The 56,047-nt window shown below is 70.6% G+C and carries 56 protein-coding genes and 3 riboswitches (2 of these 59 cut by a window edge); of the genes, 24 read left to right on the top strand and 32 right to left on the bottom strand.

Going from position 1 to position 56,047, the window contains the following annotated elements; genetic code table 11:
• Positions 1–364, bottom strand: partial view of a hypothetical protein gene (locus ACIBG8_RS26365; protein WP_397345602.1) — the beginning only. 539 nt of this gene lie to the left of the window's left edge; 364 of the gene's 903 nt are visible here — the first part of the coding sequence; the start codon lies at positions 362–364; its stop codon lies beyond the left edge, outside the window.
• Between the two features lie 61 nt (positions 365–425).
• Between ACIBG8_RS26365 and ACIBG8_RS26370 the strand changes: the two genes are divergently transcribed.
• Positions 426–1,193 (top strand): class I SAM-dependent methyltransferase, encoded by a 768-nt coding sequence (locus ACIBG8_RS26370; RefSeq protein WP_397345603.1) that lies wholly within the window; start codon positions 426–428, stop codon positions 1,191–1,193.
• Here ACIBG8_RS26370 and ACIBG8_RS26375 read toward each other — a convergent pair.
• The 3 genes from ACIBG8_RS26375 to ACIBG8_RS26385 form a co-directional block, all read right to left on the bottom strand.
• Positions 1,190–1,363 (bottom strand): hypothetical protein, encoded by a 174-nt coding sequence (locus ACIBG8_RS26375; protein ID WP_397345604.1) that lies wholly within the window; start codon positions 1,361–1,363, stop codon positions 1,190–1,192. The genes ACIBG8_RS26370 and ACIBG8_RS26375 overlap by 4 nt on opposite strands.
• 42 nt (positions 1,364–1,405) lie before the next feature.
• A complete protein-coding gene (gene metH, locus ACIBG8_RS26380; protein WP_397345605.1) occupies positions 1,406–4,972 on the bottom strand; it encodes a methionine synthase in 3,567 nt (1,188 codons plus the stop codon).
• A 14-nt stretch (positions 4,973–4,986) separates the two neighbouring features.
• Positions 4,987–5,064, bottom strand: a riboswitch (S-adenosyl-L-homocysteine riboswitch).
• A complete protein-coding gene (locus ACIBG8_RS26385; protein WP_397345606.1) occupies positions 5,062–6,411 on the bottom strand; it encodes an alpha/beta fold hydrolase in 1,350 nt (449 codons plus the stop codon). (Overlaps the previous riboswitch by 3 nt.)
• Positions 6,412–6,522: 111 nt before the next feature.
• Here ACIBG8_RS26385 and ACIBG8_RS26390 point away from each other — a divergent pair, with 111 nt between their 5' ends.
• From ACIBG8_RS26390 to ACIBG8_RS26415, 6 genes are all read left to right on the top strand, one after another.
• Positions 6,523–7,713 carry a sensor histidine kinase gene (locus ACIBG8_RS26390; protein ID WP_397345607.1) on the top strand — a complete coding sequence of 397 codons (1,191 nt, stop codon included), beginning with the start codon at positions 6,523–6,525 and terminating at the stop codon, positions 7,711–7,713.
• On the top strand, positions 7,710–8,348 hold the full coding sequence (locus ACIBG8_RS26395; RefSeq protein ID WP_397345608.1) for a response regulator: 639 nt from the start codon (positions 7,710–7,712) through the stop codon (positions 8,346–8,348). Before ACIBG8_RS26390 ends, ACIBG8_RS26395 begins: the two co-directional genes overlap by 4 nt.
• A 37-nt stretch (positions 8,349–8,385) precedes the next feature.
• Entirely contained in the window at positions 8,386–8,970 is a 585-nt protein-coding gene (locus tag ACIBG8_RS26400) for a TetR/AcrR family transcriptional regulator (RefSeq protein ID WP_397345609.1), read from the top strand.
• Positions 8,967–9,446, top strand: coding sequence for a DUF6653 family protein (locus ACIBG8_RS26405; protein ID WP_397345610.1), 480 nt, complete (start codon positions 8,967–8,969; stop codon positions 9,444–9,446). The genes ACIBG8_RS26400 and ACIBG8_RS26405 overlap by 4 nt, the downstream gene beginning before the upstream one ends.
• Positions 9,447–9,489: 43 nt before the next feature.
• Positions 9,490–13,443 carry a hypothetical protein gene (locus ACIBG8_RS26410; protein ID WP_397345611.1) on the top strand — a complete coding sequence of 1,318 codons (3,954 nt, stop codon included), beginning with the start codon at positions 9,490–9,492 and terminating at the stop codon, positions 13,441–13,443.
• Between the two features lie 192 nt (positions 13,444–13,635).
• Positions 13,636–14,544 (top strand): aKG-HExxH-type peptide beta-hydroxylase, encoded by a 909-nt coding sequence (locus ACIBG8_RS26415; protein WP_397345612.1) that lies wholly within the window; start codon positions 13,636–13,638, stop codon positions 14,542–14,544.
• Here ACIBG8_RS26415 and fxsT read toward each other — a convergent pair.
• On the bottom strand, positions 14,536–17,106 hold the full coding sequence (gene fxsT / locus ACIBG8_RS26420; RefSeq protein WP_397345613.1) for an FxSxx-COOH system tetratricopeptide repeat protein: 2,571 nt from the start codon (positions 17,104–17,106) through the stop codon (positions 14,536–14,538). The two genes, ACIBG8_RS26415 and fxsT, sit on opposite strands and share 9 nt — an antisense overlap.
• Before the next feature lie 191 nt (positions 17,107–17,297).
• On the opposite strand from fxsT, the gene ACIBG8_RS26425 reads away from it, so the two are divergent.
• The 7 genes from ACIBG8_RS26425 to ACIBG8_RS26455 all read left to right on the top strand — a co-directional run bounded on the left by ACIBG8_RS26425 (position 17,298) and on the right by ACIBG8_RS26455 (position 24,132).
• On the top strand, positions 17,298–18,155 hold the full coding sequence (locus ACIBG8_RS26425; RefSeq protein WP_397345614.1) for a tetratricopeptide repeat protein: 858 nt from the start codon (positions 17,298–17,300) through the stop codon (positions 18,153–18,155).
• Positions 18,156–18,505: 350 nt separating this feature from the next.
• Positions 18,506–18,650, top strand: a riboswitch (adenosylcobalamin (AdoCbl) riboswitch).
• Between the two features lie 2 nt (positions 18,651–18,652).
• Positions 18,653–18,841 carry a CbtB-domain containing protein gene (locus ACIBG8_RS26430; protein WP_397345615.1) on the top strand — a complete coding sequence of 63 codons (189 nt, stop codon included), beginning with the start codon at positions 18,653–18,655 and terminating at the stop codon, positions 18,839–18,841.
• A gap of 4 nt (positions 18,842–18,845) precedes the next feature.
• Entirely contained in the window at positions 18,846–19,580 is a 735-nt protein-coding gene (locus ACIBG8_RS26435) for a CbtA family protein (protein ID WP_397345616.1), read from the top strand.
• Between the two features lie 383 nt (positions 19,581–19,963).
• Positions 19,964–20,290, top strand: coding sequence for a histidine phosphatase family protein (locus ACIBG8_RS26440; protein WP_397345617.1), 327 nt, complete (start codon positions 19,964–19,966; stop codon positions 20,288–20,290).
• Positions 20,287–22,233 (top strand): putative cobaltochelatase, encoded by a 1,947-nt coding sequence (locus ACIBG8_RS26445; RefSeq protein WP_397345618.1) that lies wholly within the window; start codon positions 20,287–20,289, stop codon positions 22,231–22,233. Before ACIBG8_RS26440 ends, ACIBG8_RS26445 begins: the two co-directional genes overlap by 4 nt.
• Position 22,234: 1 nt before the next feature.
• Positions 22,235–22,834 carry a cob(I)yrinic acid a,c-diamide adenosyltransferase gene (gene cobO / locus ACIBG8_RS26450; protein ID WP_397345619.1) on the top strand — a complete coding sequence of 200 codons (600 nt, stop codon included), beginning with the start codon at positions 22,235–22,237 and terminating at the stop codon, positions 22,832–22,834.
• Entirely contained in the window at positions 22,831–24,132 is a 1,302-nt protein-coding gene (locus tag ACIBG8_RS26455) for a cobyrinate a,c-diamide synthase (RefSeq protein WP_397345620.1), read from the top strand. Before cobO ends, ACIBG8_RS26455 begins: the two co-directional genes overlap by 4 nt.
• Here the strand turns inward: ACIBG8_RS26455 and cobN are convergent.
• Positions 24,087–27,614 carry a cobaltochelatase subunit CobN gene (gene cobN, locus ACIBG8_RS26460; protein ID WP_397345621.1) on the bottom strand — a complete coding sequence of 1,176 codons (3,528 nt, stop codon included), beginning with the start codon at positions 27,612–27,614 and terminating at the stop codon, positions 24,087–24,089. The genes ACIBG8_RS26455 and cobN overlap by 46 nt on opposite strands.
• Positions 27,615–27,647: 33 nt before the next feature.
• Positions 27,648–27,835, bottom strand: a riboswitch (cobalamin riboswitch).
• A 66-nt stretch (positions 27,836–27,901) separates the two neighbouring features.
• Here cobN and ACIBG8_RS26465 point away from each other — a divergent pair.
• The 3 genes from ACIBG8_RS26465 to cobJ are packed head-to-tail and all read left to right on the top strand — an operon-like array spanning position 27,902 to position 31,082.
• A complete protein-coding gene (locus tag ACIBG8_RS26465; RefSeq protein WP_397345622.1) occupies positions 27,902–28,924 on the top strand; it encodes a precorrin-3B synthase in 1,023 nt (340 codons plus the stop codon).
• A complete protein-coding gene (locus ACIBG8_RS26470; RefSeq protein ID WP_397345623.1) occupies positions 28,921–29,541 on the top strand; it encodes a precorrin-8X methylmutase in 621 nt (206 codons plus the stop codon). The genes ACIBG8_RS26465 and ACIBG8_RS26470 overlap by 4 nt, the downstream gene beginning before the upstream one ends.
• Positions 29,542–29,543: 2 nt before the next feature.
• Positions 29,544–31,082: a precorrin-3B C(17)-methyltransferase gene (gene cobJ / locus ACIBG8_RS26475; protein ID WP_397346190.1), complete on the top strand. Its 1,539-nt coding sequence runs from the start codon at positions 29,544–29,546 to the stop codon at positions 31,080–31,082.
• A 234-nt stretch (positions 31,083–31,316) separates the two neighbouring features.
• On the opposite strand, the gene ACIBG8_RS26480 is transcribed toward cobJ, so the two are convergent.
• From ACIBG8_RS26480 to ACIBG8_RS26495, 4 genes are all read right to left on the bottom strand, one after another.
• A complete protein-coding gene (locus ACIBG8_RS26480; RefSeq protein WP_397345624.1) occupies positions 31,317–32,141 on the bottom strand; it encodes a precorrin-6A/cobalt-precorrin-6A reductase in 825 nt (274 codons plus the stop codon).
• On the bottom strand, positions 32,126–32,881 hold the full coding sequence (cobM, locus tag ACIBG8_RS26485) for a precorrin-4 C(11)-methyltransferase (protein ID WP_397345625.1): 756 nt from the start codon (positions 32,879–32,881) through the stop codon (positions 32,126–32,128). Before cobM ends, ACIBG8_RS26480 begins: the two co-directional genes overlap by 16 nt.
• A 172-nt stretch (positions 32,882–33,053) precedes the next feature.
• Positions 33,054–34,526 (bottom strand): precorrin-6y C5,15-methyltransferase (decarboxylating) subunit CbiE, encoded by a 1,473-nt coding sequence (cbiE, locus tag ACIBG8_RS26490; protein ID WP_397345626.1) that lies wholly within the window; start codon positions 34,524–34,526, stop codon positions 33,054–33,056.
• Complete coding sequence (locus ACIBG8_RS26495) at positions 34,523–34,891, bottom strand: TIGR03618 family F420-dependent PPOX class oxidoreductase (RefSeq protein ID WP_397345627.1); 369 nt, start codon at positions 34,889–34,891, stop codon at positions 34,523–34,525. The genes cbiE and ACIBG8_RS26495 overlap by 4 nt, the downstream gene beginning before the upstream one ends.
• Positions 34,892–34,941: 50 nt before the next feature.
• Between ACIBG8_RS26495 and cobF the strand changes: the two genes are divergently transcribed.
• On the top strand, positions 34,942–35,673 hold the full coding sequence (cobF, locus tag ACIBG8_RS26500) for a precorrin-6A synthase (deacetylating) (protein ID WP_397345628.1): 732 nt from the start codon (positions 34,942–34,944) through the stop codon (positions 35,671–35,673).
• Between the two features lie 55 nt (positions 35,674–35,728).
• On the opposite strand, the gene ACIBG8_RS26505 is transcribed toward cobF, so the two are convergent.
• Together ACIBG8_RS26505 and ACIBG8_RS26510 are read right to left on the bottom strand one after the other, a co-directional pair.
• A complete protein-coding gene (locus ACIBG8_RS26505) occupies positions 35,729–36,502 on the bottom strand; it encodes an LLM class flavin-dependent oxidoreductase (protein ID WP_397345629.1) in 774 nt (257 codons plus the stop codon).
• Complete coding sequence (locus tag ACIBG8_RS26510) at positions 36,499–37,074, bottom strand: DinB family protein (protein WP_397345630.1); 576 nt, start codon at positions 37,072–37,074, stop codon at positions 36,499–36,501. Before ACIBG8_RS26510 ends, ACIBG8_RS26505 begins: the two co-directional genes overlap by 4 nt.
• Before the next feature lie 72 nt (positions 37,075–37,146).
• On the opposite strand from ACIBG8_RS26510, the gene ACIBG8_RS26515 reads away from it, so the two are divergent.
• A complete protein-coding gene (locus ACIBG8_RS26515; RefSeq protein ID WP_397345631.1) occupies positions 37,147–38,310 on the top strand; it encodes a GNAT family N-acetyltransferase in 1,164 nt (387 codons plus the stop codon).
• Here the strand turns inward: ACIBG8_RS26515 and ACIBG8_RS26520 are convergent, their stop codons facing one another.
• From ACIBG8_RS26520 to ACIBG8_RS26595, 16 genes are all read right to left on the bottom strand, one after another.
• On the bottom strand, positions 38,311–38,988 hold the full coding sequence (locus tag ACIBG8_RS26520; RefSeq protein WP_397345632.1) for an RraA family protein: 678 nt from the start codon (positions 38,986–38,988) through the stop codon (positions 38,311–38,313).
• A 13-nt stretch (positions 38,989–39,001) separates the two neighbouring features.
• On the bottom strand, positions 39,002–39,625 hold the full coding sequence (locus ACIBG8_RS26525) for a maleylpyruvate isomerase N-terminal domain-containing protein (RefSeq protein WP_397345633.1): 624 nt from the start codon (positions 39,623–39,625) through the stop codon (positions 39,002–39,004).
• 18 nt (positions 39,626–39,643) lie between these two features.
• Entirely contained in the window at positions 39,644–40,456 is an 813-nt protein-coding gene (locus tag ACIBG8_RS26530) for a carbohydrate ABC transporter permease (protein WP_397345634.1), read from the bottom strand.
• Positions 40,443–41,312 (bottom strand): carbohydrate ABC transporter permease, encoded by an 870-nt coding sequence (locus tag ACIBG8_RS26535; protein ID WP_397345635.1) that lies wholly within the window; start codon positions 41,310–41,312, stop codon positions 40,443–40,445. The genes ACIBG8_RS26530 and ACIBG8_RS26535 overlap by 14 nt, the downstream gene beginning before the upstream one ends.
• Entirely contained in the window at positions 41,312–42,553 is a 1,242-nt protein-coding gene (locus ACIBG8_RS26540) for an extracellular solute-binding protein (RefSeq protein WP_397345636.1), read from the bottom strand. Before ACIBG8_RS26540 ends, ACIBG8_RS26535 begins: the two co-directional genes overlap by 1 nt.
• Positions 42,554–42,571: 18 nt before the next feature.
• The gene (locus ACIBG8_RS26545) at positions 42,572–42,763 is read right to left on the bottom strand and encodes a hypothetical protein (protein ID WP_397345637.1); all 192 of its coding nucleotides are present in this window, start codon (positions 42,761–42,763) and stop codon (positions 42,572–42,574) included.
• Between the two features lie 59 nt (positions 42,764–42,822).
• A complete protein-coding gene (locus ACIBG8_RS26550) occupies positions 42,823–43,560 on the bottom strand; it encodes a sugar isomerase domain-containing protein (protein WP_397345638.1) in 738 nt (245 codons plus the stop codon).
• Positions 43,557–44,414: a MurR/RpiR family transcriptional regulator gene (locus tag ACIBG8_RS26555; RefSeq protein ID WP_397345639.1), complete on the bottom strand. Its 858-nt coding sequence runs from the start codon at positions 44,412–44,414 to the stop codon at positions 43,557–43,559. Before ACIBG8_RS26555 ends, ACIBG8_RS26550 begins: the two co-directional genes overlap by 4 nt.
• 206 nt (positions 44,415–44,620) lie before the next feature.
• A complete protein-coding gene (locus ACIBG8_RS26560; RefSeq protein ID WP_397345640.1) occupies positions 44,621–45,202 on the bottom strand; it encodes an HD family hydrolase in 582 nt (193 codons plus the stop codon).
• 14 nt (positions 45,203–45,216) lie between these two features.
• Positions 45,217–45,423, bottom strand: a complete 207-nt coding sequence (locus tag ACIBG8_RS26565; protein WP_397345641.1) for a hypothetical protein — start codon at positions 45,421–45,423, stop codon at positions 45,217–45,219.
• A gap of 58 nt (positions 45,424–45,481) precedes the next feature.
• The gene (locus ACIBG8_RS26570; RefSeq protein WP_397345642.1) at positions 45,482–45,721 is read right to left on the bottom strand and encodes a hypothetical protein; all 240 of its coding nucleotides are present in this window, start codon (positions 45,719–45,721) and stop codon (positions 45,482–45,484) included.
• 327 nt (positions 45,722–46,048) lie between these two features.
• On the bottom strand, positions 46,049–46,411 hold the full coding sequence (locus ACIBG8_RS26575) for a hypothetical protein (protein ID WP_397345643.1): 363 nt from the start codon (positions 46,409–46,411) through the stop codon (positions 46,049–46,051).
• Complete coding sequence (locus ACIBG8_RS26580; protein ID WP_397345645.1) at positions 46,404–46,862, bottom strand: hypothetical protein; 459 nt, start codon at positions 46,860–46,862, stop codon at positions 46,404–46,406. Before ACIBG8_RS26580 ends, ACIBG8_RS26575 begins: the two co-directional genes overlap by 8 nt.
• 213 nt (positions 46,863–47,075) lie before the next feature.
• Positions 47,076–47,645 (bottom strand): hypothetical protein, encoded by a 570-nt coding sequence (locus ACIBG8_RS26585; protein ID WP_397345646.1) that lies wholly within the window; start codon positions 47,643–47,645, stop codon positions 47,076–47,078.
• Complete coding sequence (locus ACIBG8_RS26590; RefSeq protein ID WP_397345647.1) at positions 47,642–48,427, bottom strand: class I SAM-dependent methyltransferase; 786 nt, start codon at positions 48,425–48,427, stop codon at positions 47,642–47,644. Before ACIBG8_RS26590 ends, ACIBG8_RS26585 begins: the two co-directional genes overlap by 4 nt.
• 113 nt (positions 48,428–48,540) lie before the next feature.
• Entirely contained in the window at positions 48,541–48,930 is a 390-nt protein-coding gene (locus tag ACIBG8_RS26595; protein ID WP_397345648.1) for a rhodanese-like domain-containing protein, read from the bottom strand.
• 80 nt (positions 48,931–49,010) lie between these two features.
• Here ACIBG8_RS26595 and ACIBG8_RS26600 point away from each other — a divergent pair, with 80 nt between their 5' ends.
• The 3 genes from ACIBG8_RS26600 to ACIBG8_RS26610 are packed head-to-tail and all read left to right on the top strand — an operon-like array spanning position 49,011 to position 52,782.
• Positions 49,011–51,419, top strand: a complete 2,409-nt coding sequence (locus ACIBG8_RS26600) for a LuxR C-terminal-related transcriptional regulator (RefSeq protein WP_397345649.1) — start codon at positions 49,011–49,013, stop codon at positions 51,417–51,419.
• A complete protein-coding gene (locus tag ACIBG8_RS26605) occupies positions 51,416–51,847 on the top strand; it encodes a protein-tyrosine phosphatase family protein (RefSeq protein WP_397345650.1) in 432 nt (143 codons plus the stop codon). Before ACIBG8_RS26600 ends, ACIBG8_RS26605 begins: the two co-directional genes overlap by 4 nt.
• Entirely contained in the window at positions 51,844–52,782 is a 939-nt protein-coding gene (locus tag ACIBG8_RS26610; RefSeq protein ID WP_397345651.1) for a DNA polymerase domain-containing protein, read from the top strand. The genes ACIBG8_RS26605 and ACIBG8_RS26610 overlap by 4 nt, the downstream gene beginning before the upstream one ends.
• On the opposite strand, the gene ACIBG8_RS26615 is transcribed toward ACIBG8_RS26610, so the two are convergent.
• Genes ACIBG8_RS26615 through ACIBG8_RS26625 form a run of 3 tightly spaced genes read right to left on the bottom strand, consistent with a single transcriptional unit; the run spans position 52,678 to position 54,362 of the window.
• Positions 52,678–53,331: a hypothetical protein gene (locus ACIBG8_RS26615; RefSeq protein ID WP_397345652.1), complete on the bottom strand. Its 654-nt coding sequence runs from the start codon at positions 53,329–53,331 to the stop codon at positions 52,678–52,680. The genes ACIBG8_RS26610 and ACIBG8_RS26615 overlap by 105 nt on opposite strands.
• Positions 53,328–54,026: a MerR family transcriptional regulator gene (locus ACIBG8_RS26620; protein WP_397345653.1), complete on the bottom strand. Its 699-nt coding sequence runs from the start codon at positions 54,024–54,026 to the stop codon at positions 53,328–53,330. The genes ACIBG8_RS26615 and ACIBG8_RS26620 overlap by 4 nt, the downstream gene beginning before the upstream one ends.
• A gap of 33 nt (positions 54,027–54,059) precedes the next feature.
• Positions 54,060–54,362, bottom strand: a complete 303-nt coding sequence (locus ACIBG8_RS26625) for a MazG nucleotide pyrophosphohydrolase domain-containing protein (protein ID WP_397345654.1) — start codon at positions 54,360–54,362, stop codon at positions 54,060–54,062.
• Between the two features lie 101 nt (positions 54,363–54,463).
• Here ACIBG8_RS26625 and sigJ point away from each other — a divergent pair, with 101 nt between their 5' ends.
• Together sigJ and ACIBG8_RS26635 are read left to right on the top strand one after the other, a co-directional pair.
• Positions 54,464–55,312 carry an RNA polymerase sigma factor SigJ gene (gene sigJ, locus ACIBG8_RS26630; RefSeq protein WP_397345655.1) on the top strand — a complete coding sequence of 283 codons (849 nt, stop codon included), beginning with the start codon at positions 54,464–54,466 and terminating at the stop codon, positions 55,310–55,312.
• Positions 55,309–55,659, top strand: a complete 351-nt coding sequence (locus tag ACIBG8_RS26635; RefSeq protein WP_397345656.1) for a DoxX family protein — start codon at positions 55,309–55,311, stop codon at positions 55,657–55,659. Before sigJ ends, ACIBG8_RS26635 begins: the two co-directional genes overlap by 4 nt.
• Here ACIBG8_RS26635 and ACIBG8_RS26640 read toward each other — a convergent pair.
• On the bottom strand, positions 55,652–56,047 hold the end of the coding sequence (locus tag ACIBG8_RS26640) for a hypothetical protein (protein ID WP_397345657.1). The gene runs 696 nt beyond the window's last position; 396 of the gene's 1,092 nt are visible here — the last part of the coding sequence; the start codon falls outside the window, past its right edge; the stop codon is at positions 55,652–55,654. The two genes, ACIBG8_RS26635 and ACIBG8_RS26640, sit on opposite strands and share 8 nt — an antisense overlap.

Raw genomic sequence — 56,047 nt, forward strand, 5'->3', positions numbered from 1 at the left:
CGAGGGATTCCTTGGCGGGGTACTCGTCGATCCTGCGCTGGACGGACTCCAGGCCCTCGATGCGCTCGACCAGCTCGACAGGGCGCCTGCCGTGCTGGGCGTCGGTGAGGTCCCTGACGACGTCCCAGAGGGCGCCGATCTGGTGGAGGTCGCGCGCGGTCTCCTCGATGCGCAGCCGTACGAGCCGGTCCACGGCCGCGGCGGGGGTGATCGGCATGAGCCGCTCGTCGACCAGCCCGAACCTGTTGAGCCCTTCGAGCGCCGCCGCCGGGTCCTTCAGGGGCAACGAGGCGGTGGACGGGTCCGCGCCCGGGTTGCTGAGGAGGAACCGGTACACCTGCTCCTGTTCACTGGTCAATGCCACTGCAGCAATATGCACCATTTATGCAGTTTGTTACAGCCGGGCAGGGCTACGCTGACCGCCCATGAGCCGTGACCCCTTCACCTTCACGACCGAGCGCGCCGACCGATTCCACGTGTCGTACACGACAGGAGACCTGCAGAGGCAGTTGTACGCGGAGGCGTTCGGCTCGGAATATCCGGCCGAGGTCGAGCCCACGAGCAGTTGCACCTGGTCGGTGCTCGCTTCGATGGTGCGCGGCCTCCGTCTGGGTCCCGACGAGCACCTGGTCGACCTGGGCTGCGGGCGCGGCGGACCCGGGTTGTGGCTGGCCCGCGCGTTCTCCGCGCGGCTGACCGGCGTCGACCTGTCCCCCAAGGCGTGCGCGATGGCCACCGCCCGCGCGGCGCACTTCGGCCTCGGCGGCCGGGCGTCCTTCCAGGTGGGGACCTTCGAGGACACCGGGCTTGCCGACGGGGCGGCGGACGGGGTGATCAGCATGGACGCGCTGCCGTTCAGCCCCGACAGGAGGGCGGCGCTGCGCGAGCTGCACCGGGTGCTACGCCCCGGCGGGCGCGCGGTGATCACGTGCGGCGAGCTCGCGCCCGACCACCCGAAGTACCGGTCCTGGCGCGGACGGCTCACTGACGCAGGGTTCACGGTGGAGGGTGAGGAGGAGCGGTCCGAGGAGGCGGGGCTGTGGCAGCGGCTCTACGCGCTGTGGGGGCGCCACGAAGCGGAGCTGCGGGCGCAGATCGGCGACGAGGCCACCGAGGACCTCCTCGCCGAGGCGCGCATCGCGGGGCCACAACTCCCGCTCCGCCGCTCCCTCGTGCTTACCGCGGTGCGCTAGCCGGCCAGTACGGCGACGCCGGAGGCGACGAGGAGGCCTGCCAGTGCCATGGCGGACAGGGTGCTGAGGGGCTTCCTGCCGCTCTTGTTGTTCTCCCTGGCGGCCTTGATGAGGGCGCCCAGGACGGTCCAGGCGACGGCGGTGTAGACCAACGGGAGGTATTCGCGCATAGTGCGGCGATTCTCCCGTCGGGTTCCACCCCGGGCAAGGGGTCAGGCGTCGTAGTCGAGGTTCGGGCGGAGCCACCGCTCCACCTCGGCGAGCGGCATGCCACGCCGTACCGCGTAGTCCTCGATCTGGTCCCGGCCCAGCCGTCCCACCGTGAAGTACTTCGCCTCAGGGTGCGCGAAGATCAACCCGCTGACGCTCGCCGCAGGGGTCATCGCGAACGACGACGTGAGGTCCATGCCCAGCTCGCCAGCCCCCATCAGGTCGAACAGCTCCCGCTTGAGGCTGTGGTCCGGGCAGGCCGGGTAGCCGAGCGCGGGCCGGATGCCGCGGAACCGCTCCGCGTGCAGGTCCTCCAGCAGCGGCGCCGCGTCGGGCTCGAACCACTGCCGCCGCGCCTCCAGGTGGATGTACTCGGCGAACGCCTCCGCGAGCCGGTCCGCCAGCGCCTTGACCATGATCGACCGGTAGTCGTCCTGCTGGGCCTCGTAGAAGGCCGCCAGCTCCTCAGCCCCCTGGACACACACCGCGAAGGCCCCCATGTGGTCACCAGAAGGCGCCACGTAGTCGGCCAGCGACCGGTTCGGCCGCCCGGCGGGCTTGGCGGTCTGCTGCCGCAGCATCGGCATGTGCACGCCGTCCACCACAAGATCGTCGCCCTCGGAGGAAGCGGGCCAGAACCCGTAGGCCCCGCGCAGCTTGAACCGCCCGGTCGCGATGATCTCGTCGAGCAACGCGTTGCCCTCGTCGAACAGCTCGCGAGCCTCCGGCCGCTCCAGGATGGCCGGGTACTTGCCCTTCAGCTCCCACGCCAGGAAGAAGAACGTCCAGTCGATCATCGCCCGCACCTCGGCGATGTCCGGCTCGACGACCCGGACCCCGGTGAAGGCAGGCACCGGAAGCGCGTCGAAGGGCACCTGCTCCCTGTTGGCACGAGCCTGGGCGACCGGAAGCAGCGGCTGCTGCCGCCGGTTCTCGTGCGCGTGGCGCAGCCGCTCCTGCTCGGCGCTGTTGGCCTCCGCGAGCGCGGCGCCGCGATCGGGGTCGAGCAGGTCGGAGACCACGTTGACCACGCGGGAGGCGTCCAGCACGTGCACGGTGACCCCGTCGAAGGCGGGCGCGATCCGTACCGCGGTGTGCTGGCGGGAAGTGGTCGCGCCGCCGATGAGCAGCGGCAGCTCGATCCCGCGCCTGGTCATCTCCTGCGCCACGTTGACCATCTCGTCCAGCGAAGGCGTGATAAGTCCGGACAGGCCGATGGTGTCGGCGCCTTCCGCTATCGCGGTGTCCAGGATCGTCGCCGCGGGCACCATCACGCCCAGGTCGATGACCTCGTAGTTGTTGCACCCCAGCACCACGCCGACGATGTTCTTGCCGATGTCGTGCACGTCGCCCTTGACCGTCGCGAGCACGACCTTGCCGTTGCCGCGCGCCCCCTCGGACTTCGCCGCCTGGATGTAGGGCTCCAGGTAGGCCACCGACCGCTTCATCACGCGGGCGCTCTTGACCACCTGCGGCAGGAACATCTTGCCCGCGCCGAACAGGTCGCCGACGATCTTCATGCCGTCCATCAACGGCCCCTCGATGACGTCCAGCGGCCGCTCGGCGGTGAGCCTGGCCTCCTCGGTGTCCGCCTCGATGAAGTCGACGATGCCGTGCACGAGCCCGTGCGCCAGCCGCTGCTCGACCGTGCCCTCCCGCCAGGACATGTCGACGGCGCGCTTGGTGCCCTCGCCCTTGACCTGCGCTGCGAACGTGACGAGCCGGTCGGTCGCGTCCTCGCGCCGGTCGAAGAGCACGTCCTCGACCAGCTCCAGCAGGTCGGCGGGGATCTGCTCGTAGACGGCCAGCTGACCGGCGTTCACGATCCCCATGTCCAGCCCGGCCCGTACGGCGTGCAGCAGGAAGGCCGAGTGCATCGCCTCGCGCACCACGTCGTTGCCGCGGAAGGAGAACGACAGGTTCGAGATGCCGCCGGAGATCCGCACCCCCGGGCAACGCGCCTTGATCAGCGGAAGCGCGTCGATGAACGCCTTGGCGTAGCCGTTGTGCTCGGCGATGCCGGTCGCCACGGCCAGCACGTTGGGGTCGAAGATGATGTCCTCTGCGGCGAACCCGGCCTCCTGCGTGAGCAGGTCGTAGGCGCGCCCGCAGATCGACACCTTGCGCTCGGTGGTGTCGGCCTGGCCCTGCTCGTCGAAGGCCATGACGACGACGCCCGCGCCGTACGCCCTGATCCGCCTGGCCTGCTCCAGGAACGGCTCCGGCCCCTCCTTGAGGCTGATGGAGTTGACGACGCCCTTGCCCTGCACGCACTTGAGCCCGGCCTCCAGCACGCTCCAGCGCGAGCTGTCGACCATGACGGGCACGCGGGCCGCCTCGGGCTCGGTCGCGATGAGGTTGAGGAAGGTCGTCATGGCCTGCTCGCTGTCGAGCAGGTCGGCGTCCATGTTGACGTCGATCAGGTTGGCGCCGCCGCGCACCTGCTCCAGCGCGACCTCGGCGGCCGCCTGGTAGTCGTCGGCCTCGATCAGCTTGCGGAAGCGCGCCGAGCCGGTCACGTTGGTGCGCTCGCCGATCATGACGAACCCGGTGTCCTTGCCGATCTCGAACGGCTCCAGGCCGCTCCACCTGCTGACCGGGGTCAACCGGGGTACGGCACGCGTCTTCTTGCCCTTGATCGCGGTCGCGATGCGCTCGATGTGCGCCGGGGTGGTGCCGCAGCAGCCGCCGACGATGTTGGCCAGGCCGTCCTCGGCGAACCCGGCGAGCAGCGCGCTGGTCTGGTCGGGCGTCTGGTCGTAGCCGCCGAAGGCGTTGGGCAGCCCGGCGTTGGGGTGGACCGCGGTGTAGGTGCCAGCGACGCGCGCCAGGTCGGCGAGGTGCGGCCGGATCTCCTCGGCGCCGAGCGAGCAGTTGACGCCGACGACCAGCGGGTTGGCGTGCTGCACCGAGTTCCAGAACGCCTCGACCGTCTGGCCGGACAACGTCCTGCCGGACAGGTCGACGATCGTCACCGAGATCCACAGCGGCAGGTGCGGGGCCACCTCGCGGGCCGCGTCGACGGCCGCCTTGGCGTTCAGCGTGTCGAAGATCGTCTCGATGAGCAGCAGGTCGACGCCGCCCTCGGCGAGGGCGGCGATCTGCTCGGCGTAGGTCGCCTTGACCGCGTCGTACGAGACGGCCCGGTAGGCGGGGTCGTCGACCCGCGGCGACATCGACAGGGTGACGTTCAGCGGGCCGATCGACCCGGCCACGAACCGGCCGCCCGCTTCGTCGGCCGCCTGCCTGGCGAGCTGGGCGCCGCGCAGGTTCATCTCCCGCACGTACGCCTGCAGGCCGTAGTCGGCCTGGCCGATGCTGGTGGCGGTGAAGGTATTGGTGGTGGTGATGTCGGCGCCCGCCGCCAGGTATTGGCGGTGCACGTCGAGGATGAGGTCGGGCCTGGTGATGTTCAGGAGGTCAGGGTCGCCGGTGACGTCGTGGTCGTGGTCGCGGAACCGGTCGCCCTGGTAGTCGGCTGGGGTCAGCTTGGCGCCCTGGAGCATCGTGCCCCAGGCGCCGTCGAGCACCGCGATCCGCTCGTCCAGAAGCTCGCGAAGGGTTGTCACCTGGCCACCTCCCACTAGGGGAGGCGCCCTTGTTCGTCACATGGGGGCCGAGCGTGGCGGGCTTCGAGCCCGTTGCAGCGCCTCTCGACCTAAGACTGAAGATTACCAAAGAAGGCGGTGATCTTGGCGCTGTACTGCTTGTCCAGCAGCACCGACCCGTGGACGTCGTCGTTCACCGTCATGAGGGTGCCGCCGACGAGGGCGCGCATCTGCCTGGCCCAGGTGTAGGGGGCGTCGACCTCGTAGCGGTGGCCGGACAGCATCAGCGGCGTCCCCGTGTCGCGGACGGTGACCGCCTCCCTGGGCAGGTCCCATCCAGCACACGCGGCCCCGAACTTCCCGAACGACCCCGTGACCGGATATTTCGTAATCCGTCGCTGCCAGGCGGACCACTCCGCCGTGAAGCCCAACGGCCGCACGTCCTCGTTGCACAGCGTCGCGTGCCCCATCGTCGCGTTGTACATCCCCTCACCGCCGCCCGTGTCCGGCGCGCCGCCGTAGATCTTCCTGAGCGCCGCGGGATCGGCCCCCTCATGTAGTTCCTTCAACCCTTGGGCGGCCAGCTTCCAGTCCGGGGAGACCTGCGAGGCGAGCATGGCGACGATGCTCCCGTCGACCGTGACCCGCAGGCCTGAGTAGGTGCGCGGCGCGCGGTCGAGCTCCTCCTGCAGCTGTTCCAGCGTCGAGACGACCTCCTCGCCCGTCGCGCCCAGCCCGTAGGGCCGCTCGGCCACCCACGCGGCGAACCGGCGGAAGTTCGCCGCTGTGGCCTTGGCACGCCCCTCGGCGAAGGCGGCGATGCTGAAGCGCGGGATGGCGATGCTGTCCAGCCACATCCGCCCGACCGTCGCCGGGAAGTTCGTCCGGTAGACCACGCCCAGCCAGCTGCCCCAGGAGACGCCGAGGAAGTTCATCCTGCGCTCGCCCAGCGCCGCCCTGATCCGGTCCAGGTCGGCGGCGATGTTCGTGGTGGTGAGCTGCTTGAGGAACTCGGGCTTGTACGCGGAGCAGGTGCGGTTCTCCTTCACCTGGTGGTCGTAGATCTTCCTGGCCGCCTCCTCGGTCACCGGGCGAAGCCTGGTGCCTGGAAGCTCCGGGCAGTCGACCTTGGTGCTGTGGCCGACGCCGCGCGGGTCGAACCCGATGAGGTCGTAGCGCTCGTTCAGCGCCGGGTTGACCTTGGCGTAGTCGAGCGGGTAGAGGTAGCCGCTGCCGCCAGGACCGCCGGGGTTGAGCGCGATGGCGCCCAGGCGCTGCCTGGGCCTGGTGGCCTTGAGCCTGGTCACCGCGATGGTGATCTTCTTGCCGTACGGCCGGGCGTAGTCGAGCGGCACCTGGATGGTGGCGCACTCCAGGCGCCCGCACTGCGTCCAGTGGATCCCGTTCTGCGGGGCGACGGTCAGGGTGGCGAGCGTCGCCAGGGTCAGGAAGGAGTTCATGGCTCACAGCGTCGGCCGTGGCGATCTCCACGGGCGTCTGTCTGGAGTCGCATGACATATACGTCTTGAGATAGATCCGGAGCTTATGGTGCGACGCCTAGCCTGAGGCTCATGAAACTGCGGGACGCCGGGCTGGGGCTCGCGCTGCTGGTGGCCTGCGTGTTGCTCAACGACCCGGTGCTCAGCCTGCAGAAGCGCACCGACTCGGTGGCCGAGCTGGCCGTCTGGTGGGGCGCGACGGCGATCGCGGTGTGCGCCGTGGCGTTGCGCCAGTGGCGTCCCGTGCCGATGCTGGCCCTCGCCGCGCTGTCGGCAGCGGCGCACCTGGCGTTGTCCGTACCCATGATGATCATCGATCTGGCTGCGGCGGTACTCCTCTACACGGTCGCCAGCCGCCATCGGCGTAAGGTCTCGGTGGCCTTCCTGGTCGCCCTGCTCCTTCCTGTCACCCTGTGGAGCCTGCACGGCCTGCTGACCACGCCGTGGGCGGGCGGCATCGCCAACGTCTTCAGGGTCGAGCCCGACCTCCGGCTGCCCGTGGAACCGCCGGAGATCACGCTCGTCCAGCGGACGGCGGGCTCGAAGCTGGCAGGCGACCTGCTCGTCATCGTGTCGGTGCTCACGGCGTCGTGGGCGATGGGGTCGAGCGCGCGCAACCGCCACGCGTACCTGGGCGAGCTGCACGCGCGCGCCGCGGACCTGGAGCGCGACGCCGACCAGCGGGCCATGCTCGCCGTCGCGGCCGAGCGGGCCAGGATCAGCAGGGAGCTGCACGACGTGGTGGCGCACGGGCTGTCCGTCATGGTCGTCCAGGCCCAGGGCGGCGCTGCCGCGCTGGACAACCGCCCCGCCGACACGCGCGGCGCCCTGGAGGCGATCGTCACGACGGGAAGGGAGTCGCTGGCGGAGATGCGCAGAGCCCTGTCCGACGACCCGCTGCCGGGCCTCGCGCAGCTGCCGCAGCTGCTGGAGCGGATGGGCAGCGCGCGGCTCGACGTCTCAGGGACGCCCGTCCCGCTGCGCCCGGCCGTGGACCTGACCGCCTACCGGATCGCGCAGGAGGCGCTGACGAACACCATGAAACACGCGGGCTCCTCGGCCACCGCTCGCGTCCTGCTGGTCTACGGGCCGCGCGACCTCCGCGTGGAGGTCAACGACGACGGCCGCGGGGGCGAGCAGGACGACGGCTCGGGGAACGGGTTGCGTGGCATGCGGGAACGGGTGGAGCTGCTCGGCGGCACGCTCAGCACGGGTCCGGGCGGCGACGGCGGGTTCGTGGTGCGGGCCACGCTGCCGCTGTGATCCGCGTCCTCGTCGTCGACGATCAGGCGCTGGTCAGGACCGGGTTCAGGATGATCCTGGAGAACGCGCCCGACATGGAGGTGGTCGGCGAGGCGGGCGACGGCGCCGAGGCCGTGGCCCTCGCCGGCCGGACGAACCCCGACGTGGTGCTGATGGACGTGCGGATGCCCACGATGGACGGCGTCGAGGCTGCCGGGCTGATCGACGGCCCGAAGGTGCTGATGCTGACCACGTTCGACCTGGACGAGTACGTCTACGCCGCGCTGCGCGCCGGAGCGAGCGGGTTCCTGCTGAAGGACACGCTCGCGGCCGACCTCCTGTCGGCGATCCGCATGGTGGCGCGCGGCGACGCGATCGTGGCGCCGAGCGTCACCAGGCGGCTGCTGGAACGCTACCTCGGCACGACGCCCGCGCTGGCGAGCGACCTGGACGTGCTGACGGAGCGGGAGCGCGAGGTGCTCGGCCTGATCGCCAGGGGCCTGTCGAACGCGGAGATCGCCGGTCGCCTCTACCTGTCGGAGGGCACGGTGAAGACCCACGTCAGCCGCGTCCTGGCCAAGCTGGGACTGCGCGACCGCGTCCAGGCCGTCGTCCTGGCCTACGAGTCCGGACTCGTCCGCCCTGGGGTACTATGACCCAGTGACCAGATTGGTCATAGACCTAGGAGCGGAAATGGCCGTTGCCTTCACCCCTGCGGAGAAGGACCGCATCACCGGCGCGTTGCTCGACGCCGCCGAGCGGTTGTTCGCCACCCAGGGACTCAAGAAGACCGCGTTAGAAGAGCTGACCACGCCCGCCGGCATCGCCAAGGGCAGCTTCTACGCGTTCTTCGACTCCAAGGAGAGCCTCTACAAGGAGGTCATGCTCCGCCGTGCGCCCCTGATCGCCGACCGGATGTCCGGCGCGCTCAAGGCCAGGCCCAGCGTCGAGGCGCTGACCGAGCTGATGCGTACGGTGGCCGAGATCCTCACCACCGACCCCTTCTACCGCCGCCTGCACACCCACCCGGAGGAGATGGCCGCGGTCACCCGGCGGGTGGGCGCGCACGAGGCAGGGCGCGTGCCGTCCGAGCTGGTCGACTACTTCCGCGACGGCCAGCGCGACGGCCTCATCGCCAAGGACTTCGCCCCGGAGATGCTGGTGGCGGCGCTGGGCGCGGTCAGCCTCGTCGTCATGACCGCCGAGCGGTACGGCGAAGCCTACGAACAGGTCCTCGAGGCCACGATCGGCACGCTCGCGAGAGGCATGGTCGCATGAGCATCCTGAAGAAGTACGCCCAGGCGGCCGGGATGACCGACGAGGCCTGGCGCCGCCACGCGAACCCCTGGAGCGTCTGGACCAGGTTCGCCGCGATCCCGCTGATGATGCTCGCCGTCTGGAGCAGGACCTGGATCGGCTGGTGGTCGCTGGCGCCGATCGCCCTGGTTGTGGTGTGGCTGGCGGTCAACCCGCACGTCTTCCCGCCGGTCGGGCCGACGAGCTGGACGGCCAAGGGCATCTACGGCGAGAAGCTCTGGCTGAACGACCGGTCACTGGTCTCCGCCGACCACAAGAACGTGCTGCGCTTCCTGACCGCGCTGGGGCTGGCCGGGTTCGCCCTGGTCATCTGGGGTCTGATCGTGCTGCAGGCGTGGCCGGTCGTGTTCGGCGCGACCCTGATCACGGTCGGCCAGCTGTGGCGCATCGACCGGCTCGTCAACCTGTATGAACACCACGGTTTGATCGGCAAGTAACCCCGGGGATATAAGGGCATGTGTCCCCCCACCACCAGCAGCAGTGACCAGGCGCGCGCTCTGCCTGAGCGCCGCCGGCGCGGCGGGCCTGGACCCGCTGAAGTTCGCCGACGGCCTGGCCGCTGAGTTCGCCGACGCTTTGCGCGGCTTCGGCTTCAGCTGCGCCATGCCCGCGCCGGCCACGGCGGCCGAGCTGGGCGACGCCGTCTACGCCGAGATCGAGGCGTGCGGGCCTGACGACGTGCTCGTCGTCGCGGTGATCGGCCACGGCGAGATGAGTACGGCGGGCGACCTGCACGTGGTCGGCCGGGACGGCGTCACCGCCCGCCAGACCCGGGTGGTCGACTGGGTCAAGGAAGTGGAGAACCGCCCCGACGGCCCGCGCACGCTGTTCTTCGTCGACGTGTGCAACGCCGGGGCATCGACCCGCTCGCCGCACCAGCTCCTCCTGCCGTCGCCCGCCCGCGCCACGGTCTTCGCCGCCTGCGCGCCCGACCTGCCCGCCTTCGAGGGGCTCTTCACCCAGGCGGCGACGCGGGTGCTGTCCGAGATGGGCAGGGGGCTGCGCAACATCCCGGCGGCCAGCGAGTTCGTCTCGCTGGTCACGCTGCACGCCGACATCCACGACCAGATGGAGAAGCTGGTCCGCGAGCTCGACCTCGACCCGCAGCAGATGATGTCGAGCCTCGTGGAGTTCAGGACGGCGGCCGACGTGCCGGCGTTCTTCGCCAACCCCGACTACGACCCGGCCAAGGCGGCGGCCGTCGAGCAGATCGCCGACCCGGCGCTGGGCGGTTTCCTCGCCGAGATCGCCGCGCTGGACCCCCGGCAGTACGTGGTGCGGCAGCAGCGGTCCTGGCAGGCGGGCTGCTTCACCGGCCGCGACGCCGAGCTCGCCGCGCTGTCCCCCTGGCTGGACGGCATCGCCCCGGGCGACCTGCGCGTGGTCGTCGGCAGCCGCGGCACCGGCAAGTCGGCGCTGCTCGGCATGTTGGCCTGCGCCGCGCACCCCGGACTGCGGGCCAGAACCCAGTCGATCTGGACCAGGGCGGCGCACCGGCCGGGCAAGAACGACCTGCTCGCCGTGGCGCACGCCAGGCAACGCAGCTCGGGCGAGATCTTCGCGGTGCTCGCGGCGCAGCTCGGCCTCGAACCGCAGGAGGAGGGGTGGACCCGCGAGTCCTTCCGCGCGGCGCTGCGCGAGACGCCGACGCTGCTGATCGACGCGCTCGACGAGGCGGTGGACGGGGCCGAGCTTGCCGCCGACCTGCACGCGCTCGTCGAGTCAGGCGCGTGCAGGCTGCTCGTCGGACTGCGGCCCGAGCCGCCGTTCGACCAGCTCCGCCGTACTGCTGAGGCGGCCGGAGGGCTGGTCGACCTGGACGGCGAGGACCGGGGGCAGGTGCGCGAGGACGTCAGGACGTACGTCGAGGCGGTCCTGGAGCTGACCGACCCCTACACCTCGTCGGCGTACGCAGCCGTACGGACCGCCTTCGCCGGCGCGGTCGCCGAGACGCTGTCGGCCGAGCCGGTCGCGGGCGAGCGGTGGGGCGAGTTCCTGATGGCCGGGATGTCCACTCAGCTCTTCGCCGCCAGGCCGGAGCCCGTCACCGACCCTGGCCTGGCCAGGGAGCTCGGCCTGGCAGCGCCGCGCACGCTGCCCGAGGTGATGCGCCTGGAGCTGGCCGGGCGCCCCAAACTGGCCGCCGTGCTCACCGCGCTGTCCCACGCCCGCGGCGACGGGATGCCCGTCGAGATCGTGCGCGCGCTCGCGCCGCTGTTCGGGGAGCCGATGACGGCTGCCGAGGTGCGTGCCGTACTGGCCGAGGCCAAGCCGTACCTGCGGGAAAGCTTCGAGGAGGACGGCACGACCGTGCTGTACCGGCTCTTCCACCAGAGCCTGGCCGACCACCTGCGGTCCGGCGACATCCTCGACCGCCTGCTGCCCGAGCGCTGGGAGGACGCGCCCGCCTACGTCCTGCGGCACGCCCTGCACCACGCGGGCGACGCGGGCCGTACGGCGGAGCTGCTCGCCCTGCCCGGCTTCCTCGTGCACGCCGACCCCGCCGCGACGCTGGCCTACCTCGCCTCCCTGCCCGAGGCGCCGATCGGCGCGCACGTCTACCGCGCCTCGGCCGCCAGGCACGCGGAGGCCACGCCGGACGAGCGGCGCCAGGTCCTGGCCGTCGACGCCGCCAGGTTCGGCGAGCACCGCCTGGCCAGGGAGCTGATGCGGGACGCCGCCTGGTCACCCGCCTGGGCGACCGGGGTCACGGTGAACGCGGCGCTGCGCATGACGATCCCGGTCGGCGGCGCCCAGCACGCGCTGGCGACGCTGAGCCTGGGCGACCGGCCGGTGCTGGCGATCAGCAGCGACGAGGGGCCGGTCCGCATGTGGGACCTGCGTACCGGCATGCGTACCGGCTCGCCGTTCGGGCTCGGCCGCGAGGTCACCGCGCTGAGCGACTGGCCAGAGGGCCGGGCGCTCGCCACCGGGCACGCCGACGGCTCGATCCGCCTATGGGACCCCGACTCAGGGCGGCAACTCGCCTCATGGGAAACCGGACATGCCGGGCGGGTCAATGCGCTCGCCGCGCACGGCGCCTATCTGGTCAGCACCGGCGCGGACGGCCGCTGCGTGCGCTGGACCGCAGACGGGCAGGCGCTGCTCCTGGCCGAGGGGCTCGGCGAGGTCAACTCCGCCTGCTGCTCCACGGTCAACGGACCGGTCGCCGTCACTGTCGACCACGCGGGCACCGCCACGCTCTGGCCGCTGCGCGGCGGGACCTCGCTCGGGAAGCTGCACAGGAACCAGGAACGTTTCCTCGCCGCCGCGCCGTCGGGGGCGAGCGCCGTCACCCTGCTGGCCGAGCGCGGGCGGCTCTGGAGCTGGGACCTCCTCACCGACCTGGCCGAGGTCACCGCGTCCACCCACACCAGATACAGCGCGCTGAGCGCGGGCGCTGCCGGGGACACCGCGGGGATGCTGACCTGCCCCTCGCTCGGCACGGTCGCCGCGCACACCGGTCCGGTGACCGCGCTCGCGCACGTGGTCATCGAGGGCGAGCCGGTGATCGTCAGCGCGGGGCGGGACGGGCGGGTCAGGCTGTGGAACGAGGTGGGCGCCGCGGCCTCCGCACCTGCCCGCCGTACGCCGATCACCAGCCTGGCGGTCTGCACCGGGGCGGTCGCCGCGGTGGCGGACGGCGCCATGCACCTCTACGACCCGCGGACCGGCGAGCCGACCAGCAGCCACGAGGTCCCGCCAGGCGCCCGCGCCACCGGCCTCCCCGGCCGCGACCGTTTACTCACGTACGCCACGGACGGACAGATCGTGACCTGGGCACCGGGCGCGGGCCGCCTGCCGGAGCCGACCGAACTGACCACGACCCCGCAGATCGTCGTGGCCGGACGCCTGGGCCAGCGCGACGTCCTGGTATGCGGCTCCGCATCCAGCGGCGTGGTCGAACTCGCCGAAGTAGAGACGGGCCGCCTCATCGCCACCCACAAGATCGGCCCTTCCCCCATCAGCGACCTCGACCTTTACGTCATGGGCAACCGCAGTTGCCTCATAGCCGTCGACGCGATGGGCCTGACCTGGATCATCGACCTGGTGAGCGGCCATCCCGTGGCGCAGCGCCTGCCCGGCGCCCGCGGGACGCTCGCGGCGCGGGGCGCTCGGGTGCACGGCAGGCACGTGGTGGTCACGGCGGGAAAGGACGGCGTCCTGCGCGGCTGGGACCTGCGCGATCCCGCGCTGTCCGGTCAGGGCTCGGTACGGCACGCACGGCCGATCACGTCGTTGGCGTGCGCACGGATCGGCGAGCGGCCGATCGCGATCACCGGGTCGCTGGATGCCACGTTGTCCTTCTGGGACCTGCGCACGTGGCAGCGGACGGACACGTTCGCGCTGCCTGAGCCGGCGGAGCACCTCGCTGTCACGGAGGACGGTGGGGTGGCTATTGCTATGCGGGCGGAGCTGGTAATGCTCCGCTAATAAAGCCTTTTGGCGTATCATCTCCGGGAAAAGGGGAGGTTCAAATGGGAGAGCTGGGTCTGCTCACCCTTGACCAGTTGGCACAACTTGATGATGAATCATTCTCATCACTCACCGAAACCATCCGGCACATGGATGACATGACACCGCGCGTATGGGACCAATCCGGGGGCCCCAGCGATTGCGCCGCGAATGACGCCTGACCTGCTGGAAATCGCCGCTGGACGAATTCGGCCCGAAGTTGTCACACCTTGGCGTACGGCCGAATTCCAGCGCCACCTTCTCCTGATCGAAACTCTGCGGAGAAAGCACCCCGCGACGGAGTTCGCGGCAGCCGTCGAGCACCTCGCAGAAACCCAGCTGAAGGACCCCGACCGCCTCTTCGACGCCCTGTCGGCGCCGCAGGTCGGAGTGTGGGCCATGCGCTCCCTGCGGTCCGCCCCTTCGCTCTCCGATCTTCACACGCTCGTCGCCCAGCCGACCGGGCCCCTGTTGAGCGCTTCATGCGACGGCCTCGTCCTCCAGGTCGAACTCGGCCACGATCTCCCGCACCTGGACCTCTTCGGCACCCGCGACCCCGACCCCGACCCGGGCGCCTGGGAGCACGCTCTCCGCGACGGCTGGCGGCTGGTCTGCGCACACGACCGTGACCTCGCCGCCGCGATGGCAGCCACCCTGCGCGTGCTCGTCCCGCTCCCCCGCGAAGCGGATGGACGGATGCGCGGCGGAACCTCCGGATGGGCCTTCGGCGCCATCGCCACGTCGTTGCCCACCGACCCGATGGAGTGCGCGGAAAGCCTGGTCCACGAGTTCCGCCACGTCCTGCTCGGCGCCGTCACCAACCACCACGACCTCGTAAGTCCAGGCAGCACGTGGAAAGGGCGAGCGCCCTGGCGTGCCGACCCCAGACCCGCAGAAGCCCTCCTTCAGGGCTGTTACGCCTACGCAGGTCTGATCCGGCTCTGGCGCGCCCTGAACTGCGACGACGCGCTGGCCACCTGGCACGAACCCACCGCGCAGGCGGTCGACGTGCTCGCCGCCTCGGACGCACTCACCCCCATGGGACAGGAATTCGCGGCCGAGCTGCGCCGCTCACTGTGACATGGGCTCGATGTCGACGTCGACGCGGCCACCCTGCTCGGTCAGCACCATGTGAGGGTGGTTGGGCAGCGATCGCGCGTAGGCGTCCAGCGTGCGCTCGTGCAGCTCGGACGCCTCCTGCTCGTCTCCTGCCGCACGCCGGTCGAGCACCAGGTTGCCCGCCGCGGCCAGCGTGCGCACATGCTCGGCGCCTAGGGTGCGCTCGAGGATCTCCACGGCCTTCTCTCCCAGGTCACGCGCCTCGGTCACGTTGCCGAGCGCCGCCAGATCACTGGCCAGGTTCGTCATCACCGTCGCCGTGTTGGGATGATCCTCGCCGAACTGGGCGGTGAAGAAGTCGAGCGCGTCGCGGTCCATCCTGCTCGCCCCCAGCGGGTTGCCGAGCAGACGCTGCACGATCGCCAGGTTGACGGCGGCCGCCTGGGTGTTGGGGTGAGCCGTGCCACCGACGACCTTCTCCCAGAGCGCGACCGTCTCCTCGCCGAGCCGTGCCGCGCCGAGCAGGTCTCGATCGAGCCTGCGGGTGTTGATGAGGCAGACCGCGCAGTTGAGCGTCTGGCGGTGCGTCGGGCCGAGCACCTTGAGGTGACGGTCGAAATTACGCTCGCCCAGCTCCCTGGCTTCCTCGTAGTAACCGGCCCAGCGGAGCGCGACGGACAGGTCGGTCTCGAACTGCAACCGGCCCATGTGCCAGGGCTGGTGCTTGCGCTCGGAGACCTGACACACCTCGCGGATCATCTTGAGCGACTCGTCGATCCCGCCGAGCTTGCGCAGGTCTCTGGCGAGGGCGAACTTCGAGATGAGGGCGTAGTCGGCGGTGTCGCCGAACATGCGGCGCCGCTCCTCGAAGGCGCGCGCGTCGAACTGGCGCGCCTCCTCGTAGCGGCCCAGGCAGCGCAGGTCGACGGCGATGTTGTTGAGGATGTTGATCGTCTGCATGTGCTCGCTTCTGAGCACGCGCTCCGACAGCGGGAGCACCTCGACGTCCTCCACGTACGCGTCTGCGTATCTGCCCAGGTGGCGAAGGCAGCGGGAGTAGGTGCTCGCCGCCTTGATGTACACCTCGTTCTCGCGTCCGACGGTCGCGGCCAGTCTGTTCCGGGTGTCGATGTTGAGAGCGCCCGCCCGCTCCGTCTCGCCGAGCGAGAACAGGCAGATCGTGATCTCCATCGCCAGCATCAGTGTCTGCAGATCGTCGGGCCCGAACCTGGCCCGCCAGTGGTCCAGGACGAACTCGCCGAGACTGAGCCCTTCGCGGTTGCCGCCGCGCAGGTGCATACGGCGCACCTGGTTGATGATCAGCGCGCGCAACTGCGTGTTGGCCGACTCGTACGAGCCCGACGGGATCAGGTGCTGCTTGGAGATCTCGTACTGCGGGTCCGTGGTCTCCTTGTCCGGGTATCCCGGGTCGGAGGCGGCGAGCAGCTCATGGGCGATCGCGCGGTACTCATCGACCAGCTCCGGCTCCTCGCGCTTCATCCTCCCGCGCGTCACGTCCTGCACGACGCGGTGCACCTGGACGACGTTGCGCATGCCGTACAGCTTCAGCAGCGAGAACCTGGCCAGCTCCCGCGCCGCCTTGCGGAACACCGCGTCGTCGCCGATCACCCCGGCCAGCTCCTCGGGCAGCCGCCCGCCGAGCACCAGCGCCGGCCGTACGATCAGCTCCACCGAGATCGGCTCGGGCGAGAAGAAGCACAGCAGCTTGAACAGCGCCCTGGCCTCTTCCGAGATCTTGTCGCTGGACACGCTCCACGTCGTGGCCACCGACTGCGAGTAGTAGATGTCGACCGGCTCGCCCAGCATCTCGTGCGCGTTGAGCTTGTACAGCTCGACGTATTCCTCGACCGGGATCTTCGTCTCGATGAGGTAGGCGGCCGCGTGCTCGGCGGCCAGCGGCAGGAAGCCGAGCAGCTCGCCGAGGCGCTGCGCCGCCAGGATCGCCTCGTCCTCGGGGACGACGCCCGGCGCCAGGCTCGGCACGCGCTTGCGAAGGAAGCTGATGCTCTCGGCCGCGTCGAAGCCGCCGACCTCGATGCCCTCGGAGTTGAGCTCCCTGCGCCACTGGGAGATGCGCGAGGTGATGATCACGTGGCCCGTGCCGCGCGGGATGTAGGGGCGGAGCATGTCGGGGTCGGTGACGTTGTCGAAGACCAGCAGCCACCGGGAGTATTTGCGACCGGTGCGGAGCGCGTCGATGACGACCTGGGAGGAGTAGTCGCGGTCCGTGCTGGAGAACTCGGCCAGCCCCATCCTGCGGCCCAGGGCGATCAGCGCGTTGCGTACCGTGTCCTCCTGCTCGGCCCTGATCCACCACACGAGGTCGTAGTCGGCCGCGTGCCTGTGGCAGTATTCCGCCGCGATCTCCGTCTTGCCCACGCCGCCCATGCCGTGGAGCGGCTGCGGCGGGTGGCCCAGCACGGCCTGCGAGGTCGCGCCGAGGCTGGCGCGCAGCAGGTCGAGTTCCCGTTCACGCCCCGTGAAATGAGGGTTACGAAACGGGATCTCCCGCCCCCAGATGGGCTCAACGGGAGAAACGCCGGGATCATTGTTCTGATTCACGGTCACCTCGGCGCGCTAGTCGCTTTTCCGTGGTTCATAGTAACGTTCAGAGTCCCGGTAAATCACCGAACCCTTGGGTCGTTTTGGTAGGGTGCGAAGCGCTCGGACCATATTCTCGCTGGTGGCTGATTGACGAGGGGGCCGGTGATCAGCGAGTCTCGACTTATCCGGCACGGATGAGGGAGGCCTCGATGAGCGGCGCGGATATCTCCTCGCGCTCTGGCATATCCGCTCACGAATACGGTGCCGCCTGGGCTGCTGCGACGGCGGCCCTCGAAGCGGGAGACCTGGCCGCCGCCCGAACCCTCGCCACCTCGATCGCGGACCGTTCCCACGCCCCTGGCCTGGAGCGCCGCTACGGCCGCGCCAAGCACCTGCTCGCCCGCATCGCCCGCGCCGCCGGCGACCCGGCCGCCGCTGAGGAGGCGCTGCGCGCCGCCCTCCGGGCCTTCACCTTTCTGGAGGACGCCAGTGGCGCGGCCGACGTCCTCACCGACCTCGCGGAGGTACGGCTCGCGGCCGGGCAGTTCGGCGACGCGTCCGACCTGTCGCGGCAGGCGGTCAAGCGCGCGCCGGGCAACGTGCGGGCGCTGACCGTGCTCGGCTACGCGCAGTGGCTCAGTGGCTCGCCCGCCGACGGGGAGAGCACGTTCGAGCAGGCGCTGCACATCAGGCGCGACGCGGTGGCCGCCCTTTGCGGGCGCGGGCAGGTGCGGGCCGACCTGGGCGACCATCGGGACGCGCTGACCGACCTCGACCGGGCGCTCCGGCTCGGCGTCCCGGCCGCAGAGGAGGCGGACGTGCGGTCGGCTCGGGCGCTGGCGCTGGCGGGGCTGGGCAACCTGCCGGACGCGGACGCGGAGATCACGCGAGCGGTGGAGCTGGATCCGAACCGGGCGCGCACGCGGTTGCGGCGGGCGCGGATCCGTTCGCTGGCGGGGCGGTTGGAGGAGGCGTTCGGCGACCTGCAGGAGGTGCTTTCGTTCGGCGCGGCCCCGGTCGAGACGGCCACCGCCCGCCGCGCGCTGGCTCGTCTGCGCACGCTTTGACGGTCTTTTGGGGGTACGGCAAGCACGGAACCCCCACCCGCCGCACGTGGCTGGGCTCTTTCCAGGGTGACGCCCCTCGGGCGCACCTGGCTGGCCACCGTCACGCCGGGACGAGACACGAGGTCTTCGAGACTTCGCGGCCGAAGGACCTCAGGGGTTGAGGACCTCAAGGGCTGAGGGACCTCAGAGGTTGAGGACCTCAAGGGCTGAGGGACCTCAGAGGTTGAGGACCTCAAGGGCTGAGGGACCTCGCGGGTGGGCGGCCCAAAAGCGTCTAGGGCCTTGAAAAGGGGGTTTTTCGGGCGCTGCTCGGCGGTGTGTCGGTTGACGCGAACGGGAGGAAAGGATACGTTCCGGGAGATTTCACGATCGCCAAGGGAAATCCGGTGAGATGCCGGTGCGGACGCGCCACTGTATCCGGGACGTAGATCCCGGGAGCCAGGTCGCTTGGCGGCCGTGACCTCATGTTGGGACGCGTCATCCCCGAGGAGGCTCCAATGAGTGGTCTGTCCACTCCATCCACCATCCCGCTGCCACGCCTGGGCCGATGGCTGATCATCGTGCCCTTCCTGCTGCTCGTGGCCTACCTGGTCCTGATGGACAACGGCGCCATCTCCCAGACAGGTACCTACCTTCACGAACTCATGCACGACGGGCGTCACCTGCTCGGCGTGCCCTGCCACTGAGGCCGTGATACGTACCCTGCTGGTCAGGGGCCTGCTCGTCGGGCTCCTGGCCGGACTCATCGCGGGCGGCTTCGCCTTCGTGTTCGGCGAACCGCGGGTGGACTCCGCGATCGCGCTCGAGGAAGCCGCTGCCGCGCACCATCCGGCGGGCACCGCGGAACACAGCCACGACGAGGAAGAAGCGCCGGTCAGCAGGCCGGGGCAGAAGGCCGGGCTGTTCCTGGCGACCGGGTTGTACGGGCTGGCGGTGGGCGGGATCTTCGCGCTCGTCTTCGCCGGGCTGCGCGGCCGGGTCGGCCCCAGGTCGGACGGCAAGCTGGGGCTCGCGGCCGCGGGCACGGCGTTCGTCGCGGTCATTCTTGTGCCGTTCCTGAAATATCCAGCCAACCCACCGGCGGTCGGCGACCCGGAGACGATCAACAGCAGGACCCTCCTGTATGTGGTCATGATCCTGGTCGGTCTGGCGGCCACGGCGATCGGCGTCGCGACGGCGCGCCGCGTCACCGCGGGTCCGTGGGCCAGGGGGGTGGCGGCGGGCGTCGCGTTCCTGGTGCCGGTGATCGCCGCCTGGGTGCTGCTACCCACGGTGAACGAGGTGCCGGACGGGTTCCCCGCGACGCTGCTCTGGGAGTTCAGGCTGGCATCGCTGGGGACACAGCTGGTCTTCTGGGCCGCCTTCGGCGTCCTGTTCGCCTGGGCCAGCGACCGGGCCGCCCGCCCGGCCACTGTCCCCGTCTGACGGAGGTGCTGTTCGTACGGCAGGCGAGCACGCCCGGCATGCGTGCGGCCCGCTTCCCCACGGATGAGGCGGCCGACCCGTCGAGCCTGGCCAGAGCGCTGGTCCTGGCGAGTGACGGGCCGATCTTCTGCGCCCCCCAACAGGCGGCCAGACAGACGGCTGCGGCAATAGCCATGCCTCCACCTCTCTCTAGCGGCCCGACACCAGACACCCCGCCCACCGGAGGACCGCCTGCCGCAGGACCGCCCGCTGGTGGGCCGCCTGCCGGAGGGCCGCCCACTGAAGGGTCGTCCTCCGGAGGGATGTCCTCTCGGAGGGCCTTCGCCCGTTGGGCGGTGATGGGTGGTCCAGGGGCTGGCGAGGTGAGCGGCAGGGGGGCGGTTGTGGTGGGTGAGCTGGCGGAGCCGGATTTCGGTCGTTGGGTTGGCCTGCCGTACGCACAGATCGATCCGGACGAGCTCGCGGCCTGGCTCGCGGACCCCGAGGTGGCGCCGCACGGTGGTGAGAGCCTGGCCGCGCACGCGTCCCGCGTGGCCGGGTGGCTCACCACCGCGCCCCCCGACGCCCTGGTGGTCTGCGACGTCTGGACGATCAGAGCAGCCCTCGGGCTGACCCCACTGGTGGCCGCGAGATTCGATCTGGCCCCCCTGTCGACGACCGAGGTCAGCGGCGGCCGGATCACCCATGTCAACAGGAAGGTCACATCGTGACAGCCACCTATCCGTTCAGCGCCGTCGTCGGGATGGAGGATCTGAAACTCGCCCTCCTGCTCAACGCCGTCTCCCCTCGGGTGGGCGGCGTGCTGGTGCGCGGGGAGAAGGGCACCGCCAAGTCGACCGTCGTCCGCGCCCTCGCCGCACAGCTGCCGCAGGTCGCGGTGGTAGCCGGGTGCCGGTTCGCCTGTGACCCCGCCGAGCCGGACCCGGACTGCCCCGACGGCCCCCACGAGCCGGGCGAGCCGCGCGCGAGCCGCCCGGCCGCGCTTGTGGAGCTGCCGGTGGGCGCGTCCGAGGACCGCCTCGTCGGCTCCCTCGACGTGGAGCGCGCGCTGACCGAGGGGGTGAAGGCGTTCGAGCCCGGCCTGCTGGCGTCCGCGCACCGCGGCGTCCTCTACGTGGACGAGGTGAACCTGCTTCACGACCACCTCGTCGACCTGCTGCTCGACGCGGCGGCGCTGGGCCGGTGCTACGTGGAGCGCGAGACCGTGTCCGTACGGCACGCGGCCAGGTTCCTGCTGGTCGGCACGATGAACCCGGAGGAGGGCGAGCTCCGCCCGCAGCTCCTCGACAGGTTCGGGCTGACGGTCGAGGTGAAGGCGTCGCGGGAGCCTTCGGAACGGGCCGAGGTGGTACGGCGGCGCCTGGCCTTCGACGCCGATCCCGCCGGGTTCGTGGCTCGGTGGGTTTCCGCTGAGAGCGAGCTGGCGGCGCGGATCGCCGCCGCCAGAGCGCGGGTGCCGTCGGTGGAGCTGCCCGATGAGCGGTTGGAGCAGATCGCCACGGTGTGCGCGGGGTTCGAGGTGGACGGGTTGCGCGCGGACATCGTCACGGCGAACGCGGCGATCGCGCACGCGGCGTGGCACGGGCGCGAGGTGGTCACCACGGAGGACGTGCGCGCGGCGGCCCGGCTGGCACTGCCCCACCGCCGCAGGCGCGACCCCTTCGACGCCCCGGGAATGGACGAGTCCCGCCTGGACGACCTCCTGGGCCCGGACAACAACCCGGACGACGACCCGGACGACGACCCGGGCGCTGGGCCGCCGCAGGGCAAAGGCCCGCAGGACCCAGGCGGCCCGCAAGAGCAAGCAACGCCCCAGGCAGAGGACAGGCCAGGCGACGCGGATGTGGACAAGCCGAGCGGTGAGTCGGTGGCCAAGGCGGCGGAGCCGTACAAGGTAGGCCTTCTGAAGGTTCCCGGCGTCGGCGAAGGCGTCGCGGGACGGCGGTCGCGGGGCAGGACAGCGCAGGGAAAGGCCATCGGCGCCAGGAAACCCCGTGACCGGATGCGTGACCTGCACCTCTCCGCCACCATCCTGGCCGCTGCGCCGTACCAGAAAGAACGCGGCAGGCAAGGCCCAGGCCTGCTGCTCAAACAGGACGACCTCCGCGAAACCATCAGGGAAGGCCGCGAAGGCAACCTGGTCCTTTTCGTCGTCGACGCCAGCGGCTCCATGGCCGCGCGCAAACGCATGACCGCCGTCAAGACCGCCGTCCTCAGCCTGCTCCTCGACGCCTACCAGCGGCGCGACAAGATCGGCCTGGTCACCTTCCGCGGCGCCACAGCCGAAGTGACCCTCCCCCCGACCTCGTCCGTCGAAGCGGGCGCGGCCAGGCTCCGACAGCTCCCCACGGGAGGCAGGACCCCGCTGGCCGCCGGGCTGGTCAGGGCCGCAGAGGTGCTCAGGGTGGAACGGCTGCGCGACCCGTCCCGCCGCCCCCTGCTGGTCCTGGTCACCGACGGCCGCGCCACCTCCGGCGGCGACGTGGCCAGGGCGGCGACGCTGCTCAGGGGTACGGCGAGCGTGGTCGTCGACTGCGAGAGCGGCCCCGTACGGCTCGGCCTCGCCGTACAGCTCGCCGCCAGGCTCGACGCGCCCGCCGTACGGCTGGAAGAGCTCGGCACGGTCGTCCGTGACTACAGGAAGGCGGGCTGACATGCCCCAGGGCAAGCCGACGACGATCCCCGAGGACGGGCTCACCACCCGCCAGCGCAGGACCAGACCGCTGCTGATGGTCCACACCGGACCGGGCAAGGGCAAGTCGACCGCCGCCTTCGGCATGGCGATGCGCGCCTGGAACCAGGGCTGGCCGATCGGCGTGTTCCAGTTCGTGAAGTCGGCCAAGTGGCGGGTCGGCGAGGAGCGGGCGCTGACCGTGCTGGGTGCGTCCGGCGAGGGCGGCTCGGTGAGCTGGCACAAGATGGGCGAGGGCTGGTCGTGGATCCAGCGCGGCCCCGAGGAGGACCACGCGGCCGACGCGCGCGAGGGCTGGGCGCAGATCAAGCGCGACCTGGCGGCGGAGACGTACCGCTTCTACGTGCTGGACGAGTTCACCTATCCCCTCAAGTGGGGCTGGCTGGACCTGGACGACGTGGTCGAGACCCTGCGCGAGCGGCCGGGCAACCAGCACGTGGTCATCACCGGCAGGGACGCGCCGGACAAGCTCCTTGAGGTCGCCGATCTGGTGACCGAGATGGGCAAGGTGCGCCACCCCATGGACGCCGGGCAGAAGGGACAGAAGGGCATCGAGTGGTGATCCCCCGGCTCGTCATCGCCGCGCCGTCCTCGGGCAGCGGCAAGACGACGGTGGCCACGGGCCTGATGGCGGCCCTGCGGTCGGCGGGCATGAAGATCTCTCCGCACAAGGTGGGGCCGGACTACATCGATCCCGGCTACCACGCGCTGGCCACCGGCCGCCCGGGCCGCAACCTGGACCCGTGGCTGGTCGGCGAGGAGCGGGTGGTCCCGCTGTTCGAGCACGGCGCGGCCGGGTCCGACGTGGCGGTGGTCGAGGGCGTGATGGGCCTGTTCGACGGGCGGGGCGAGACGGACTTCGCCTCGACGGCGCACGTGGCCAGGCTGCTGGACGCGCCCGTGGTCCTCGTCGTGGACGCGGCGCGGCAGAGCAGGTCGGTGGCGGCGGTCGTGCACGGGTTCGCCACGTTCGACCCGCGGGTCAGGGTCGGCGGGGTGATTCTCAACCGCATCGGCTCCGACCGGCACGAGGAGCTGTGCAGGGCGGCGCTGGCCGGGGTCCCGGTGCTCGGCGCGATCCGGCGCGAGGACGCGGTCGCCACGCCGTCCCGCCACCTCGGCCTGATCCCGGCGGCGGAGCGCTCGGCTGAGGCGACGGCCGCGGTGGCCCGGCTGGGCGAGCTGGTAGCCCGCTCCTGCGACCTGGAGGCGTTGGTACGGCTGGCGCGGACGGCCCCCGCGCTTCCCGGCAGGCCTTGGGAGGTGCCCGTGCATCAGGGGAATGCGGTCGTCGCGGTCGCCGGTGGAGCGGCGTTCACCTTCGGCTATGCCGAGCACGTCGAGCTGCTCGAAGCGGCCGGTGCCGAGGTGGCGGTGTTCGACCCGCTGCGCGACGAGAAGCTGCCGGAGGGGACGGGCGCGCTGGTCGTCGGCGGCGGCTTCCCCGAGGTCTACGCCGCCGAGCTGGCCGCCAACACCTCCTTGCGCGAGGAGGTCGCCTCCTTCCCCGGCCCGATCGCCGCCGAGTGCGCCGGGCTGCTCTACCTGTGCGAGGAGCTGGACGGACGCAGGATGTGCGGCCGTGTGCCCGGCGTAGCGCGGATGTCGGAGAAGCTCACCCTCGGCTACCGGGACGTGGCCGCGTCAAGGGACTCGCTGCTCACGCGGAAGGGCGAACGCTTCCGCGGACACGAGTTCCACCGCACCAGGCTCACCCCGCCCGGCGACCTGTTCCAGGAGACGGGCGGGTACGGCGACGCCCTCGTCACCGCCTCCTACCTGCACCTGCACTGGGCCGGGCGGCCCGAGCTGGCTCAGCGGCTCGTGTCGTCCTCCAGGTCACCCTCCGTCTTGAGGTAGACCTCCTGCAGCCCGCGCAGCAGGTCGGGGTCCGGGTGCTCCCACATTCCCCGCTCGGCCGCCTCCAGCAGCCGCTCGGCGATCCCGTGCAGCGCCCACGGGTTCGACTTCGCCATGAACGCCTGGTTCTCTGCGTCCAGCACGTAGGTCTCGGTGAGCTTGTCGTACATCCAGTCGGCCACCACGCCGGTGGTGGCGTCGTAGCCGAACAGGTAGTCGACGGTCGCGGCCAGCTCGAACGCGCCCTTGTAGCCGTGCCTGCGCATCGCCGCCAGCCACTGCGGGTTCACCACGCGGGCACGGAAGATGCGCGAGGTCTCCTCCGACAGGGTCCTGGTGCGTACGGCGTCGGGACGGGTGCTGTCGCCGACGTACGCGGCCGGAGCCTTGCCGGTGAGCGCGCGGACGGTGGCGATCATGCCGCCGTGGTACTGGAAGTAGTCGTCGGAGTCTGCGATGTCGTGCTCGCGGGTGTCGACGTTCTTGGCGGCCACCGCGATCCTGCGGTAGGCGCTCTCCATGTCCTGCCGGGCGGCGACGCCGTCCAGGCCGCGGCCGTAGGCGTAGCCGCCCCAGACCGCGTAGACCTCGGCCAGGTCGGTGTCGTCGCGCCAGTTGCGGCTGTCGATCAGCGGCAGCAGCCCGGCTCCGTAGGCTCCCGGCGCCGACCCGAAGATCCGCCGCGTGCGGCCGTCCTCGGCGACGTGGGCGCGGACGTAGTTGTCCTCAGGGGACTCCTCCAGCCCGGCGACGAGCTGGACGGCGTCGTCCAGCATGGCCACGACGTGCGGGAACGCGTCGCGGAAGAACCCGCTGATGCGTACCGTGACGTCGATCCTGGGCCTGCCCAGCTCCTCCAGCGGGATCGGCTCCAGGTGCGTGACCCTGCGCGAGGCCTCGTCCCACGTGGGGCGCACGCCGAGCAGGGCGAGCACCTCGGCGACGTCGTCGCCTGCCGTACGCATGGCGCTGGTCCCCCACACCGACAGGCCGACCGACCTGGGCCACTCGCCGGTGTCCGCGCGGTAGCGGTCCAGGAGCGAGTCGGCCATCGCCTGGCCGGTCTCCCAGGCCAGCCTGCTGGGTACGGCACGCGGATCGACGGAGTAGAAGTTGCGCCCGGTCGGCAGCACGTTGATCAGCCCACGCAGCGGGGAACCGCTGGGGCCCGCCGGGACGTAGCCGCCGTCGAGGGCGTGGAGGAGGTGGTCGAGCTCGTCGGTCGTCCTGTCGAGCCTGGGCACCACCTCGGTGGCGGCAAAGGTGAGAATGCGGGCGACCAGGTCGTCATCGGTGAGCTCGGAGACCCTTGGCGGGTCCCAGCCGCGTTCCTCCATGCCCTCCACCAGCGCGCGGGCCGTCGCCTCCGCCCTGTCCGTGGCGTCCAGCCCGGCGGTGCCGTCCTCCACCAGGCCCAGCGCCTCGCGCAACCCGGGCAGCGTCTCCTGCCCCGACCACATCTGCCTGGCACGCAACATCGCCAGCACCAGGTCCACCCGCTGCGCCCCGGCCGGCGCGTGACCCAGCACGTGCAGGCCGTCGCGGATCTGCGCGTCCTTCACCTCGCACAGCCACCCGTCCACGTGCAGGATGAAGTCGTCGAACTCGGTGTCGTGCGGCCGGTCGGCCAGCCCCAGGTCGTGGTCGAGCTTGGCGGCCTGGATGAGCGTCCAGATCTGCGCCCTGATCGCGGGCAGCTTCGCCGGGTCCATCGCGGCGATCGTGGCGTGCTCGTCCAGCAGCTGCTCAAGCCGGGAAATATCGCCATAGGACTCGGCGCGGGCCATCGGCGGCACCAGGTGGTCCACCAGCACCGCGTGCGCCCGCCGCTTGGCCTGCGTCCCCTCGCCCGGGTCGTTGACCAGGAACGGATAGATCAGCGGCAGGTCGCCGATCGCCGCGTCCGTGCCGCACGACGCGGACATGCCCGCCGACTTGCCCGGCAGCCACTCCAGGTTGCCGTGCTTGCCGACGTGCACCATCGCGTGCGCGCCGAAGTCCGCCGACAGCCAGCGGTAGGCGGCCAGGTAGTGGTGGCTCGGCGGCAGGTCGGGGTCGTGGTAGATCGCGATCGGGTTCTCGCCGAAGCCGCGCGGCGGCTGCACCATCAGCACCACGTTCCCGGCGCGCAGCGCGGCCAGCACGATGTCGCCCTCGTGGGTGAACAGCTCGCCGGGCGGCGGTCCCCAGTGCCGCTCCATGCTCTCCCTGAGGTCTGCCGGGAGGGTGCGGTACCAGGCGGTGTAGGCCGCACCGGAGATCCGTACCGGATTGCCGGCCAGTTGCTCGTCGGTGAGCCAGTTCTCGTCCTGGCCGCCGGCGGCGATCAGCGCGTGGATGAGCGCGTCGCCCTCGTCGGGGAAGCCCTCGCCCAGGTCGTAGCCCGCCTCGGCGAGCCTCGCCAGGAGCTTGACCGTGCTGGCCGGGGTGTCGAGGCCGACGGCGTTGCCGATCCGCGCGTGCTTGGTCGGGTACGCCGAGAGCATGACGACGAGCCGCTTGGACGCGTTCGGGATGTGCCTGAGCAGGCCGTGCCGTACGGCGATGCCCGCGACCCTGGCGGCGCGCTCCTCGTCCGCGACGTAGACCGTGAGCCCGTCGGGGTCGATCTCCTTGAACGAGAACGGGACCGTGATGATCCGCCCGTCGAACTCCGGGATCGCCACCTGCGACGCCGCGTCCAGCGGCGACAGGCCGTCGTCGTTCTCCTCCCACGCCTGCCTGCTCGTGGTCAGGCAGAGGCCCTGGAGGATCGGCACGTCGAGGTCGGCCAGCGCGCCCACGTCCCACGCCTCGTCGTCGCCGCCCGCCCCCGCCGTCGCGGGCCTGGACCCACCGGCGGCCAGCACGGTCACCACCAGGGCGTCGGCGGCGCGCAGGGTTTCGAGCAGCGCGGGCTCCGCCGTACGCAGCGAGGAACAGAAGACCGGCAGCGCACGGCCCCCGGCGTTCTCGATCGCGGTGCAGAGGGTCTCGACGAAGCCCGTGTTGCCCGCCATGTGGTGCGCCCGGTAGTAGAGCACCCCGATGACCGGCCCCTCGCCGGTGCTCTCCCTGCCCAGGAGCCCCCAGGAGGGCGCCGGGGTGGGCGGTGCGAAGCCGTACCCGGTGAGCAGGACCGTGTCGGAGAGGAACTTGTGCAGTTCGCCCAGGTTGTCCGGCCCGCCCTGGGCCAGGTAGGCGTGCGCCTGTGCGCACACCCCGCCGCTGACCGTGGACAGCTCCATCAGCTCGGCGTCCGGCGCCTGCTCGCCGCCGAGCACCACCACGGGACGCGGCCCGGCCAGCAGGTGGTCGAGCCCCTCCTCCCAGGCCCTGCGCCCGCCGAGCAGGCGGACGATCACCAGGTCGGCGCCGTCGACGAGGGCGGGAAGGTCGTCGACCCCCAGCCTGGCCGGGTTGCCGAGCCGGTAGCCGGCGCCGCTCGCGCGGGCGCTCAGCAGGTCGGTGTCAGAGGTCGAGAGCAGCACAACGCCAGGCACGACAACGTCCTCCCTCGGGGTCCTCGCCCCGGGTCGCAGGTCACGACGGCAGGAGTCTCCTGGCTCCCGGATCGACGCTCACCCCGGCCTTCCCGTCCATTGCTGGACAGTGGCCTTCGGTGGAGTTCGCTCCCCGGTCACAGTGGCGGGACCGCGCCGGTTTCACACCGGCTTCCTCCCATTGCCATCGCCTAGGGGGAGCCTACAGTGGCGTTACCATCCTGAACGTGTCCATAGCTGACTTTTCCGGACGAACGCGCCCTGACGCATGTCCGGGAGCGTTACAGGTGCACCAGGCGGCGGACGGGCCGCTGGCCCGGGTCCGCGTGCCCGGCGGGCTGATCTCCACGGCGCAGCTCACGTTGCTGGCTACCGGGGTGCTCGAGCTGACCTCACGGGCCAACGTGCAGGTCAGGGGGGTACGGTCACCCGCTTCCTTTGCCTCGGCGCTCGCCGGGGCTGGGTTGCTGCCGTCGGCCTCGCACGAGCGGGTGCGCAACATCGTCGCGTCCCCTTTGGGCGGGCGCGGGGTCTCGGGTCGTTGGGACACGCAGCCGCTGGTGGAGGCGCTTGACCAGGCGTTGTGTGCGCGGGATCGGCTTGCCTCGCTGCCTGGGCGGTTCCTTTTCGCGGTGGACGACGGGACGGGCGACATGCTCGGCCTCGGCGCCGACGTCACCCTGACCCCGGACGGCCTGGTGGTGGCCGACTCCCTGCTTGTTAAGGGCGCGACAGACCCGCTCTCGGCCGCAGAAGCCTTCCTCGACGAACGCGACTCCGAGTGGCGCATCACCGAACTCCCGAACGGCCCCGCCCGCATCGCCGCCCGTCTTGGGATCCCTGGAACTCTTGTGACCTCGCAACCTCCCCGCCAGCAGCGTGCGGGGTTGCTGGAGCAGCGGGACGGGCGGGTCGCGCTGGAGGTCGTGCCCCCGCTCGGCCGCCTCTCCCCCGCCCACGTGCGCGCCCTCGCCGACACCACCGACCACGTCCGGCTCACCCCCTGGCGCACCGTCGTGCTCGTCGACCTCCCACCCGAGGAAGCCGCGCACGTGGCAGCACACCTGGAGGCAGCAGGCCTGGTGACCGACCCGAGCTCCCCCTGGGTGGGCGTCACCGCCTGCACCGGCAGCCCCGGATGCGCCAAATCCCTCGCGGACGTGCAGCAGGACGCCGCCCGCTGGACCCCCACCAGACCCACCACCACCCCCGTGCACTGGTCCGGCTGCGAGCGTCGCTGCGGCCTCCCGAAGGGCCAGGTCACGCAGCTGATCGCCACAGCAGACGGTTACCAGGAAAGGCAGCAGTGATCGACTACATCCGCGACGGCGCCGAGATCTACCGGCAGTCGTTCGCCACCATCCGCGCGGAAACCGACCTCAGCGGCATCCCGCCCGAGGTGGCCCAGGTGGCCGTACGGATGATCCACGCCTGCGGCATGACCGACCTGGTCACCGACCTGGCCTGGTCCACCGGCGCGGTGACCCGGGCCCGCGAGGCGCTGAAGGCAGGGGCGCCCGTGTTCTGCGACGCCACGATGGTCGCCACCGGTGTGACCAGGAAGCGCCTGCCCGCCGACAACGACGTGGTGTGCACGCTCAACGACCCCCGCGTCCCCGCCCTGGCGGAACGGCTCGGCACCACACGCAGCGCGGCGGCGCTTGAGCTGTGGCGCGACCGGCTCGACGGCTCCGTGGTGGCGATCGGGAACGCGCCCACCGCGTTGTTCCGGCTCCTGGAGCTCGTCGCCGAGGGCGCCGGGCGTCCTGCGGCGGTGCTGGGCATCCCGGTGGGGTTCATCGGCGCGGCCGAGTCGAAGCGGGCGCTGACCGGCAGCGGCCTGGAGTTCCTGGTGGTGCACGGTCGGCGCGGCGGCAGTGCAATGACGGCGGCGGCGATCAACGCCATCGCGAGCGAGGCGGAGTGAGCATGCTGTATGGGGTGGGGCTCGGGCCAGGCGATCCCGAGCTGGTGACGGTCAAGACGGCGCGGCTGATCGGCGAGGCGGACGTCATCGCCTACCACGCGGCCAGGCACGGGAGGAGCATCGCGCGTTCGATCGCCCTGCCGTACATGCGGGAAGGACAGGTCGAGGAGCTGCTGCTCTACCCGCTGACCACGGAGACCACCGACCATCCCGGCGGGTACCAGGGGGCGCTCGACGACTTCTACGCCGAGTGCGCCGAACGGCTCGCCGTACATCTGGACGCCGGTCGGACGGTGGTGGTGCTGAGCGAGGGCGATCCGCTGTTCTACGGCTCGTACATGCACATGCACAAGCGGCTCGCGCACCGCTATCCGACCGAGGTGGTGCCGGGGGTGACCTCGGTCAGCGCGGCGGCGGCCGTGCTGGGGCGGCCGCTGGTGGAGCGGGACGAGGTGCTGACCGTGCTGCCGGGCACGCTGCCTGGCGAGGTGCTGGCCGAGCAGTTGCGCGGCACGGACTCGGCGGCGGTGCTCAAGCTCGGGCGGACGTTCACGAAGGTCAGGGACGCCTTTGCCGAGGCGGGGCGGCTCGACGACGCGTGGTATGTCGAGCGGGCCACGATGGGGGCTGAGCGGGTGGCGCCGCTCAAGGACGTGGATCCTGAGGGCGTGCCGTACTTCTCCCTGGCCCTCCTGACCAGCCCTTCCTCGACCGCCTTCGACCAGAGGCCCGCCCGTGAAACGGCCACCTTCGCACAGACGGCCACCTCCCAAGCGGCCGCCTCGGCACAGACGGCCGCCCCTGCCTCTGGGGTTTCTGGCGAGGTGGTCGTCGTCGGGCTGGGGCCTGCCGGGCGGCCGTGGCTGACCCCTGAGGCGCAGGAGGCGCTGGCCGCCGCCACCGACCTGGTCGGCTACGGACCATATGTCGACCGCGTGGCACCCAACCCACGCCAGATACGCCACCGTACGGACAACCGCGTCGAGGCCGAGCGCGCCAGGCACGCGCTGGAGCTGGCCCGCACCGGCGCCCGCGTCGCCGTGGTCTCCTCAGGGGATCCGGGCGTGTTCGCCATGGCCAGCGCCGTACTGGAGGTCGCCGAGGACTTTCCAGACGTGCCCGTACGGATCGTCCCCGGGCTGACCGCCGCGCAGGCGGTGGCGAGCAGGGCGGGTGCGCCTTTGGGGCACGACTACTGCGTGTTGTCGCTGTCCGACCTGCTGAAGCCTTGGGAGGTGGTGGCCAACCGGCTGACCGCCGCGGCCAAGGCCGACCTGGTGCTGGCGATCTACAACCCGGCGTCGCGCAGCCGTACCTGGCAGGTGGCCGCGACCCGCGACCTCCTGCTGGAGCACCGCGCCCCGGGCACCCCCGTCGTCATCGGCAGGAACGTCGGCGGCGAGGAGGAGACGCTCACTGTTACGACACTGGGCGAGCTGGACCCGGGGATGGTCGACATGCGCTGCCTGTTGATCATCGGCTCCTCCACCACCCGAGTCTCCCCAACCGGCACCGTCTACACCCCCCGCCGCTACCCCTAACCCACCCCGGCGGCCCTCACGCCTGGGCCGCCCCCACCCATGGCCCTAACGCCTGCCCAGGCTCCCTTTCGGCCCTCGCCCCCCGACCTCTTGCGCACCTCACCGCATGACCCAGCCTTTGGGCCACACCGCGTGGGCCCAGCCTTTGGGCCTCACCTCGTGGCCCAGCTTTGGGCCTCGTGGCCCGGGCCCGCCTTGGCCTTCACGCCTGGGCCGGACCTGGGCCATCTCCCGTCACGCCCGAGCTGCCCAGCTCGCCGCCTCCGCCGCGTTGTCGACCTGGCGGAGGCCGTCGGGCAACGGCGGCCGGTTCACCATGACCACCCTGACACCGAGCTCACGGGCTGCGACGAGCTTGGCCATGGTCAGCTCGCCGCCACTGTCCTTGGTGACCAGCGTGTCGATGCCGTGCTCACGCATGAGCGCCAGCTCGCCATCCACGGTGTACGGTCCCCGCGCGAGCACCACATGGACATTGGGCGGAACCGGCGCCTCCGGCGGATCCACCGACCTCGCCAGAAACCAACGCTCCCGCTCAACCCGCCCGACCTGCCCAGGCAGCTCGACCCGCTCGACCCGCCCAGGCAGCTCGACCTGCCCAGCCCGCTCGGTCCGCTCGGTCCGCCCGACCCGCTCGGTGGTGAAGATCGGCAGGCTGCGGCGGCCTGTGGTCAGGAAGACTCGCCTCCCCAAATGCTCAGCCGCTTCCTCCAACGAGCCCACCCGCGTCCAAGCGTCGCCCGCGCCCTCCCGCCACCCCGCACGCCGCAACACCAGCAACGGGATCCCAGTACGCGCAGCCACCTCCGCCGCCGACGCCGTCATCCGCGCCGCGAACGGGTGCGTAGCGTCCACCACCGCATCCATCGCGTTGGCCCCGAGCCACCCGGCCAACCCGTCCACGCCACCAAACCCACCCATATGCACCTCGCCAACCGGCAACCGCGGATTACTCACCCGCCCCGCCAGCGACGACACCACGAACACACCCTCTGCCACGAGCAGACCAGCCAGCGCCCGAGCCTCCGCCGTACCCCCGAGGATCAGGACGCGCCGCATGCCCGATCTCTCTCCGCGCTGTACAGATGGCTGTCAGGGAACTGCGTAGCCGCCAGCACCCGTCCCACGATGATCACCGCAGTGCGCCGGATCTCCGCCTGCCGTACCAGGGTCGCGATGTCGGCCAGCGTCCCGCGCACGATCAGCTCGTCGGCCCGGCTCGCCCGCGCCACCACCGCCACAGGACAGTCCGCGCCATAGGACGGCACCAGCTCAGCCACCACCTCGTCGATCCGCTGCACGGCAAGATGCAGCACCATCGTGGCCCGGCTCGCCCCCAACGTGCCCAGATCCTCCCCGGGCGGCATCGGCGTGGCCCGCGCGGACGTACGGGTCAGAATGACCGTCTGCCCGACCCCGGGCACGGTCAGCTCCCTGCCCAGCGAAGCGGCCGCCGCGGCGAACGCGGGCACCCCAGGCACGATCTCGTACGGCACGCCGAGCGCGTCCAGCCTGCGCAACTGCTCGGCCACGGCGCTGAACACCGACGGGTCCCCCGAATGCAACCGCGCCACATCCAGCCCCTGCCGATGCGCGTCCGCCAGCTCGGCGACGATCTCCTCAAGCGTCAGGTTCGCGGTGTCCACGAGCTTTGCCCCAGGCGGACAGGCGTCGAGCAACTCATGCGGCACCAGCGACCCCGCATAGAGACAGACCGTCGCCCTCTCCAGCACCCGCAGCCCGCGCACCGTGATCAGATCCGCCGCCCCCGGCCCGGCACCGATGAAATACACGGTCACGTCAGGTCCCCTCCGCCACGTCTTGTCGCGACCGTCACGTCAGACCCCATCCGCCTTGCTCTGCGACCCTCATGCCAGATCCCGTCCGGGATGCCTGACCGCGACATCAGGTCTCGTCCGGGGTGCCTTGCCGCGACCCTCAGGTCCTTTCCGGGGTGCCCTGTCGCGACCGTCATGTCAGGTCCTTTCCGACCGACCACACCGTGACCGGCATCGCCGGGCGCCAGCCTGTGAACGCCCCCAGCGGCGAAGCCTGCTGTACGGCCAGCCGTACCAGCTCCCCGCCGAGCCTGCCGTACCACTGCGCCACCAACGCCTCCGACTCCAGCGTGACCGCGTTCGCCACCAGCCTGCCGCCGGGACGCACGGCCGACCAGCACGCTTCCAGCAGGCCGGGCGCGGTGAGGCCGCCGCCGACGAAGACCGCGTCCGGCGCGGGCAGGCCGTCCAGCGCCCCGGGCGCGCGCCCCTCGACGACCTGCAGGGAGGGGACGCCGAGCGTGTCAGCGTTGCGCCTGATCCTGGCGGCCCTGATCTCGTCACTCTCGATCGCGACGGCCGTGCACGACGGGTGGCTGCGCATCCACTCGATCGCGATGCTGCCCGCGCCCGCGCCGACGTCCCAGAGCAGCTCGCCCGGTTGCGGGGCCAGCCGGGCCAGGGTGACCGCCCTGACGTCGCGCTTGGTGAGCTGGCCATCGTGCTCGTACGCGTCGTCCGGCAACCCCGGGACCCGCGGCAACCGCACCGCATCCGGCCCGGCAACACAGGAAATCGCGATCACGTGAAGATCTGTGAAGCCGTCGCGCGTCAGGCTCGCTGCCGTGGCCCGCGTCTCGGCCTCCTCGCGTGCGCCCAGGTCGGACAGCACGGTCATCTCGCTGCCGCCGTACCCGCGCTCCACCAGCAGCTCGGCCACCTTCAACGGCTCGCCCCCGAGCACCAGCACGCGGCGCCCGTGCCCCATGGCGGCGTTGAGCATCGCTAAGGGGCGGCCGACGAGGCTGACCACGTCCACACTCTCGACGGGCCAGCCCATCCTGGCGCAGGCCAGCGTCAACGACGACAGATGCGGCAGGATCCGCACCCGCGCGGGACCCACCAGGCGGACCAGCGTGGCGCCGATGCCGTAGAAGAGGGGATCCCCGCTGGCCAGCACGCAGATCTCCCGGCCCTCGTGCTGTTCGAGCAACTTGGGCAGCGCAGGCAACAACGGCGACGGCCAAGCCACCCGCTCCCGCCCACCCCCAACGCCAACACGCCCAACTGCCTCCGCACCACGCCCGACGGCCTCTTTCGCGCGTCCAGCCGCCGGATCTACGGCCTCCGCCCCGGAACGGGACGGCTCGACCTCCGACGCCCGCTCCGCAGCCCCGGACGCCCGTTGCGCCGCTCCCGCACCGGAAGCCGTCCGCTCCACGGCACCGGACGCCGTCCGTTCCGTGGCACCGGACTCGGGCCGGGAGGCTTCGGCTTCTGTCCCGGCGACATGCGCCGGAGTCCCGGGCGGGTGCGCTGCTGGTTCGGGGATGAGGGCGAGTTGTCGGCTGCTGCCGAACAATACGTCGGCCTCTTCGATCGCCTGACGCGACGCCTCCGCCAGCCCGGCCCAGCCGTCCGCGCCGATGCCTACGACGGTGATCACACGTTGCCCAGGATGCGGGTCACCTGGATCTCCACCACGACCCTGGCCGGGTTGGCCCTGGGGGGTTTGTATCTCGCCGCATACCGGGCCTCGGCGTCCGCGACCTCCTCGGGCGAGGTCCTGAGTACGGCCCGGCCCTCCAACGTCGACCACCGCCGCCCGTCCACCTGGCACAGCGCCACCATCGCGCCGCCCTCCCCGATGATGCGCGCCTTCTGGGACGTACCCGACGTGATCACGCGGGCGATGCCGGTGTCGAGGTCGTACGTCGCGCCGACGGGCACCACGTGGGGCGTGCCGTCCGGGCGGACCGTGGTGAGCGTGCACAGGTGCCGCTCCTGCCAGAATTCGGCGAACCCGTTCACGGAGCTCCTTACAGGTGATTTGCCGGAAATATCCTGACACACTCGGGCGGGTGAAACGGCTCCTCATCATCGGCATCGGCGCGGGCGACCCCGACCATCTCACCCTCCAGGCGGTCAAGGCGATCGCCGCCACCAACGTGTTCTTCCTGGTGGAAAAGGGGTCGGCCAAGGACGACCTGATCCAGCTCAGGCGCGGCATGATCGAGACCCATGCGCGCGAGCCGTACAGGATCGTGTCCGCGATCGACCCCGAGCGCGACAGGACCACGACCGCGTACACCGAAGCGGTCGAAGACTGGCGCAACCGCCGAGCGACCCTCTACGCCCAGCTGATCGCGGATTCGCTGGAGGACGGCGAGACCGGCGCGTTCCTGGTGTGGGGCGATCCAGGCGTGTACGACAGCACGCTGGCGATCCTCGACTCGCTCGACCTGTCGTACGAGGTCATTCCAGGCATCAGCAGCATTTCCGCATTGACCGCACGGCACGGCATCAGCCTGACCAGCGTCGCCAAGCCTCTCCACCTGACCACCGGACGCCGCCTGAAGGAGCACGGGCCGACGGCGGACGACATGGTGGTGATGCTGGACGCGCACTGCTCCTTCGACGGGCTGGATGGTTATCACATCTATTGGGGCGCGTATCTGGGCACTCCCGACGAGCTCCTGATCTCCGGGCCTGTGGCGGAGGTGGGGGAGCGCATCAAGGAGGTGCGGGCCAAGGCGAGGGCGCGCAAGGGTTGGATCATGGACACCTACCTCCTTCGCGCCCTTCACTCATAAGGGACCCCTGACAAGGAGAGGGCTCTCATAGAAGCAGTTCTCTCGGGGGCAGCGATCAACCGTGGAGGGTGGCGCGGGCCTGGGCGAGGGTGATGGTGTGGGGGTCGAAGTGGGTCAGCCACCACGTGGCGCCCGCCCTCTCATAGGGCGCAGGGTCCACACCATCCGCCAGAGACACCACGAAGTCGTACGGACGATCAGGCCGCATCGTGGCGACGATCTCGGCCAGGTGGTCGGCGGAGTCCAGGTTCACCGGGAAGAAACCGGACTCGCCCAAAGCCCGGCGCATGGGGCCCTTCTTGCCGGGGTACCCGGCCACCCACACGGGGATGTCACCCGGCGCGGGGAGGAAGCGGACGTCGTCGACGGTGTGGTGGGCACCGCTGTGACGCACCGGCTCGCCTGACCACGCCGCGTGCAGGATGGCTAACGACTCGTCCAGCATCGCCGCCCGCGCCCGGTCCTCGCACTCCTCACCGAACCTGGAGTACTCCCCGCCATACCGGTCGCTCCCCAGGCCCACCCCCAGCGTCAGCCGTCCGCCGGAAAGCAGGTCAAGCGTCGCGGTCTCACGAGCCACCTTCGCCGGCCTCCGCCGGGCCAAGGGCGTGATCATGGGCCCGATGCGCAGCCGTTCCGTCGCCACCGCGATGGCGGACAGCGTGATCCACGGGTCGGCCACCGCCCGGACCGGGGCGTACCAGTGCACGTGGTCCCAGACGAAGAACCCGTCCCACCCCGCCTCCTCCGCCTCTGCGGCCAGCCCGGCGACCACCCTGGGGTCGGCCAACTCGTCGAAGAGCGGCAGCCATATGCCTCGTTTGATCACTGTTGGGCAGCGTCTCGGATCTTGGCGACGTACTCGCGCCACCAGGCGGCGTCCGCATCAGCCGGGAACGACGAGTCGCCCGGATACTGCCCGCCCGCCCCGTCGAGCAGCTCCCTGACGATGTCCGCGTGCCCCGCGTGCCGCGCCGTCTCGCCGATCATCCGCAACACCAGCATGCGCAGCGACGCCTCGCGCCTGCTCTCCGGCCACCACGGCACCGTGCCCACCGCATCGAGGTCGAGCGCCTCGATCGTCTCGTCGGCGTGCGCGCAGGCCCGCTCGTAGAGCCCCACGATGTACGCGGTCGTCTCGCCCTCGGCGACCCACATGTCGGCGCCGTCCCAGACGCTGCCGTCGTCGACCCACGACATGTGCTCGGGCGCCGGCCGCCCGAACACCTCGCCCAGGTAGCCGTACTCCAGCCCCGCCAGGTGTTTCACCAGCCCCAGCAGGTTGGTGCCCGTGGGCGTCATCGGCGTGCGCATCTCCGCGTCGCTCAGGCCGTCGAGCTTGAAGAGCATCGCCCCACGGAACTCGCGCAGGCTCGCCAGCAGCAGGTCCTTCTCCGTCATGCAGCCACCTTCGCATGCCGTTCCGACAGAATCCGTTGGACGGAGCGGTGGACGCGCTGGGATAGTCCCCAGGTGACCACCACCCCGCTGCCTGGCGGGCTTGCCCTGCGACAGGCGCGCCCGGCCGACTTCGACCAGATCGCCGCCCTCCTGGAGGAGCGCGGCGACGCGGCTGACGCCGTCGACCACCGCCTCGTCGTGGAGGACGAGGTCGAGGCCTGTGCCGTGGTGGTCGACGGAGATCGGGTCGTCTCGACCGCGACGCTCCTCGACGAGGAGCTGTACCTGGGAGGCGCGCGGATCCCCGCCGGCCAGGTCGAGCTGGTCGCCACCGACCGCGCCTACGAGGGCCGAGGCCTGGTGAGAGCGCTGATGGGCTGGGCGCACGAGCGCTCGAAGGCCCGGGGCCACCTGGCCCAGGTGATGATCGGGATCCCGTACTTCTACCGCCTGTTCGGCTACGAGTACGCCATCGACATCCCGCCCGCGACCCCGCTGCGTACCCCGCTGCGGGGCGAGGGGACGGCGAAGGTGCGCCAGGCCGTACCAACCGACCTCCCCGCGCTGACCGAGCTGCAGGACGCGGCGCAGAGCGGCTTCGACGTGCGGATGCCGCACTCGCCCGCGCGCCGCCGCTGGCTGCTCGCCCACGACGCGAGCACGACCTGGGTGGTCGAGCGCGGCGGCAAGGTCGTCGCCACCGGACGCACCGGGCTGCCGGAGGACGGCGAGATCCTCCTGGCCGAAGCCGCAGCCGTCGACGAGGAAGCCGCCCTCGACCTGCTCAGAGGCCTGCCGGAAGCGCAGGTGCGCGCCGTCGAGCGGGCCGGGACCGTGACCGAGCGCGCCTGGCGCGATCTCCGCACCGGCGAGCGGCCGACCAGGGCCGAGCAGTACTACGTCCGCATTCCAGACGTCCCCGGCCTGCTGGAACGGCTGCAGCCCGTGTTCCGCGCGCGGGCGGACCGCGACTTCGTCCTGTCCACCTTCGGCGCCCACTACCGCATCCCGGCGAACGGCAAGGTCACCTCGGGCGGCCCCATGCAGTCTCCGGGGTCGGCCGGAGCCGCCGGGGTGGCGCCGGACCAGTTGCCCGCGCTGCTGTTCGGACCGCTCGGCATCGACGGGCTGTCCAGGATCCGCCCCGACGTCTACCCGGGTCCCGACGAGGAGCTGTTCCAGGCGCTCTTCCCGCCGCTCACCGCCGACCTGCTCACCTACTACCTGCCCTACTGATCACTCCTCGATGGCGCCGCCGACCGTTCTGAGGTGGTTGCGGAAGGTCAGTGAGGGGTCTTCCGCGCGCCGTGCGAGGAAGGTGTCGAAGGAGACCTGCGAGCGCAAAGACGTCCCCGAGCGGATGAGGTCCGCCTGCCGCCGTTCCGTGGTCTTGATCGCCAGAGCCAGGGTGGAAAGCTCGGAAACCCGGTCCAGCGGGACGAACAGCGCGCCGTCGTCGTCGGCGAACACCGCGTCCTGTCGGTCCACCGTCCACTCCCCCACGACGGCCGAGTCCAGGGCGTCCTTGGGCCGCGGGTCCAGGCGCAGCGGGCCGGTGGGGATCGTGCCGAGGCTGAACACCGGCAGGCCGATCGCGCGGATGTCGGCGGTGTCCCGGTGCAGCCCCCAGATGACGATCCCGGACAGACCGGCCGCCTGGGCTTCGAGGACGACGAGGTCGCCGACGCAGCTCTCGTCCGTCCTGCCGCCGTTGTCGACCACGAGCACGTCCCCGGGCCCCGCCCCCTCGAACGCCTCCAGGAACACGTCGACGCTCCCCGCGTGACGGGCGGGCAGCACGCGCCCGGCGAGCCGCGTCCCCGGCACGACGCCGGTCACCGAGGCGCACCGCACCGGGATCCCCGCCCTGATGCAGGCGTCGGCGACGTGCGCTGTGGTCAGTCCCTCGAACATCCAGGCGCTCCTCTCAGAAGGCGGCGACCGTGGCCGGCGCCCGTTCCGTCCTGCTCAGCGCACGCACCACCGCGGTGCTCCCATGACGCCGTACGGCCAGCCGTACGAGAAGGTCCACCACGGACGAAACGGCTCCCTCAGGGAAGGCAGGCGTGTCGATCCCCACACTGACCGCGAGGTCGTCCGCGTGCACGACCAGCTCCATCATCCGCGTGACCAGCAGATCGTCGAGCATCAGCGCCCACGGCCCCCACAGCGCCATCCGCACCGGCCGGGCCGGGACAGCGGCAAGGTCGAGGGAGGCGAGGACGGCGTCGACCCGCGCGGCCAGCGCCACGGGCCCTTCTGCCGCGACCGACGAGCCGCCGTCCCTGATCCTGACGTTGATCTCGTCGTCCAGGTCGGCGCCGATCCACTCCACCCGGCCGTAGTGGTCGAGCAGCGAGATCACCGGCTCCTCGGGCACCGGGTCGCCCAGCACCTGCGCGACGACCAGCACCTGGAAGGCCAGGTGCCCGGCGAGCCCGCCCACGCTGAACGCGGGCAGCGCGCTGGGCTCGTCCCAGCGGTCGCGGACGGCGGGTGTACGCAGCAGATCAGCGGCGACCCGCGCCGTGGCCAGGAAATCTCGGCGCATGTCTGCACTGTGCCACGATCATCCCTTCACCGCACCTGCCGTCATCCCCGCCCCCACCCGGCGCTGCAGGAAGAGGAAGACCACGAGCACCGGCAGCGCGAACAGCGTGGCCGCGGCCATCGTGGCGCCCCAGTCCGCGCCGAAGACGTCGCGGAAGGAGGACAGCCAGACCGGCAGCGTACGCTTCGACTGGTCCTTGATGATCAGCACGTTGACGAACGCGAACTCGTTCCACGCCGTGATGAACCCGAACAGCGACGTCGCCATCAACCCCGGCGCGAGCAGCGGGAACACCACGCGGCGAAAAGCCTCCAGCCGCGTGGCCCCGTCCACCTGCGCCGCCTCCTCCACCTCCAGCGGGATCGCGTCGAGGAACCCGCGCAGCGTCACGATGGTGAACGGCAGCGTGATCATGAAGTAGACCCCGGTCAGCATGGCCAGCGAGTCGAGCAGGTCGGTGTCGCGGGCGATGATGAACATCGGCACGAGCAGCGCCTCCCACGGCGCCATCTGCGCGGCGAACACCATCACCACGAAGGCTCCGCGCCCGCGCCACCGCATCCGCGCGATCGCGAAGGCCGCCAGCAGCGACACCACCAGTGCCAGGAGTACGGCGACGCCGGTCACGAGCAGGCTGTTGCGCCAGAAGAGCCAGAAACCGGGCGCCTCCACCGCCGTGGCGAAGTGCGACAAGGTCGGATTTAACGGCAGAAAGCTCGGCGTCTCCGACTGGATCTCCGCCGTCGGCTTGAACGCCGTGATGATCATCCAGTACACCGGGAAGATCATCACGGCGAACGTCAGGGCCGCCAGCGCGTTAAGCACCTTCACGACGCATCCTCCGCAGGTTGCTGACCAGGGCGACGGCCAGGATGAGTACGGTCACCATCGCCACAGCCGACCCCATGTCGTAGCGGTGCAGCACCCGGGCGACCTTGAACGCGTAGACCGGCAGCGTGGTCGTCGCGCCGTCCGGCCCGCCCTGCGACAGCACCCAGATCTGCGGGAAACACTTGAACACCCAGATGATCTCCAGCGTGGTGATCAGCGCGAACAGCGGACGCAGAATCGGAAAGGTCACGCGGGTGAAGATCTGCACCGCCGTACCGCCGTCGATCCTGGCCGACTCGTACAGCTCGCCCGGAATCGTGGTCAGCCCGGCGTAGAGCGTCAGTGCCGCGAACGGCACCGACTGCCACACGACCAGCACCACCAGCACCCCGAAGGTGGCCGTGCCGTTGGCGAACCAGGAGAACCCCTGGATCCCCAGCAGCCAGTTGACCACCCCCAGCTCCGACTGGAAGAGCCACTGGAACACCGTGGTGGTCGCGATGATCGGCATCGCCCAGGCCAGCGCGAGCGCGCTCATCAGCGCCACCCGCATCCGCCTGCCGAGCCGTTCCAGCATCAGCGCGACCCCGGTGGACAGCCCCACGATGAGCACCACGTTGATCGCGGTCCACACGAAGGTACGGAGCACGACCGTCCAGAACTCCTCGCCGGTCAGCAGCTCCCGGTAGTTCTCGAGCCCGGCGAAAGCGGCGCCGCCCCTGATGAGCTCGCCCATCCTGAAGTGCTGGAAGGAGATCACCGCCGCCTTCAGCAGCGGATAGAGCAGCAGGAAGAGCGCGCCGCCGACCGTGGGCGCGATCAGGAGATAAGGCCATACGGTACGGCGGCGCCCCATCAGGAGCCCAAGGTCTTCGTGATGGTCTCGGAGACCTTCCTCGCCTCGGTCGCCGGGTCCTTCCCGGTGAGCACGGCGGTCATGAACTGCTTGATCACCGTGGTGGCCTCGACGGCCGCCCAGTTGGGCGTGTTGGGGGTGGCTCTGCCGTTGGCAGCGCCCGCCGCCATCGCGGCGGTGCCCTCCTCGCCGCTCAGCACCCCGGCCAGCGAGGTCTTGTTCGGCACGAAGCTCATCGCCTTGGCCAGGTCGGTCTGGAACCTCTCCCCGGCCAGCGCCTTGACGACCTCGTAGGCGGCGTCCTGGTGCTTGGACGCCTCGGGGATGACCAGGTCGGAGCCGCCGGTGAACACCGCGCCCGGCCTGTCAGCCGTCTTCCCCGGGATCGCGAAAAATCCGATCTTGTCCTTCAGCGCGGGCTGGACCTCCAGCACCCGCGCCGCGATGCCGGGCACCGCGATGATCTGCGCCACCTTGCCCTGCGCGAACACCTCGTGCTGCGGCGGGTTGGCCTCGTCCGCGTCCTTCGGGCCCTTGCCGAGCGCCTGGAGCTGCTTGTAGAACTCCAGCCCGGCCAGTGCCTGCGGGGTGTCGAGGGCGCCCTTCCACTGGTCACCCTCCTTGACCGCCAGGTCGCCGCCCTCGTCCCAGATGAACCCGGCCAGCGCGTACCAGGTCTGCCCGGTCAGGTAGATGCCCTGGTTGCCGCCCTTGTTCAGCTTGGCCGTCGCGGCCAGCCACTCGTCCCTGGTCTTCGGGATGGGCGTCTTGCCCCAGAGGTCCTTGTTGTAGACGACCACCCGGTTGGCGGCGTACCAGGGGATGCCGTACTGCTTGCCGTCCACGTTGCCCGGTTGGGCCAGGCCGGGGATCCAGTCGGTGCCGCCCAGGTCGGCGACCTTGGCGGTGAGGTCCTTGACGCCGCCGCTGGCCGAGTACTGCGCGACCTGGGTGTTGCCCACCTCGATCACGTCGGGGGCGTCGGTGCTGGCCAGGGCGGCCGTGACCTTCTCGCCGATGCCGTCCCAGGCCTGGATCTGGATGTCCAGGTCGGTGTTCTTGTGGGCTGCCTCGTAGTCCTTCTCGAAGGAGGCGAGCAGCTCCTTGGTGACGCTGCCGTCCATGATCCAGACGGTCAGTTTCTCTGTTTGCGGGGCAGCCTTTTCCTGCGCAGGCGTGCTCGTGCCGCAGGCACTCAGTGCGGCGACCAGGAGCAGCGCCGCTGGAAGGTGGTTTCTCATGGGGGGTGACCTTCGGTCTCAGACGGTGTCCACGAAGGACGTTCCGGCGTTGCGGTAGGCGGCGACCCTGCTCAGCACGGTCGCGGGGGCGACGAACCAGGGCTCGGCCTGCGCCGTGGTGGCGCCGGTCGAGCGCGTCTCGTCCTGCAGGCGCAACGTCTGGGCCGCGTCCGCCGGGCGGCTGAGCGCGGCGACCAGGACGCGTGGCATGGGCGGCTCCCTGTCCGATTTTTGGCATGGCTGAACAGAGCTGTTGGCGCTATTGCGTCTTATGCGCCCCGGCGCAGCCGTCCGGCGTAGCGGGCTTCGAGCGCCAGGTTGTGCGCGTCGCCCTCGGGGACGTTGGCCGACAGGTAGATCGGCGGGATCTGTCCCGCCGCGACCAGGTCGTACACGGCCTCGGTGACGACGAGCTGCGCGATCAGGGCGGAGGTGATGGTCGAGACGGCGCCCACGGCGCCGCCCGTCTCCAGCGGGAGGACGGCGTCGCCGTACGGTGCCCGGTTGTCGAGCACCACGTCGGCGAGGTCGGCCAGCTTCTTCCCCGACGGATGCCTGGCCGGTACGGCGGAGCTGTGCGCGAGCGAGGTGATGGCGATCAGGTCGTGACCGCGCTCCTTCACCAGGTGGGCGAGCTCCACCACGACGCCGTTGACGCCGGAGCTGGAGATGACGAAGAACAGGTCGTCGGGGTGGACGGGGGCGAGGTCGAGGATGCGATGGGCGACTCCCGGGTCTCGTTCGAGGTCGTAGCGGTCGAGCTCGTCCCTGGGGGCGTCGCCGTACAGCACGATGTCCCTGAGCGCGAGCCGGTTGGTCGGCACCAGGCCCCCGGCGCGGCCGGCGATCTCCATCGCCACCGCCTCCGAATGGCCGGAGCCGAACGCGTGGATGATGCCGCCCCTGTTCAGGGTCGCGGTGACCAGGGCGGCCGCCCGGCTGATCTCCTTGGCCTGGTCGACGGGAATCTCGCGGACGAGCTCCGCGATGTGCTCCACGTAGGTCATGGGAGCCGGTGGCCCGTCACGGCTCGGACGGTCAAGTCGAGCGCCTCCTGGGTTCTCTGGTGGGTGCGCTGCGCGACCGAGACGTAGACGACGTCGAGAACGAGCAGCTGGGAGTGGATGGCGGCGAAGCCGTCGCTGCGGAAGGTGGTCTCCCTGTTGGCGGTGGTGAGCACCAGCTCGGCGGCCTCGGCCAGGGACGAGCGGGGATGCGAGGTGACCGCCACCGTGATGGCGCCGTGGCTGCCCGCCTCGGCGAGCACCTCGATCACCTCCCGCGTCCTCCCGCTGTGCGAGATCCCGACCGCGACATCCCCTTGCCCGAGGAGCGCCGCGTCGGTGAGCGCACTGTGCGCGTCGGACCTGCTCCAGGTGGGAATCCCGATCCGCTGAAGCCGGTACTCCATCTCCCCGGCGACGGACGCGCTGCTGGCAACCCCGAACAGCAGCACCCGTCTGGCCAGCGAAATAGCCCGTGCCACTTTCTCGACAGTGGCCAGATCAAGCTGAGCAGCGGTCTCTTGGATCAGGCGGATGTCGTTCCCTGAAACCACCCCGAGCACCCGATCCAGCCCGTCATCGGGGAGGATCTCCTGGCCGATGTCGGTCTCCCATTGCCGCTGAGCGACGCGCCCGGTCTCGGTGGCGAGTGCCACCCGCAGCTCCGCGTAGCCCCCGAACCCTAGGGCTCTGCAGAACCGGGTGATGGTGGCGGTCGAGGTACCACTGCGTTCCGCCAGGTCGACGATGGTGGACCTGGCCGCTTCCGCCGGGTCCCCGAGGATCAGCTCAGCCACCCGACGCAACGCGTCCGGCAACTCACCCTGCTCCGCCCTGATCCGACCAAGTAGCTCCATGGTGGTGAAAATTATGCTCACATCTAGCTTCCGTCAAGCTTTCATGAGAATAATTATTAACACCACCCCGCCCCCGCCTCCCACCCCAACCTTCCCTCGCCCGCCTTCCCGCCCTCCGCCCACCCACCCACCCGCCCTTGGTCCCGCTGTGGCTGACGACCTCTGGCAGTTTCCGTCCTTGCACGAAGGGGGCCCTGAGGACTGTTCTAGCCGTCTTCACCAGCCAGAATGCGCGTCATCCACTCCAGCGAGCCCGTGCTCAGAACCTCATCCGCAAGCCGCTTCCCCGACGCTGTCTTGAGTGCGGCGAGGGAGCTGTCGATCCACGGCTGCGTGTTCTGATGACCTTGCTCGCGATACTCGACCGCCTGGATGAGGCAGTCGAGCTTGTCGGCGTCCCGCGCGCAGACCGCCTCAAGGCTGAGCTTCTCCTCGTACTCGCCAACCGCACTCGTCAGCATCTCGGCGACCGGCTCGGGCAGGCCGCGCACCTGGTCGGCGGTGACCTTCTCGTTGGAGGCGGCTTGAAGGTAGCGCTTGCCGATGTAGGGGATGTCGGTGACCCGTGTCTCCTGCGTGTCGTGGAACAGGCTGAGGAACGCAGCCCGCTCCGGGTTCCCACCCTCCAGAGCGGCGATCACAGCAGCGATGATCGCGGCACGGAACGAGTGGTCGGCGATGCTCTCCGGATCACGAACCCCCGCCACGAGCCAGCCGGTGCGCTTGTAACGCTTCAGCAAGCCGATCTCGTAGAGCAACCCCGTGAGCTTCGCCAGATCCTCCGCCACGAAACACCCTCTCCTCAGCCTCGACCGGCCATCCGCAGCGCATAGGCGACAGCCTCAAGCTCCCGCCGCGACTGCGCTGACACCTCATCTTCGTCCATCAACCGGGCCACAGGCTGTCTGAGCTCGCCTGCCGTACCCAGCACCAGCGCCATGATCAAAGCCCACAGAGTGTGCACAACGACGTCAACGTACGGGTTGGCCGGGTCCAGCTTGGTACTCAAGTTGGACCGCTCGCACCGCCCGTCCGTTGGCCGAGTGCGGATGAAGTGCTGCAGCCCCTCACGGTCGCCGATCCTGACCGGATGACGGCCCATGACGGTGTCCAGTCTCCGGCTCGGCCTGCGCGGCGCTCCTCGGCCCGCTGAGTCTCGGCGAGCCATAGGCGGTGTCGTCGCTCTCGTCAAACCTGGCGACGTAGTGAGCCTGGCGACGCAGCAGCAACCCGTCCACCCGGTTCGCGTCGGCGCTTTCCGCCGCGATCTTCAGGTGCTCGAAGAAGTGCGCACGTTCGTCCGGCATTCCCGCCCTCTGCCCAACCGCCCGGCCCTGATCCCGCTGTGGCTGACGACCTCTGGCAGTTTCCGTCCGTGGAGGGACGGCTCGCCTTGCAATGGCCCCCGCCGATCGCATGGAAAGCCACTAATAGCCGATCTTCCTCAGGCAAGCACCGACTCCGATGCCCATGACGAGGAGGCCTGAAGATCGACCGCGCTGCCGTAACCGCCAAGGTCCCGATAGGAGAGGACCGGCCCGCACCACTGGACTCCGTCGGAAGGCTTCCGTCTGTGCTGTCCTGGGTCGAGACAGCAGAATTTCCGGCCAGGCGTGGTCCTGGTGGGCCTGGGGTCAGCGATTTTTCCTGTCGGTCTGGCGCGGGTGACCTGTGCCAGCCTGGGTGATCCAGATGGTGTGCTGCTCGTCGTCGATTGCGTACCAGATGCGGCCGCCGCCGGTCACCTCGAATTGCCAGTGGTCGAGTTCGACGCCGTCGATCTTGACGGTCTTGAGGTCGAACTTGAGCCGATGCTGGCGGGAAAGGTTGTCGGTGTTGCGAGGGTTGGCGGTGATGGTGATCCAGGCGCGGTCGAGGTTCTCGGGCGCTTGAGCCAGCAAGGCGGCCCAGCCTTGCGCGGCCCTGCGGTCGACGAGGCGGACGATCCAGCCGGTGGGGCGCCGGACCTCGTCGCCTCGACTGAGGTGCTCACTCACCGGGGCCACCCACCTCGATGGAGTCGCTGGTGTCAAAGGGGCCGCGGAGGCGGCGGGCCAGTTCGGGATCGGAGTAGATCTCGGCGGTGGAGGTCCATTCCCTCAAGGCTCGGGCAAAAGGAAGGAACAGACCGGTCTCCGCCCCAGCCAGCAGGTGGTTGAGCAGCTCACTGACGCACTCGAAGCGGGCTTCGGCAGGGAGCCAGGTCAGCCACGGCAACTCCTCGGCAAAGACCTCCTCGGCCATGGACCGATTGGCGCGGGCAATGATGGACAGGGACCGGGAGGCGAGCCGCAGTCCGTCAGCCATGGCATTGAAACGTTCCGATCGCATCAACACAAGGTTCTCGGCGTCGCGGCGCTCCAGGATGACGTCGGCGTCCTCCAGGGCGGGGAAGACGCTGGTCTGCTTGTTGATCAGTGTGGAGAAAGGGAAGGTCCGAGTCGTCATGTTCAGATTCTAGCTCATAGTTCGAAACTAGTTCAGTTCTTCAGGGCGCGAGGTCGTGCTCAAGCGCCCACGCCCGCCTCCCTGTTGCGGTGCTCGGCCATTTGCCGCCGGACGGATGGCCGACCACGAACAAAGGGGCACTGCCAGAGGTCGTCAGCCACAGCAGGACCGAGGGCGGGCGGGGGGTTAGTGATGGGAAGGCGGAGGGTGGGGTCAGGCTGTGGGGCGGCCGTAGGTTACGGCGGAGAGGACGATGGGTGGGGTGGTGGTGCGGAGTTCTCGGTCCGGTTGAGCGCCCAGGGCGTCGTTCACGGTGGAGAAGGCTACGCGGAGGGCCACGAAGAGGGTGATGCCCAGGATCTGGGGGTCGGTGAAGCCTGCTGCGCGCAGCGTGTCGATATCGGCCTGAGTTGTCTTGTTGGGGTTTTGGGTGGTTTTGCGGGCCCATGTGGCCAGAGCCTGTTCGGATGAACTCAGGCCTTCGTCGGTGCCGCGTAATACGGCCGCTGCCACCTCCGGTGAGCTGATCGAGGCCAGTTTGTTGCCCCACGCCAGCGAGCAATACGAGTCCCCGAATGACGACGCGCACGCCGCCACCAGGATCCCGCGCTGCCGCATGGTCAGGCCGTACGTCTTGACGATCGTGCTCAGCTGGTCGAACAACGCGGTCATCAGGGCAGGGTTGTGCCCCCAGACCCTGGAGGCGTTCATGACGTAGCCGAGCTCCGCCTCATCCGCCGAATACAGATCCCCCGCCCCCGCGGGCTCGCTGAGGAAGGTCATGACGGTTTCCTCGCCAGATAGCCCACCACGTCAAGCGTGGCGCGCAGCGGCAACCCGTCCCTGACCAGCTCCCGCGCCCGCCGAGTGGCCGCCTCGAAGAACGCCGCCTCCCCCACGTTCTGGATCGCCTCGTACGCGGGCCCCGTGGAAGCCAACGCCCGAGCAAAGGTCTCCGGATCGGCGAACTCCCACGCGAAAGGCACGCTCACCCGGCGCACGTCCACGAACCCGGCCCCCGCCAGCACCTCCTCCCCCACCCCAGGGCGTCCCAAAGACACCATCGCCGCCTGGTTGTCGACCTTCGCCGAGGTGGCGAGACGGAACGGCGCCAGCGCCCAAGCGCCCGGCGACTTCTTGATGTGCCCCCACACCGTCAACCCCAGCCTGCCCCCAGGAACAAGCACCCGGTGCAACTCGGCGAGCGCCGACGGCGTCGTCCGCCAGATGCCGCGGAAGCTGGTGGCCACGTCGAAGCTCCCGTCGTCCCACGGCAGCGCCTGCATGTCGCCCACCCGGACGTCCGCCGAAGGCGTGCGATCCCGGGCGACGGCCACCAGTCGCGCCGAGGCGTCGATCCCGGCGCACGAAGCGCCCCTGGCCACGGCCAGTTCGATGGCCAGCCCGGCGCCGCACGCGACGTCGAGCAGCCGGTCGCCGTCGCCCACGCGGAGGTGCTGGTGGAGGGTGACGTACTCGCGGACGTTGCCCGGTTCGCTCAGGGTCGCGAAGTCGACGGCCTTGCGGCCCCACCCCTCGTCGACCATCTTCCAGCTGGCGCCCATCTCAACCGGCCCGCGACGCCGGGGGGCCGCCGACGCCCCAGTCCTCGACGACGCACGTCACCGAGGCCATTTCCGCCTTCTGTCCGTCGGTGAAGACCCCCTCGACCAGCATGTCAGCTCTCCTCGAAGGTGATGGGGCGGCCCTGTTCCTTCCATGCCGCCAGCCCGCCGTCCAGGTGCGCGACGTCGGTGTAGCCGAGCTCCATCAGGCTGAGTACGGCCAGCGCCGACCGCCCGCCCGAGGCGCAGTAGAGGATGGTCGTGGCGGACGGGTCGAAGGAGTCGCGGTGGTAGGGGCTGCTGGGGTCGGCGTAGAACTCGAGCATGCCGCGCGGCGCCATGACCGCGCGGGGGATGGCGCCGTCGCGCCGTACCTCATCGGGCTCGCGCAGGTCGACCAGGGTCACCGTACCGTTCTCGAGGGCGGCGGCGACCTCGGTCACGGACAGGTTGCTGACCCGGTCTTTGGCACGGGCCACCAGGTCCCGGATGGAAGTCGTCATAACGGCTATTCGACTCCGAGCCGGACGATCACACATCCGTGCTCAGTACGGAATCGGCTTCGGTGGCGGATACTCGCTCCATGAAGGCCTTACCTGAAGGGGTCACCCCACGGGAGTACGAAGTCTTCTGGCTCGTGGGCGACCGGCTGCACAATCAGGAGATCGCCGACACCCTGGGGCTGTCCGCCAGGACCGTCGAGAGCCACGTGTCGTCCCTGTTGCGCAAGTTCGGCGGCAACAACCGGCAGGCGCTGGTCGAGGCGGCCGCGCGGCTGCGGGCCAGACCTGACCCGGGCAGCGTCCTGCCCAGGCCGCTGTCGTCGTTCGTCGGACGCACCGGCGAGACGGCCGACCTGCTGAAGCTCGTCGGCGCGCACCGGCTGCTGACGATGACCGGCCCGGCGGGCACCGGCAAGACGCGGCTCGCGCTGCATCTGGCGCACGAGGCGACGGACATGCCGCCCGCCGTACTCGTCGATCTGGCCTCGGTGCCGCCCGGCGATCCGGTGGAGCGGGCGTTCGCCGACGCGCTCGGCGTTTCCGGCGACGAGCGGGCGTTGCGTCCGCTGATCCGCGGCGCGCTGGCCGAGGGCGCGCGCTGGCTGGTTGTGGACAACTGCGAGCACGTGACGGCGACGGCCGCGCCGCTGCTGGCCGACCTGCTGGCCATGACGCCGCAGCTCCACGCGCTCGCCACCAGCCACGGGCCGCTCGGGGTGGACGGCGAGGTGGTGTACGAGATCCCGCCGCTGCCACTGCCGCAGGAGGTCGACGATCCGTCCGCTGTGCTGGAGGCGGCTTCCGTACGGCTGTTCGCCGATCGTGCCGCGGCGGTCGCCCCCGGCTTCGCCGTACACGAGGGGAATGCGCGAGATGTGGCGATGATCTGCAGGCGGCTCGACGGGCTGCCGCTCGCCATCGAGCTCGCTGCCGCGCGGGTCAGGTTCTTCGCTCCAGCCGATCTGCTCCGCCAGCTCGACGACCGGTTCGCCCTGCTCACCGACGGCCCTGCGCCGAGCAGGCACCGCACCCTCGAAGGCGCGTTGAAGTGGAGTTACGAGCTGCTCGGCGACGACGAGCGGCTGCTGTTCGAGCGTTGCTCGGTGTTTCCCGGCGAGTTCGACTACGACACCGCGACGAGGATCCTGGCGTATCCGCCGCTCGACTCGGCCGGGCTGGTCAGGCTGTTCCCGCGGCTGCTCGACCGCTCGCTGATCTTCCGCAGGAGCCGCGACGACATCACCGAGTACCGGCTGCTCGACAGCGTCAGGCAGTTCGCGCACCGGGAGCTGGACGCGCTCGGCGCCGCGGGCACGGCGCGAGAACGGCACGCGCTGCACCACCTGCGGCACGCCGTCGAGCTGCTGCCGGACGTCCAGGGACGCGACCAGGCGACGGCGCTGCGCTGGTTCGACCGGCACTGGGCGGACCTGCGCGCCGCCATGCGCTGGGCGCTGGAGCAGGACGACCACCTGGCCGCGTGGGAGTTCCTGGCCGGGATCGGCGGCGGCTGGGAGACGCTCGGCGCGCGCGGCGAGCTGTTCGACTGGCTCGACCGCCTGCTGGAACGCCCGCTGCCCGGAGGACGGCTGGGCGTGCGCGCCGCGCTGGCCTGCGCGGTGCTGCTCGCCTACCAGGACACCGGGCGCGGCCAGGCGATCGCCGAACAGGTACGCGCGCGCGGCCCTGCCGGGTCGAAGGCGGACGAGGCGACGCTGCTGCTGGCGCTCGGCTTCTGCGCCACCGCCGACTGCCTGGAGAAGGCGGCCGTGCTCTTCGAGGAGCTCGGCGACGACTGGCACCTGGCGCTGTCGCTCTGCGGGATCGGCTACGTCGCCGAGGACGTGCACACCGCGCTCGACCAGCTGCAGGCCGCCGCCGACCTGTTCGGGCGGCTGCACGACCTGGTCAAGCGGGCCAACTGCCTCAACATGATGGCGATCAGGGCGATCGAGGCCAGGATCCGGCTGGACGAGGCCGGCGGCTGGCTGGCCGAGGCCGTACGGCTGGCCAGGGCGAGCGGCAACGACCACGAACGCCTGCACGCCGAGCTCTACCGGGTGGCCCTCGACCAGCACGAGGGCGACAGGGAGGGCGCGGCAGGCAGGTTCGCGGTGCTGCGCGCCGAGTTCCGCAGGATCGGCGACCTGCGCTGCACCGCCCGCTGCCTGTACGGCCTGGGCCGCGAGGCAGCCGATCCGGCCAGCGCCTGGCGTCATTTCGCCGAGGGCGCAGAGCTCGCCGTGGGCCTCGCGGACGTGCGCGGAATGGTGACAGGACTGCGCCTCCTGGCAGGCGTCGCGAACCACCCGGAAAGAGCCGCCATGCTGCTCGGAGCCGCCGACCGCCTCGATCCAGGCCGCCGCGCCGACTTCCTTCCCGACGACGGTCTGCGCGCCGCGCTGTGCGACCGGCTCGGCGCCGACGCCTTCGCAGCCGCCCTCGCAGCGGGACGGCAGACCCCGATCCCTGTAATGCTTGCGCCATGACAAGCATCGTCCTTCCCGACGGAACGCCGATCCGTGGACGCGGCCTGCGCAAAGACCTGGAAACCCCGCACCCGGACGCCGGGCTCTACATCGGCTCGACCATCAAGCATCGCCCCGAGTTCACCTGGCAGCAGACCTGGGTCCGCTGGCCCGACTTCATGCTGCCCCTCGACCGGCACGCGACGGCGGCGGCGATCGTCCGCCACCACGACCAGGCGCGGGCCGGCGCGGTCGTCGAGGTCGCCTGCGGCGGCGGGGTCGGCAGGACGGGCACCGTGTTGTCGTGCATGGCGACGATGGCCGGCTTATCCCCGGAAGAGGCGATCGCGTGGGTCCGCGCCAACTACCACCGCAGGGCCGTGGAGACGCCGTGGCAGCGCAGGTGGGTGGTGTGGTTCGCGACCAGGCGATCTAGGCTGGGGCGATGACCGGCGATGAGGTCTCGCTGACCAATCTCGACCAGCCGCTGTTCGACGGTTCGGAGTCGACCAAGCGCGACCTGGTCGACTACCTCGACGCGGTGTCCGGCCGCATCCTGCCCGTGCTGAGCGGGCGCGCGCTGTCGGTGATGCGCGTACGGCCGGGCCAGGCGCCTTTCATGCAGAAGAACGTGCCCAAGTACGCGCCCGACTGGATCAGGACCGTCACGCACTGGGCCGAGTCGTCGCACCGCGAGGTCACCTACGCCCTGTGCGACGACCGCAGGACCCTGCTGTGGTTCGCCAACCAGCGGGCCGTCGAGTACCACCCGGCGCTGCTGCGCGGCGATCACTTCACGCACCTGATCCTCGACCTCGACCCGCCCGAGGGCGAGGGCGAGTCGTTCCAGCTCGCCGTACAGGCCGCCCACCTCGTACGGCAGGCGCTGGAGGACTGCGGCCTCCAGGGCGCGGTCAAGACCAGCGGCGCCAAGGGCGTGCACGTGTTCGTCCCGGTCGAGGCGGGGATCCCGATGGAGGACCTGGCCGCCGCGACCAGGGCGGTCGCCGCCCGCGCCGAGCGCATCGACCCGGCGCTCGCCACGACCGCGTTCATCCGCGAGGACCGCGGCGGCAAGGTGTTCCTCGACTCCACCCGCGCCGGCGGCGCGACCGTGGTGGCCGCCTACAGCCCGCGGATCAGGCCGGGCGCGCCCGTCTCGTTCCCCGTGCCGTGGAAGGACCTGGACCAGGTCTCACCGCGCGACTTCACCATCCACAACGCGGCCGGCCTGCTGGGCGACGACGATCCGTGGGCGTCGATGATGCCGCCGGAGCAGTCACTTCCCGCCGATCTCGTCGAGGAGGGGCACACCATCCCCGTCGCCAGGGTCCAGGCGATGCACGAGGGGAAGCGCCGCGCCCGCGCCCGCCGCGCGGAGTGAACGCACGGCCGCTGCCGGGTCGTCGGCGAAGAACCGCACGCTGACGGCCCGTCCTGGCTTGCCGAGCGGCCGGACGAAGTCGACCGGTTCGGCAAGCTCGACGACCACGTTGGTCTGCGACGACACGGCCACGCTGACCTTCTCGCCGCCGAAGGCGATCCTGTCGTCGAAGCTGCGCACCTGCCGCACGGCGGAGATCGTGCCGATCGGGATGCGCAGGTCGGCGTAGGGGCCGAAGCGGACGCGCAGCTCCCGGTCCGTGACGACGTGCGGCCTGGTCACGCAGGCGGCGAGGAAGGTCACCGCGAACAGCACGCCGTACACGTCGAGGGCCAGGACCAGGTAGCGCAGCCAGCCGGGCACGCCGACGGAGAGCAGCAGCAGGTCCACGCCGACGGTCTCCACGACCATCGCGAACAGCCACATCATCAGGGTCGTCGACTGCTCACGCGAGTACGGCACGGCGGTGGCGCCCTCGGGCACGCCGTGTCGGCGCCGGGTGATCCACAGCCACAGGCTGTGCCAGGCCCTGAGCTCACTCGCGATCAACGTAGCCTCCTGATCAACTGTCGGAACACCTCTGCCTGCGCCGCTGACATCTCGCCGAACATCGCCTCGGCCCACGGCCCCTCGTGCGCGGTCATCGCACTGGCCATCTCGGGCGGGAGGTACTCCGCCAGGTCGGCGGCCAGCGCGCCGACCCGGGGATCGGCGGGATCGGCCGAGGCCAGCTCGTCGAGCCGCTCGTAGAGGACGTGCCCGCGGGCGATCATGTCGGGGTGGGCGAGGGGTCGGAGCAGCTCCATCGCCTCCTCCGACATCGACCCGGCCAGGGTCAGCATCTCCCTGTCGAACGCGGCGAACTCCGACCCCTCCTTGTTCAGGCTCCTGAGGAGCCCGGCGAGCTCGTCGTCCCGCAGGTCGGCGCGTTCCAGCATCCGCGCCAGCCGTACGCGCTGCTCGCCGATCGCCGCCTGCTGCCTGGCCAGGTCGGCGTCGAGCTCCAGGAGCATCTCCTTGAGATCCCTGCCCTGGTCGTCGGCGAGCGCGTCACGCACCTCGTCGAGGGAGAGGCCCAGCTCGGCCAGGTGCCTGACGCGGGCCAGGAGGACCGCGTCGCGCAGGCGGTACTCGCGATAGCCGTTGGCCAGCCGTACGGGCTCGGGGAGCAGGCCCTGGTGGTGGTAGTGGCGCACGGTCCGGGTCGAGACCCCGACCAGCGCCGCGAGCTCGCCGATCCGCATGCCCCCATTAGATACGTTGACGTCGCGTCAAGGTCAAAGGTAGGGGAGCCACTTCCTGTCGATCTCCGTCTCCAGGTCGACGCCGTGGTGCCTGGCCAGCACCAGGAGCTGCGCGAGCACGTCGGCCATCTCGGCGCGGAACGCGTCGTCGAGCTCGCCGGGCGAGTGCCCCTTGTCGCGGGCCTGCCCCTCGCGCATGAGGAAGGCCTGGGTCAGCTCGCCGACCTCCTCGTGCAGCTTCAGCAGGAACCAGTGGTCGTCCCTGGTGATGTCGTGCCTGGCGGCATATTTGCTGGACACCGCCTCGACAGCGTCCGTCATGTCCCGCAACTCCATGCCCCGCAGCTTAGAGATCGGCACCGACAACGAGCATCGCGTCACACTTCCGTGGCTCCGATCGCTCTATACAGACGACCGTGCGACGAAGGAGAGGCGACATGGCCACCCAGGAGGACTTCCTGGAGCACAGGGAACTGCTGTTCTCCGTGGTCTACAACATGCTGGGCAGCGTCTCGGACACCGAGGACGTCCTGCAGGAGACCTGGCTCGCGTGGGCGCCCAGGGAAGGCGTCGAGAACCCGCGCGCCTACCTGGTCCGCGTGGCCGTCAACGCCGCGCTGGCCAGGCAGGCGGCCATCCGCCGCAGGCGCGAGACCTACCTCGGGCCCTGGCTGCCCGAACCCCTCGTCACCGAGGAGCCGGACCATGTGGAGAGCGTGTCCATGGCGATGATGGTCGTCCTGGAGACGCTCACCCCGCTGGAGCGCGCCGTCTTCGTCCTCCACGAGGTCTTCGCCTACACCCACGTCGAGATCGCCACCATCCTGGACCGCACCCCTGCCGCCGTCAGGCAGGTCGCGCACCGCGCCCGCGGGCACGTCCAGGCCCGCCGTCCGCGCAGCCGTACCACCTCGGAGGCGGGCAGGCGCGTGACCGAGCGTTTCCTCCAGGCCGCGGTGGGCGGCGACCTGGACGAGCTCATGCAGCTCCTCGCCCCCGACGTGACCATGTGGATCGACGGCGGCGGCACGTCCAAGGTGTCGGTGATGAACCCGGTCCACGGCCGCGACAAGGTCGCCAGGCTGATCACCGGAATCTCCAGCCGCCGCCCGGCGAACCTCGACGTGCGGGCCAGGGTCGTCAACGGCGACCCGTCGGCCGTGCTGTTCGGCGACCACGGCCCCTTCGCTGTCATGGTCGTCGACCTCACTCCCGACGGGAAGCAGGTGGCGGGCGTCTACACGGTCACCAACCCCGACAAGCTCTCACACATTGGCAGGCCATGACCGCTTACCTGATCGTCATCATGATCAACGTCGTCCTTCTCGCCTTCACCGCCGTGCTCAACTTCATCCGCTTCCAGCCGATCCTGGGCAACATGGACCGGCTGGGCGTGCCGAGGGGATGGTTGCCCGCTCTTGGCCTGCTCAAGCTGGCCGGCGCCGCCGGCCTGCTGGCCGGGCTCGTGGCGCCTCCCCTCGGCCTGGCGGCGGCCGTCTGCGTCGTGCTGTTCTTCGCCGGCGCCGTCTTCACGCACCTGCGCCTCCCGGCGCCCACGCTCGACGTCCTGTTTCCCGGCACGCTCTTCGCGCTGGCCGTCGCCACGCTGGTGCTGCACGTGACGTCTAGCTGATCAGCTCGGCCGCTGCGAGCGCCGTGGTCACCAGCCCTCCGGCGACCACGAGCGCGGCGGCGGCCAGCGGCAGCCGGAGGCTCCACGCGCGCAGTCGTGGAGCCGCCGAGATCAGATCCCTTCCCTTCAGTACGGCGAGGCCGACCCCGCCGAGCGTCACCGCCATCCCCAGGCCGAACGCCGCGACCATGGCCAGGGCGTACCAAGGGCGACCGGTCAGCAGCCCGGTGAGCAGCAGCAGGAACGCCGAAGGCGAGGGCAGCAGCCCGCCGGAGATCCCGACGGTCACCAGCCCGCGCCAGGACAGCAGGTCCGCCCGATGCCCATGGCCGTGCCCGTGCCCGTGGCCCCGATGGCGCAGGTGCTTGCGCAACAGCGCCACCCCCAC

Origin of the sequence: Nonomuraea sp. NPDC050556 (assembly GCF_044457355.1) — a bacterium.
Lineage (GTDB): Bacteria > Actinomycetota > Actinomycetes > Streptosporangiales > Streptosporangiaceae > Nonomuraea.

Excerpts from the sequence above, each read along its gene's own strand:
- ACIBG8_RS26370 (WP_397345603.1), top strand. The coding sequence starts at position 426 with ATGAGCCGTGACCCCTTCACCTTCACGACCGAGCGCGCCGACCGATTC.
- ACIBG8_RS26375 (WP_397345604.1), bottom strand. The coding sequence starts at position 1,363 with ATGCGCGAATACCTCCCGTTGGTCTACACCGCCGTCGCCTGGACCGTC.
- ACIBG8_RS26385 (WP_397345606.1), bottom strand. The coding sequence starts at position 6,411 with ATGAACTCCTTCCTGACCCTGGCGACGCTCGCCACCCTGACCGTCGCC.
- ACIBG8_RS26390 (WP_397345607.1), top strand. The coding sequence starts at position 6,523 with ATGAAACTGCGGGACGCCGGGCTGGGGCTCGCGCTGCTGGTGGCCTGC.
- ACIBG8_RS26400 (WP_397345609.1), top strand. The coding sequence starts at position 8,386 with ATGGCCGTTGCCTTCACCCCTGCGGAGAAGGACCGCATCACCGGCGCG.
- ACIBG8_RS26405 (WP_397345610.1), top strand. The coding sequence starts at position 8,967 with ATGAGCATCCTGAAGAAGTACGCCCAGGCGGCCGGGATGACCGACGAG.
- ACIBG8_RS26415 (WP_397345612.1), top strand. The coding sequence starts at position 13,636 with ATGACGCCTGACCTGCTGGAAATCGCCGCTGGACGAATTCGGCCCGAA.
- ACIBG8_RS26425 (WP_397345614.1), top strand. The coding sequence starts at position 17,298 with ATGAGCGGCGCGGATATCTCCTCGCGCTCTGGCATATCCGCTCACGAA.
- ACIBG8_RS26430 (WP_397345615.1), top strand. The coding sequence starts at position 18,653 with ATGAGTGGTCTGTCCACTCCATCCACCATCCCGCTGCCACGCCTGGGC.
- cobO (WP_397345619.1), top strand. The coding sequence starts at position 22,235 with ATGCCCCAGGGCAAGCCGACGACGATCCCCGAGGACGGGCTCACCACC.
- cobJ (WP_397346190.1), top strand. The coding sequence starts at position 29,544 with ATGCTGTATGGGGTGGGGCTCGGGCCAGGCGATCCCGAGCTGGTGACG.
- ACIBG8_RS26480 (WP_397345624.1), bottom strand. The coding sequence starts at position 32,141 with ATGCGGCGCGTCCTGATCCTCGGGGGTACGGCGGAGGCTCGGGCGCTG.
- ACIBG8_RS26510 (WP_397345630.1), bottom strand. The coding sequence starts at position 37,074 with ATGACGGAGAAGGACCTGCTGCTGGCGAGCCTGCGCGAGTTCCGTGGG.
- ACIBG8_RS26520 (WP_397345632.1), bottom strand. The coding sequence starts at position 38,988 with ATGTTCGAGGGACTGACCACAGCGCACGTCGCCGACGCCTGCATCAGG.
- ACIBG8_RS26525 (WP_397345633.1), bottom strand. The coding sequence starts at position 39,625 with ATGCGCCGAGATTTCCTGGCCACGGCGCGGGTCGCCGCTGATCTGCTG.
- ACIBG8_RS26535 (WP_397345635.1), bottom strand. The coding sequence starts at position 41,312 with ATGGGGCGCCGCCGTACCGTATGGCCTTATCTCCTGATCGCGCCCACG.
- ACIBG8_RS26540 (WP_397345636.1), bottom strand. The coding sequence starts at position 42,553 with ATGAGAAACCACCTTCCAGCGGCGCTGCTCCTGGTCGCCGCACTGAGT.
- ACIBG8_RS26545 (WP_397345637.1), bottom strand. The coding sequence starts at position 42,763 with ATGCCACGCGTCCTGGTCGCCGCGCTCAGCCGCCCGGCGGACGCGGCC.
- ACIBG8_RS26550 (WP_397345638.1), bottom strand. The coding sequence starts at position 43,560 with ATGACCTACGTGGAGCACATCGCGGAGCTCGTCCGCGAGATTCCCGTC.
- ACIBG8_RS26555 (WP_397345639.1), bottom strand. The coding sequence starts at position 44,414 with ATGGAGCTACTTGGTCGGATCAGGGCGGAGCAGGGTGAGTTGCCGGAC.
- ACIBG8_RS26570 (WP_397345642.1), bottom strand. The coding sequence starts at position 45,721 with ATGCCGGACGAACGTGCGCACTTCTTCGAGCACCTGAAGATCGCGGCG.
- ACIBG8_RS26580 (WP_397345645.1), bottom strand. The coding sequence starts at position 46,862 with ATGACGACTCGGACCTTCCCTTTCTCCACACTGATCAACAAGCAGACC.
- ACIBG8_RS26585 (WP_397345646.1), bottom strand. The coding sequence starts at position 47,645 with ATGACCTTCCTCAGCGAGCCCGCGGGGGCGGGGGATCTGTATTCGGCG.
- ACIBG8_RS26590 (WP_397345647.1), bottom strand. The coding sequence starts at position 48,427 with ATGGGCGCCAGCTGGAAGATGGTCGACGAGGGGTGGGGCCGCAAGGCC.
- ACIBG8_RS26595 (WP_397345648.1), bottom strand. The coding sequence starts at position 48,930 with ATGACGACTTCCATCCGGGACCTGGTGGCCCGTGCCAAAGACCGGGTC.
- ACIBG8_RS26600 (WP_397345649.1), top strand. The coding sequence starts at position 49,011 with ATGAAGGCCTTACCTGAAGGGGTCACCCCACGGGAGTACGAAGTCTTC.
- ACIBG8_RS26605 (WP_397345650.1), top strand. The coding sequence starts at position 51,416 with ATGACAAGCATCGTCCTTCCCGACGGAACGCCGATCCGTGGACGCGGC.
- ACIBG8_RS26610 (WP_397345651.1), top strand. The coding sequence starts at position 51,844 with ATGACCGGCGATGAGGTCTCGCTGACCAATCTCGACCAGCCGCTGTTC.
- ACIBG8_RS26620 (WP_397345653.1), bottom strand. The coding sequence starts at position 54,026 with ATGCGGATCGGCGAGCTCGCGGCGCTGGTCGGGGTCTCGACCCGGACC.
- ACIBG8_RS26625 (WP_397345654.1), bottom strand. The coding sequence starts at position 54,362 with ATGGAGTTGCGGGACATGACGGACGCTGTCGAGGCGGTGTCCAGCAAA.
- sigJ (WP_397345655.1), top strand. The coding sequence starts at position 54,464 with ATGGCCACCCAGGAGGACTTCCTGGAGCACAGGGAACTGCTGTTCTCC.
- ACIBG8_RS26635 (WP_397345656.1), top strand. The coding sequence starts at position 55,309 with ATGACCGCTTACCTGATCGTCATCATGATCAACGTCGTCCTTCTCGCC.